Source organism: Jeotgalibacillus salarius (assembly GCF_004405125.1).
Taxonomy (GTDB): Bacteria; Bacillota; Bacilli; order Bacillales; family Jeotgalibacillaceae; genus Jeotgalibacillus; species Jeotgalibacillus salarius.
The window spans coordinates 1-45940 of the sequence record NZ_SORX01000015.1; the positions used below are offsets into that span (position 1 = coordinate 1).

The following is a 45940-nucleotide window of genomic DNA, read 5'->3' on the forward strand; positions in this document are numbered from 1 at the left end:
CGCCGATGGTAGTTGGGGGTTTCCCCCTGTGAGAGTAGGACGTCGCTAGGCAAACAGAAAGTCTTCCCTGTGTGGGAGGGCTTTTTTTGTGTTTGAATGATTATAAGGGACAGGATCCTGAGAGGCATGAAACGCAAAGGGCCCGAGACTTAAGGGCATGAAAGGCAAAAGGACAGTGACCTTAGTGCATCCAGTGCCAGGTTTGGAGGATCAAAAAAATAATATTCCTTCATTTGATTATCTTTTCCATCAAAGCGCTATCACCATTCCTTTTTTTCTCAGCAGGATTCCATCAATCCCTCGAATAATTCCTTCATTAAGTAAGAAAGTATCCTGAATTCCTTCAGCAGCTCAGAGAATTCCATTATCGATCCCGATTTATTCTTCAGCTAGAAGGATGATTCCTTCATTCGTATTACACGATCCAATCTATAATTTTCAACAAGTGTGAGATAGGTCATAATTTAAGTTGATTTCGTTTAATGATTTGATGAGAGGGTATCTTATTAAAGTGAGACAAGATAATATCCATTATCGAAAAGGTGGTATGTTAAAAATGAGTAAAAATGTATTGATGGTATTAACGAATACGAGTGAAATTGATAAAGATCACCCAACAGGCTTATGGCTATCAGAATTTGCTGAACCTTACGTTGAATTTAAAAAGAACGGTTATGAGGTAACAGTAGTAAGCCCTAAAGGCGGCGGTATTCCGCTTGATCCGAATAGCTTAGATGACAGTGAAAATCCTTCGGAGTGGAAAGAAGCTGAAGAAGAGATTCAGAACACTGAAAAGTTATCAAATGTAGTGTTTGAAAACTTTGATGGTATTTTCCTTCCTGGTGGACATGGCACAATGTTTGATCTGCCTAATGAACCGCAGCTTCAGGATGCACTGGCGCATTTCGCTGAAAACAATAAAGCGATCGGAGCTGTATGTCATGGTCCTGCAGGATTTGTAGACGTAGAGCTATCTGATGGAACTTATTTAGTGAAGGGCAAGAAAATGACAGGTTTCACGAATGAAGAGGAAAAAGAAACAGGATTGGATTCTCTAATGCCGTTCATGCTGCAGACTAAGCTTGAAGAGCAGGGTGCCCATTATGTCACTCAGGGTAACTGGGCGGAGCATGTACTGACTGATGGAAAGTTTGTTACTGGTCAAAATCCACAGTCAAGCCAAAAAGCTGCTGAAGCATTTGTGAAAGTATTATAATAGAATGTAAAAGCGCAAATCCATCAGGATTTGCGCTTTTGTTGATTAAAGCAGTTGTTCAAAGACTTTTTGTACTGCCGTTCCTTCTTCAAATGAAACGAGATTAGAGGACTGACCGGTTACGATTGCATGATGGAATGCTGTCAGAAGTGATTCTGACGCAGATGCAGAGCGTTCCTGAATTAATTCAAGGGGCTTTTCTGCAGTACCGAATTTAAGCTCTGACCACTGATCCAGAGAAATGATGCCTTTTGATCCGTAGATTCTGTAAGTCAGATCATCTTTCATCCCAATTCCACTTTGCCCATTTATTAAAAATGGAATTGGACCAGCATGACCAAATGCAAGCACGCTTGTTTCGCTTGCATCCTGACTATCAGGATATTTGGTTTCTTTAGCTGAGATGGCCATGTCACCAAATAATTGATTCGTTAATTGTATATAATGGGGCGTGATTTCTCTGATGAAACCACCTTGTTCACGTTTTGCGATCCATTCGTTTTGCTGCCAGAAACGGGGCCATGTTTCAAACCTCATTGTTAATTCAACTCTTTGAATCTCACCAACTTCAGTCAGCTTTTCTTTTAGTAGTGCAACTTCATTGCTGTAATGAAGCGGGAAGTGGATTGCATTAATGACGTTTGCGTTTTTAACGGCTGAGGTCATTTCTTCAGCTTCTTCTAAAGAGTTGGCAAGGGGCTTCTCACATAGAATTGCAATTCCGTGTTTGGCAGCCATCAGTGCATAATGATAATGGAATTTAGGAGGAACGGCTATGTAAATGGCATCAAGAGCGCCGTATTCAATCATTTCCTCTGCTTTTGTATATTGAATTGCTTTTAGCGCGTGTGTTTGTGTAGTGTCTTTCATTAAAGCTTTATTTGTATCGCTGATTGCTGAGATTGTATAACCTTCATGCTGTTGAAAGGCTGGAATAAGCCGTTGTCCAATTGCACCAAGTCCAATCATACCAATTGATAATTCTTTCATATTCTCCACTCCTGTATCAGATGATAAATAGATTATAGCACTTCGAAACGCGAAATATCTAAAAGTTCATGAATTGAGACAGAATGTACTTTACATTTTTCTCTATGGCTAGTAGGATTGCTTTTAGGATTTGAAAATATCGGAAAAGAGGAGAAGAAAAATTGCTTGAGAACAGCTTAATGATGGTAGCGATTATTTTTTCGATCAATATTTTTTATGTCACGTTTTTTACTATTCGAATGATTTTAACATTAAAGGGCTATCGCTATTATGCTGCAGGTGTCAGCATGGTAGAGGTCGTCATATATGTAGTGGGTCTGGGATTGGTTTTAGATAATTTAAACGAGATTCAAAACCTGATTGCCTATGCTTTAGGGTATGGTCTGGGTGTGATTATCGGTATGAAGATCGAAGAGAAATTGGCGCTTGGATATATTACAGTTAATGTGATCACGACAGATAATGGACTGGAGCTTCCTAGAAAACTGAGAGAACTGGGTTACGGTGTGACGGATTGGGAAGCAAACGGTCTTGAAGGAGATCGTTTTGCAATGCAAATATTAACGCCTAGAAAATATGAATTAAAGTTATACGACAGAATCAAAGAAATTGATCCGAAGGCGTTTATGATTTCATACGAACCTAAAGCGATTCATGGGGGCTTCTGGGTAAAGAGTGTGAAGAGAAGAATGTCTCAGGAGGAAAAAAAGAATGAGCAAAAAGTGGTTTGACGTTGAAGAACACGAGACGATTGGAGACTGTCTGGATAGAATGGCAAACGAAGGATATACGCCAGTAAGAAGAATGGAAGAACCTGTTTTTAAGGAAGTAAAAGATGGAACTTCTGTAAAACAGGAACCAGTCAAACAAAAAATCAGGTTTCAAGGCCTAAAAAGCGAACAATGAAATGTTCAGAAAAAATAATGTTCGCTTATCATGTTGACGTTCTGATGTCAGCTTGTTATGATGATTACGAAATCAATTGAATGAACGGCCTCATATAAAATCGGGAATATGGCCCGAAAGTTTCTACCCTGCACCGTAAATGACAGGACTATGAGGGAAAGAGTCAGGCACACCCGCATTTTCTGCAGGTCTCCTGACATTTGTCAGCAGCTTTCCTTCATTATTACTAATGAAAGAAAACTGCTGATTTTTTTATTTGTAATTATTATAACTTTTAATTCATTTATCAGATTCAGCTGTTGATTGTAGTGGAGGACGGAGACTCCTGCCCGGGGGCAGGGAAGCGGAGTCCTGCACGGAAATCAGCAGCGATTATTAAAGAAAAAACCGGGATGGAGTGAGAGGATGTCAGCACTGGTTAGCGTCATTATGGGAAGTACGTCAGATTGGCCATCAATGAAAAAAGCATGTGAAAAATTAGATGAACTGAAGGTGCCTTACGAAAAACAGGTAGTCAGTGCACACCGCACACCTGATCTCATGTTTTCATTTGCTGAAGGAGCGAGATCACGCGGCATTAAAGTGATTATCGCAGGAGCAGGCGGAGCAGCACATCTGCCGGGCATGGTAGCAGCAAAAACAACACTTCCGGTGATCGGTGTACCTATTCAGTCTAAAGCATTAAATGGTCTGGACTCACTCCTATCCATCGCACAAATGCCAGCCGGTGTGCCGGTTGCGACTGTGGCAATTGGTGATGCCGGTGCGGCTAATGCAGGTATTCTGGCTGCTCAGATGCTGTCAGCGTTTGATGATTCTCTGGTTGAACGACTTGCTGAAATGAGAAAAAAGAGTGAAGAAAAAGTTCTTGAAAGCAGTGGTGATCTCGTATGAACCAAATGATTATGCCACCCGCAGTGATTGGTATTATCGGGGGCGGACAGCTGGGCAGAATGATGGCACTTTCTGCAAAAGAAGCTGGGTTTCGCATTGCAGTCCTTGATCCTTCTGAAAATGGTCCGTGTGCACAGGTTGCTGATTATACGATCCAGACTTCATATGATGATGAAAAAGGATTGAAAGAACTTTCAGAACTCAGTGACGTCATTACTTATGAATTTGAAAATATAGATTATGAATCTCTAAAACGTTTAGCAGAAAAAGCTCATGTTCCCCAGGGAGCTGAACTGATAAAAATCACACAAAACCGTCAGTTTGAAAAGGATACTTTGACAAGAGCAGATGTTCCGACAGCCTCTTATAAGATCATAGAAAACGAACAAGGATTATATGATATGATAGGAACGTTCGCTTTTCCGATGGTATTGAAGACAATCACAGGTGGATATGATGGTAAGGGACAAGTAAAGCTGAATAGTGAAGATGATCTTTCTGAGGCAGCAAAGCTGATTCAGAACAATGGAACGTGTATTTTAGAAGCATTTGTTGATTTTGATTGTGAGATTTCAGTGATCATTCACCGCAACGCACGAGGTGAAACGGTCACACAGCCAATTGCTGAAAATATTCACATCAACCAGATTTTACACACTTCAATTGTTCCCGCAAGAGTAAGTGAAGATGTAAAAGTGAATGCAGCCAGACTGGCTGAACAGGTAGCTGATCAGCTAAAGCTGGTTGGAACGCTTGCTGTTGAAATGTTTGTCGGAAAAGCTGGAGAGTTATATGTGAATGAACTGGCACCAAGGCCGCATAATTCAGGACACTACTCAATTGAGGCAAGTTCATCATCACAATTCCAGCAGCATATCAGATCAGTTTTAAATTGGCCTCTGGCACCATCTGAGCTACTTAAGCCGGCTGTCATGATTAATGTCCTTGGACAGCACGTCGAGCCAGTATTAACGGCTATAGATGCTTATCCACACTGGTCACTTCATTTATACGGAAAAGACGAAGCGAAAACTAACAGGAAAATGGGGCATATCACAATACTGACAGATGATATTAATAAGACGCTGAAAGAAATTGAAGCATCAGGCGTCTGGACCCCTGCAGTCAAGGAGGCACAACGATGATTGAACGTTATACGCGACCTGAGATGGGTGCGATTTGGACTGAGCAGAACCGTTTTGAAGCATGGCTTGAAGTTGAAATTCTGGCATGTGAAGCATGGTCAGAGCTTGGTGATATTCCGAAAGAAGATGTAAAGAAAATCCGCGAGAACGCATCATTTGATGTAGACCGCATTAAAGCAATCGAAGAAGAAACGCGCCATGACGTAGTGGCATTTACAAGAGCGGTTTCTGAGACGCTTGGCGATGAAAAGAAGTGGGTTCACTACGGACTGACTTCAACTGATGTTGTAGACACTGCACTTTCATATTTGCTTAGACAGGCAAATGAAATACTGCTTGCAGACCTTGAGCGTTTTGTAGAGATTTTAGCTGAAAAAGCAAAAGAACATAAAGATACAGTGATGATGGGTCGTACACATGGTGTCCACGCTGAACCAACGACGTTCGGACTGAAGCTTGCACTCTGGTATGAAGAGATGAAGCGTAACCTTGACCGCTTTAAGCGCGCAGCAGACGGCGTTGAATTCGGAAAAATGTCTGGTGCAGTTGGTACTTATGCCAATATCGATCCATTTGTTGAATCTTACGTATGTGAAAAGCTCGGCTTAACACCTGCTCCGGTTTCTACTCAGACACTGCAGCGTGACCGCCACGCAGATTACATGGGGACACTTGCACTGATCGCGACTTCAATTGAAAAATTCGCTGTTGAAGTCCGCAGCCTTCAAAAGAGTGAAACGCGTGAAGTTGAGGAATTCTTTGCAAAAGGTCAAAAAGGGTCTTCAGCAATGCCACATAAAAGAAATCCGATCGGCTCTGAAAACATGACGGGACTTGCCCGCCTGATCAGAGGTTACATGCAGACAGCATACGAGAATGTACCACTTTGGCATGAACGAGATATCTCACACTCATCAGCTGAACGTGTCATTCTACCGGATGCAACAATCGCACTAAATTACATGCTGAACCGTTTTGGTAACATCGTCAAAAACCTGACAGTGTTCCCTGAAAATATGAAGCGCAACATGGACCGTACACTCGGTCTGATCTACTCACAGCGCGTATTACTCGCACTGATTGACAAAGGCCTGTCACGTGAAGAGGCATATGACACAGTCCAGCCAAAAGCAATGGAAGCATGGGAAAAACAGGTTCACTTCCGGGAGCTTGTTGAATCAGAAGAAAAAATTACGTCGAAACTGTCACCGGCAGAAATCGAAGACTGCTTCGACTACACCTACCACCTGCAGCATGTAGATACAGTCTTCAAGCGTATTGGACTTTTATAATTACACTCTGAGTTGACCGGAGTGTAAGGCGGCGACTCCAGCAGGAGAAGACGGACAGCTGAGACCCCGCAGAGCTTTAGCTCGAGGAGGCTCAGCGCCGTCCCTGCGGAAAGCGTCCGCCTGAAACGAAGGTCGACGGGTATAGAGCAATAATAAATTATCCAGAATAATCCCAATATTCCGACATTCGAAAGGATGAAATCCACTTGAAAAAAGAACAGCTCCTCTACGAAGGCAAAGCAAAACGACTCTATCAGACAGATCAAAAAGACGTTCTATGGATTGAATATAAAGACTCAGCAACCGCATTTAACGGTGAAAAGAAAGAAATGATTGCTGGTAAAGGTGTGCTGAATAACCTGATTACAAGCCTTCTGTTCGAGAAGTTGAAAGCTGAAGGAATTGACTCTCACTTTATTAAGAAGATTTCAGATCACGAACAGCTTGTCAAGGCAGTTGAGATCATTCCAATTGAAGTGGTTGTCAGAAGTACAGTAGCAGGAACGCTGGCAAAGCGGATTGGTCTGGATGAGGGAACTAAGCTTCCGAAAACAATTGTGGAGTGGTATTACAAGGACGATGATCTCGGTGATCCGCTCATTAATGAAGATCACATTGAAGTACTTGGACTTGCTTCAGCTGAAGAGCTTTCTCTTTTAAAGGAAAAAGGGCTTCAGGTTAATCAGGTCATGACCGCATTTTTTAAAGAAATCGGTCTCGATTTAATAGATTTTAAGCTTGAATTTGGACGTGATGAAAACGGGCGGGTGCTGCTGGCGGATGAAATTTCGCCTGACACGTGCAGACTTTGGGATATTGAAACAGGCGAGAAGATGGATAAAGATGTGTTCAGACGAAATCTGGGCAGTCTGACAGAAGCTTATGAAAAGGTATTAAACCGACTGGGAGGCGTCAAATCATGATAAAAGTAAAAGTTCATGTAACGTTAAGAGAAAGTGTACTTGATCCGCAGGGAACAGTAGTAAAGAATTCGCTTCATGCAATGAATTACCATGAAGTGCAGGACGTGCGAATCGGAAAATACCTGGAGCTTTTAATTGAACCGTCTGATCGTCCAATTGAAGAAGCAGTGAAAGAAATGTGCGAGAAGCTGCTCGCAAATACAGTTATTGAGAACTATGAGTTTGAAGTGGAGGAGGCCGTTACACAATGAAGTTTGCGGTCATCGTATTTCCGGGATCTAACTGTGACATAGATATGTATCATGCAGTAAAGGATGAACTTGGCGAGGAAGTTGAGTATGTCTGGCATGATGAAGCTGATTTAGAACAATTCGACGGTATTTTACTGCCGGGTGGATTCTCTTACGGCGACTACTTGCGTTCAGGATCCATCGCACGCTTTTCGAATGTGATGAATGAAGTTGTAAAGGCAGCTGAAGCAGGGAAGCCTGTACTTGGCGTATGTAATGGATTTCAGATTCTCCTTGAATCAGGTTTATTGCCGGGCGCTATGCTTCGCAATCAGGGATTAAAATTTATCTGTCGTCCTGTCGAACTTGAAGTTGTCAATAACGAAACAATGTTCACGAAGGCTTACCAGCCGAATGAGCGCATTACAGTACCTGTCGCTCACGGAGAAGGAAACTATTTCTGTGACGAAGAAACGTTAAAACAGCTTGAAAAAAATAATCAGATCGTATTTCGCTATGCGAATGACAATCCAAATGGCAGTTTGCTTTCAATTGCAGGGATCACCAATGAAAAAGGGAACGTACTTGGTATGATGCCTCACCCTGAGCGTGCGGTGGACAAGCTTTTAGGAAGTGCAGACGGTCTTAAATTGTTTCAATCAATCGTAAAACACTGGAGGGACTCTCATGTCGTTACTGCTTGAACCGGCTGAACAGCAAATCAAGGATGAAAAAATCTACCTCGAAATGGGACTGACAGACGAAGAATTCAGCCTTGTAGAAAAAATCCTGGGCAGACTGCCTAACTATACAGAACTCGGATTATTTTCAGTCATGTGGTCAGAGCACTGCAGCTATAAAAACTCCAAGCCTCTTTTGATGAAATTTCCTGTAACAGGTGAACAGGTACTTCAGGGACCGGGAGAAGGAGCTGGAATTGTTGATATTGGAGACGGCCAGGCAGTGGCATTCAAAATCGAGAGTCATAACCATCCATCTGCGATCGAACCTTACCAGGGAGCAGCAACGGGTGTGGGGGGCATTATCCGTGATGTATTTTCAATGGGAGCAAGACCCATTGCGATACTCAATTCCTTACGCTTTGGAGAACTGGATTCTCCTCGTGTTCGGTACTTATTTGAGCAGGTAGTAGCCGGTATCGCGGGCTATGGGAACTGCATTGGAATTCCGACTGTGGGCGGAGAAGTACAATTTGACCGTTCATATGAAGGCAATCCGCTTGTTAATGCAATGTGTGTAGGATTGATCAATCATGATGACATTCAAAAAGGCCAGGCAAAAGGTGTCGGCAATACTGTGATGTATGTTGGTGCTAAAACAGGTCGTGACGGGATTCACGGTGCTACTTTTGCTTCTGAAGAACTGAGTGAAAACTCGGACGAAAAGCGACCAGCCGTTCAGGTTGGCGATCCATTTATGGAGAAGCTGCTGCTTGAAGCCTGTCTCGAACTGATCAAAAACGATGCGCTCATCGGGATTCAGGATATGGGTGCTGCAGGACTTACAAGTTCATCAGCTGAAATGGCAAGTAAAGCCGGTTCAGGTATTGAAATGAACCTTGACCTCGTACCTCAGCGTGAAACCGGTATGTCTGCATATGAAATGATGCTGTCTGAATCACAGGAACGTATGCTGATCGTCATTGAAAAAGGACGCGAAAAAGAAATCCAGGAATTGTTCCATAAATATGACCTGGATGCAGTGGCTGTTGGAACGGTTACGGACGATAAGCGTCTGCGCCTGGTGCATGCAGGAGATGTTGTTGCAGATGTACCAGTCGATGCGCTTGCTGAAGATGCACCGGTTTATCATAAACCTTCAACTGAGCCTGCTTACTATCGTGAATTTCAGGCGATTGAAAATACAGAACCTGAAGTAGAAAATATGGAAGAAACGCTTCATGCACTATTAAAGCAGCCAACGATTGCAAGTAAAGAATGGGTGTATGATCAGTATGACTACCAGGTACGTACAAACACAGTTGTTACACCAGGATCTGATGCAGCTGTACTGCGAATTCGCGGCACTGAAAAGGCGCTTGCAATGACAACAGACTGCAACTCACGCTATCTGTATCTGGACCCTGAGACAGGCGGGAAAATTGCGGTTGCAGAAGCTGCACGTAATATTGTCTGCTCTGGCGGACGTCCACTTGCGATTACAGACTGCCTGAACTTTGGCAGCCCGGATAAGCCGGAGATTTTCTGGCAGATGGAAAAATCCGTAGATGGTATGAGTGAAGCCTGCCGGACATTGAATTCACCTGTCATTGGCGGAAACGTATCTTTATATAACGAAACAAATGGAACAGCAGTCTACCCAACGCCGGTAGTTGGAATGGTAGGACTGATTGAAAAGCTTGAACATATTACGACTCAGAGCTTTAAACAGGCTGGAGATGCTGTCTATCTGATTGGTGACACGAAAACTGAGTTTGGCGGAAGCGAGCTGCAAAAGCTGACTGCAGGAGAGATATCGGGAAAAGCGCCGGAAATTAATTTAACAGTGGAGCTGGAGAGACAGCAGGCACTTTTAACAGCGATACAACAGGGACTCGTACAATCCGCACATGATCTGGCTGAAGGCGGACTTGCAGTAGCACTTGCTGAGTCAGCATTTGGTTCAGGACTTGGCGTTACTGCGCAGACAGAAGGCTCTGTTATTTCGGCATTATTCAGTGAAACTCAATCACGTTTCATTGTGTCGGTGAAACCTGAACATGAACAGGCGTTTGAAGAACTGACAGCTGCGAAGAAAATCGGAGAAGTAACGGCACAGCCTGTATTAAAAGTCGTGCATAATGGAACTGCTGTGATCGACCAGCCAGTTGAAAAATTCGAAGAAAGCTGGAGAGGAGCGATCCCATGCTTGCTGAACTAAAAGGATTAAATGAGGAATGTGGTGTATTCGGCGTCTGGGGGCATGAACAGGCAGCACAAATGACGTATTATGCCCTTCAAAGCCTGCAGCACCGTGGTCAGGAAGGAGCGGGAATTGCTGCTACTGACGGAGAAAATTTAACTTTTACTAAGGGTGAAGGATTGGTAACCGAAGTGTTCACACAGGAGATGCTTGATGAGCTTAAAGGACATGGCGCGATTGGTCACGTCCGTTATGCAACGGCAGGTGGCGGAGGCTATGAAAATGTTCAGCCGCTTGTCTTCCGTTCTCAGAGCGGTACGCTGACGCTTGCTCATAACGGCAATCTGGTGAATGCAAACCAGTTAAAGCACCAGCTTGAGCGCCAGGGAAGCATCCTTCAAACAACTTCTGACACTGAGGTCCTTGCCCACCTGATTAAAAGAAGCGGGTATGCATCACTTGAAGAACGTGTGAAAAATGCACTCACCATGTTAAAAGGAGCATATGCATTTGTGATTATGACTGAAACTGAATTAATGGTGGCACTGGACCCGCATGGTCTAAGACCGCTGACGCTTGCAAAAGTCGGTGACGGTTATGCAGTAGCATCTGAGACATGTGCATTTGATATCATAGGCGCTGAAGTCATCCGGTCAGTTGAGCCGGGTGAACTGCTCATTATTAACGATGAAGGTATCCGCTCAGAGCGGTTTTCATATGCGACAAACCGTGCGATCTGTTCAATGGAATACATTTATTTCTCAAGACCTGACAGTGACATTGACGGAATCAATATTCACTCAGCAAGAAAACGTCTCGGCAAACAGCTTGCGAATGAATTTCCAATTGAAGCAGATGTTGTGACAGGTGTACCTGATTCAAGTATTTCAGCTGCGATCGGTTATGCTGAAGAAGCTTCAATTCCATACGAAATGGGATTAATAAAAAACCGTTACATTGGGCGTACTTTTATCCAGCCCTCACAGGAGCTTCGCGAGCAGGGTGTCAAAATGAAACTCTCACCTGTACGTGGCGTCGTTGAAGGCAAGCGTGTTGTTATGGTAGACGATTCAATCGTACGCGGTACAACAAGCAGACGGATCGTAAAAATGTTAAAAGAAGCAGGCGCTACAGAAGTACATGTCGTTATCAGCTCACCGCCGATCAAAAACCCTTGTTTTTACGGGATTGATACAAGCAGTCACGAGGAACTGATTGCATCTAAGCATTCAATTGAAGAAATTCGAAATCAAATCGGTGCCGATTCCCTATCATTTTTAAGTGTGGAAGGACTTGTAAAAGCAATCGGCAGAGAAGATGAAAGCGAAAACCGAGGTCACTGCCTCGCATGCTTCACGGGCAAATACCCAACAGAGATCTACCCGGATACACTGCACCCATACGAAAAAGAACTTGCACGTTGATATGTTTTAATTTCTTTTCTAACACTTTCAAGTTTGAAGGTGGAGTCAGGTTTAATTAGTATAATTGTCAAATCTACAGCGTTGATCGGAGTGGAAGGCGGTGACTCCGGCGCGATAAGCGTGACAGCTGAGACCCCGCAGAGCTTTAGCTCGAGGAGGCTCAGCGCACGCCGCGCGGAAAGCATCCGCCTGGAACGCAGATCACACGCCAGAGTATTAAACTTAACAGCGTATTCAAGGAGGAAAATTCATGTCTGATGCCTACAAACAGGCCGGAGTTAATATTGAAGCGGGATACGAAGCAGTAGAACGCATGAAAAAACACGTCAAACGCACAGAACGCGCAGGCCTCATGGGCGCATTCGGCGGCTTTGGCGGCATGTTTGATCTCTCAGCCCTGAACTACAAAGAACCAGTCCTGATCTCAGGAACAGACGGAGTCGGAACTAAGCTGAAGCTAGCTTTCGCGATGGATAAGCACGATACGATCGGCATTGACTGTGTAGCGATGTGTGTGAACGACATTGCAGCACAAGGTGCAGAACCTCTTTACTTCCTTGACTATCTGGCAGTGGGGAAAGCAGATCCTGAAAAAATCGAACAGCTTGTAAAAGGAATTGCAGATGCGTGCGTAGATTCCGGCTGTGCTTTAATCGGCGGCGAAACAGCAGAAATGCCTGGTATGTATGCAGAGGACGAGTATGACATGGCTGGGTTTGCAGTTGGGGCAGCCGAAAAAAGCAATATTATCACTGGTCATGCGATTCAACCCGGGGATGTTCTGATCGGTCTGCCTTCAAGCGGAATCCATAGCAATGGCTATTCTTTGGTCAGAAAAGTACTGCTTGAGCAACACAACATGCAGTTAAATGATCATCCGGATGGCTTTGAAGTGTCGCTTGGAGAACTGCTGCTGACACCTACACGTCTTTACCCGAAAGCTGTAAAAACTGCACTGGCGGCGGGCGAAATTACTGGTATGGCCCATGTAACTGGAGGCGGATTCTATGAAAATCTCCCACGCATGCTGCCTGAAGGAACTTCAATAGAAGTGAACAACTACAGCTGGCCTGTGCTTCCGGTATTTGATCTCATTCAGAAAACCGGAGAACTGTCAGATCAGGAAATGTTCAGCGTGTTTAATATGGGGATCGGTTTCGTATTCGCAGTGCGTTCAGATTATGCAGCAGCCGTTCAGAGAAAGCTTGCAGATGCAGGCGAAAAGAGTTATGAGATTGGTCGTGTGACGGGAGAAAGCGGAAAGAAGGTACGTTTTATATGAGTGAAGTCAAATTCGCTGTATTTGCATCAGGCAGCGGCAGTAATTTTGAGGCGATCGCGCAGGCAGTTCGTGCTGGCAATCTAAAAGGTTCACTCGTGCTTCTGGTGACGGATAAACCAGATGCTTTTGCTGTAGAAAGAGCGAAATCTCTTGGTATAGATGTTTGTGCTCTCAGGCCGAAAGACTTTCAGACCAAATCTGAATATGAAACTGCAATTCTTGAAAAACTCCATGAAAAAGAAGTAGAATGGCTGGTATTAGCAGGGTATATGAGGCTCGTCGGTTCCGTACTCCTTCAGGCATATCCGAAGCGTATCGTAAATGTTCATCCTTCACTGCTCCCTGCTTTTCCTGGGAAAGATGCACTCGGACAAGCGATTGACAGCGGCATGAAAGTGACGGGGGTTACCATTCACTACGTTGATGAGGGAATGGATACAGGACCTGTGATTGTTCAGGAACCGTTTAAAATTCCGGACGGATGGGGCAGAGCAGAAATTGAGCAGGTGATTCACGGCATTGAGCACCGATTATATCCTGAAACACTCAACCAGCTATTTGCTGAAGCATTGGAGGAATCAAAATGAAAAAACGAGCATTAATCAGTGTGTCTGATAAAGCAGGCATTGTAGAATTCGCAGAACAGCTTCAATCACTTGGATATGAAATTCTTTCAACAGGCGGTACGAAAACACTGCTTGCTGATAATGGAGTTGAAGTGAAAGCTGTAGAAGAAGTGACAGGTTTCCCTGAAATACTGGAAGGTCGTGTAAAAACACTGCACCCATCCATCCACGGTGGGCTGCTGGCGAAACAGGATCAGCCTGATCATCAGCGTCAGCTGGCAGAACAGGGAATTGAAGCAATTGATCTTGTTTGTGTCAATCTTTATCCTTTTCAGCAGACAATTGTGAAACCGAATGTATCATTTGAAGACGCTGTGGAAAATATTGATATTGGCGGCCCAACGATGCTTCGAGCTGCTGCGAAGAACCACGCATATCTGACAGTTGTAGTTGATGCGGAAGATTATGAAAAAGTCATTGATGAGCTGAAAACAGGTGAAGTATCACCAGCTTTTAAAAAGCGTCTGGCAGCAAAAGTTTTCAGACACACTGCTGCTTATGATGCCTATATCGCACAGTACTTAACAGAAGAATCCGGGGAGGAAAACCCTGAACGCATCACGGTTACCTATGAACGCAAACAGGATCTGCGCTATGGAGAAAACCCGCATCAAAAAGCAGCATTTTACCGTAATCCACTGGGCTCAGAGTTTTCAATCGCTCATGCAAGACAGCACCATGGAAAAGAACTTTCTTATAATAATATAAAAGATGCTGATGCTGCACTTCAGATCGTAAAAGATTTCGACCAGGCGGCGGCAGTAGCCGTTAAGCATATGAATCCATGTGGAGTAGGCACGGGTGATAGTCCACAGGAAGCATACCAGCGTGCGTTTGAAGCTGATTCCACATCTATTTTTGGCGGGATCATCGCATTTAACCGAGGTGTGAATAAAGAAACTGCTGAAAAGCTTTCTGAGATTTTCCTTGAAATCGTCATTGCACCTGCATTTACAGAAGATGCACTGGAAATTCTGACGAAAAAGAAGAACATCAGATTGCTTACAGTACCGTTTGATCGCCATTTAAAGCATGAATATATCTATACTTCAGTTGAAGGTGGATTGCTCGTCCAGGATCAGGACCGATATACGCTTGAGGATGCGACGTTAAAAGTTGTAACCAAGCGTGAGCCTACAGAACAAGAGTGGGCAGCGATGAAGACAGCCTGGAAGGTGGTGAAGCACGTTAAGTCGAATGGAATTGTTGTAGCTGAACCTGACATGACGCTAGGTATTGGTGCAGGCCAGATGAATCGTGTGGGCGCAGCAAAAATTGCGCTTGAACAGGCAGGCATTCGCGCACAGGGTGCTGCATTGGCTTCAGACGCTTTCTTCCCAATGGATGATACAGTTGAAGCGGCTGCAAAAGCCGGTATTACTGCCATTATTCAAACGGGCGGGTCAATTAAAGATGAAGATTCGATTAAGAAAGCTGATGAGTATGGTATTGCCATGGTTATGACTGGCGTACGCCACTTTAAACATTAATTCGGATTATCTCTGTGAAGAATGGCGTTTGATCTCCATTCCAGGCGGACGCTTTCCGCGGACGAACGCTCAGGTCAGGCAGAAAACCACTGCTTTCCGGGGTCTTTCCCGATCGTTTTTCCGCAGGAGTCGCCGCCTTCCATTGCGATCAACGCTGTGCATAGGAAAGGGATTAGCGCTCTTTAGAGTTATTTTAAGTATGTATGAACGAAACTTTTCTATTTGCGTAAGAGGTCCATGTCAAAGCCGCTTACAGAATATTTTTAGCCGGCTTCTCTTTGAAGCCGGCTCTTTTTCAATAAGCTGTGTCAATGTTCATTGTTTATGTACAGCTGGTGATTGGAGCGTAAGGCGGTGACTCCTGCGTCCGGCCGCAGAAAGCATCCGCCTGAAGCGGAAATCAACAGCCAACCTTAACAGAGGCTTTTAAATAAGATAGGAGGAATACAAATGAATGTACTCGTAGTTGGACGTGGAGGACGTGAACATGCACTTTGTTATAAATTTTCAAAGGATGAGGCAGTCAGTAAGCTATTTTGTGCGCCGGGAAATGCCGGAATTGCAGAGCATGCCGAGTGTGTGAACATAACGGAGACAGATCAAAAGGGATTAATTGAGTTCGCAAAAAAGAACAATATTGCACTAACGGTGATTGGACCTGAACAGCCTCTAGCTGAAGGACTGACTGATTTATTTTTAGCTGAGGGTTTGAAAGTATTCGGACCGACTAAGAAAGCTTCTGCAATTGAAGGAAGTAAAGCATTCGCAAAAGAATTAATGAAAAAATATAACATTCCAACGGCAGGATATGAAACGTTCACGAACTATCAGGAGGCGTCTGCCTACATAAAGAAAAAAGGTGCACCGATTGTGATCAAAGCAGATGGACTTGCTGCAGGCAAAGGGGTTGTCGTGGCAACGACTGAAGTAGATGCATTGGCGGCAGCTGAGGATATGCTTGAACATAACCGATTCGGACGATCATCTGCGAAAATTGTGGTTGAAGACTTTCTGGATGGTGAAGAGTTCTCGTTCATGTGTCTCGTACACGGTGAGGCGATTATTCCACTTGCTCTTGCCCAGGATCATAAAAGGGCATATGACAATGATGAAGGACCTAATACGGGCGGTATGGGCGCGTATTCTCCTGTCAGGCACCTGCCGGATGAAACTGAGGAAAAAGCGATGACTGATATTATTCAACCAGTCGTCCAGGCAATGATAAAAGAAGATTTGCCTTTCACTGGTGTGTTGTATGCAGGACTTATTCTGACTGAAGATGGTCCTAAAGTGATCGAATTCAACGCACGTTTTGGTGATCCGGAAACACAAGTGGTGCTTCACCGTTTAAAATCTGACCTGGCGACACTCCTGTTAGACTTATTGCAAGGTAAAGCGGTAAAAACAGAATGGTCATCCGACACTGTTGTTGGAGTTGTTATCGCTTCAGAAGGCTATCCAGGGGAGTATAAAAAAGAACAGCCGCTGAATGACTTACTCAAAGCAGACACATTTTTCTATCATGCGGGTACGAAAAAGGCAGACACAGGTATTGTTTCAGACGGTGGAAGAGTATTGCTCGCAGCATGTGCCGGAAATAGTGTTGCAGCAGCTGGAAAACAAGTTTATCAGGCACTTGAAGCTGTTTCGACAGATGCATTTTTCTACAGAAAAGATATTGGTAATAAAGCATTGGAAAGAAGTTAGAATTTTCTAATAAAATAACTAAAATGGAGTTATTAAGAGTATCTGGTTGGAATACATTCTTTTTGCACCTGTAAAGAGGATTTTTGAATCTTGTAATTAACTCAACTTGTCTTATAATGAGAATACAAATATTCTCTATAAAGAACAAAAGAGGTGATTACATGGTGCGAAAAGAATGTTCCAAGTGCACGCGTTCATCCTATAGCAGCGGCTCAAGAGAAAGGTGGGTATGTCCGGTTTGCGGTCAAGATCTGACTGGGTCTCCGGCACTGAGAGCGATATCTTACTACGAGTTAAATCAGCAAATTCGCCAATCTGCGTACCAATATTCAGCAAAATGAAACAAACGAAATATTGTAACATAAATTTAATGTTGAAAAAGTCAGAATATTTAGGTATATATAACTATTTATTTGCTCGCTAGCTAGTGATAATATAGGTTCATAACAGAAATTATTAATTATTTAAAACTTTTAGCCCAATGTTTAGCCTACATGCTGCAATCGCTTTGAGAGAACAGAAAAAGGCAAACCACTTGAAAAGGTGGGACGCAAAGCTAACGGGTCTAAGGCCAATATAGAGAGAGGGAGCTATGACGGCTGAGCCGCCTGAAGTACTGTAGAAAGTATTTTAGGAGGGGAATGTAATGGGTCGTAAAAATGAGGTAGATGTTGAATGGATGGCATTGATTGAGGAGGCCGTTGAAGCTGGGATCTCAAAAGAGGAAATCAGGGATTTCTTAGAGGGAACAGGTTCAAACAGTTGGAGGAGGAATGATTTAGTTGTTGGTTGAGCCGGATTTAAGACGATAAAAAAGCCTGTGCAAAGCAATGTGCTGCACAGGCTATTTTTGATTAATCCGCCATTTGTTAAATTCAATAAACTCTTTAAATTGCTCTTTTGAAATACCTGATTCCATTGCAGTTTTTGCCAGGTTTACCCACTCGCTATCCACATTCTTTTCATCATTATCAGGATCCAGCAGTGAATTTACAGTTACACCGAGTACCGGAGCAATTTTTTCTAAAAATTGAATGGATGGATTTTTTTGAAGGTTTCTTTCTAAAGAGCTGATATATGATTTTGCTACACCTGCCTGATCAGCCAGTTCAGTCAGAGACATTTTCTTTTCTTTTCTTAATGATTTAACGCGATCTCCAATCATCCCAATCACTCTCTTTGCTCAGTTATTCTCTTATATTAAATAATATCATACTAACAAAAAAAGACCACTAATAACATATACAATCTCTTATATTTTTCTGAATATTCTTTTTAATTAAACCTCAAATTGGCAGCCACAGAGGATTTTAAATTCTTTTTGATTAATTATTTATTTTAATACCTGGCTTAGTTAAAGTCCATTGTTGTTTCAGCACAGCAGGTGATTGGAGCGTAAGGTGGCGATTCCTGTGGCATGAAGGGACAGGTGGGTCGGGGCAATGCCTGTTGAATCAGTGTCCGGCCACGGCGTCCGCCTGAAGCGAAAATCAACAGCCCACTTAAACAAAGCTTAATACTTAAAAAAATATGTGCTGGCAATATTATTAGCAGTATATGTATTCTTTTAAAATAATGTTCAAATATTCACATAATCATAAAAACATCACATTTCTTTTATGCGGTGATGCGTAAAATATGGTACGCTTAATGCATCTTTTTACAAGGATTTTATTGGAGTGATGAGAGTGGAACAAAGATTTCCGTGGAAGATCAGTCATTTAAGAGATCACACTTCTATATTGGAAGGGTCAAAATCACCTGATCTGGTACTTGCTAATACAAATTATTTGAATTCCTCCCTTCATCAGTGGATGAAAGGGAATATATGGATTTATCAGGATAGAATTATTTATGCAGGGAGCAACATGCCTGAGAATGTGAATGGAACTGAAATTGTTCAAATGGAAGATAAGTGGATTGTTCCGGGCTATATCGAGCCGCATGTCCATCCTTTTCAGTTGTATAACCCACAAAGCTTTGGAGACTTCGCAGCACAACGTGGCACGACTACATTCATTCAGGATAATCTAATGCTCCTTTTATTATGTGATAAAAAGAAAGCGCTTCCTTTTATGCAGCAATTCAAGCAGTCACCGTTAACCTTTTACTGGTGGAGCCGCCTGGACTCCCAGACAGAATTGAAGCACGAAGAAGACTATTTTACGAATGGGGAAATCAGAGCCTGGCTGGATGATCCCAGTGTACTCCTTGCAGGAGAGTTAACTGCGTGGCCGAAGCTTGCAGAGGGTGATAACCTCCTTTTAAGTTGGGTGCAGGAAGCACGCTGGCGCTATAAGAGGGTAGAAGGACACTTGCCGGGCGCTTCAGAGAATACAATTGCAAAAATGTCCCTCCTCGGCGTTACAGGGGATCATGAGTCAATGACCGGTGATGATGTGTGGAAACGTCTTGAACAGGGTCTGGCAGTGACGCTTAGACATTCCTCAATCAGACCTGACCTTGCAAAACTGATCCGTGAATTAAAAGAACGCAATTTACATTCTTTTGACTCACTTATGATGACAACTGACGGGTCAAGCCCATCGTTTTATGAAAATGGTGTCATGGATCAGCTGATTAGCATCGCAATTGACGAAGGAGTAGATCCGATCGAAGCATACCATATGGCGACATATGCTATCGCTAAATATTATCGCCTGGATTACATGCAGGGGATGATTGCGACTGGACGGCTGGCTACGCTGAATATTCTCACTGATCCCGCGAACCCTGTTCCTGAATCAGTCATGTCAAAAGGGAAGTGGATTAGAAAAGACGGAATTCCTCAGAAGCAGGAATTTCAACCGGACTGGTCTGAAATTAAACCACTTGATATTCAATGGGACCTAGCGCTCGATGATCTGCAATTCTCGATGCCATGTGGAATTGATATGGTTAATAACGTGATTACAAAACCTTACTCTGTGGCAATTGATGCAAGTGTGGATGAACTTCCACGTGATGATGACGAATGTTTCCTGATGCTGGTTGACCGTCATGGGGAGTGGAAGATCTGTACACTGATCAAAGGCTTTGCTCATGACTTGGGCGGGCTTGCATCCTCTTTTTCAAGCACTGGCGATATTCTGTTAATTGGGAAAAGCAAACAGGATCTGCTTGACGCTTTTAAAAGAATGAAAGAAATTGGTGGCGGAATCGTTTTAAACAACAAAGGTAAGCATTTACACGAGATTCCATTACCACTGGGCGGTGTGATGTCAGATCAGCCGCTGGAAAAGTTAATTAAAGAAGAAACGAAACTGCGCAGTTTGCTGAAAGCATCCGGTTACGCTTTTGACGATCCTGTGTATACATTACTGTTTTTGTGCTCCACACATTTACCGTATTTAAGAGTGACACAGCGCGGAATCTATGACGTAAAGAAGAAAACGGTACTCTTTCCAACGATAATGCGTTAAAATGTAAAAGAGTTCAATTTTATAGCTGAGCACACGTTTGCTCTTGCAATACTTTTAAAAGGAGCTGTATCTGTCTGATGCAAATCGATAAGTTAAGAGGTAAAGAACTGGACCAGCTATGCGAAGCCGTTCTTTCACTTAAAGACAAAGACGAAGCCTACCGATTCTTTGATGACTTGTGCACGATAAATGAAATTCAATCCCTCGCTCAGCGTCTTGAAGTAGCACGTATGCTGCGTGATGGAAATACGTATCATAAAATTGAAACACAAACAGGTGCAAGCACTGCAACCATCTCTCGTGTGAAGAGGTGCCTGAACTATGGCAATGACACCTATGCGATGGTACTTGAGCGCGTCCATCAGGGTGAAAGTGATGAGAATAAAGAATAAAATACGTCAGAACCTCCTGAAATGAGACCCATTTCAGGAGGTTTTTTTATCACTGCTTAACTTCCTTCCCTCATCTCTTTTAGATGCTGTTCTTCGGTGCTATAATAGTACGGATAATGAGTGTTCGAATGGAGGATTTTGGATGTACGATGTCCGGGAATGGAAACATGTATTTAAACTGGACCCTAATAAAGAAATTTCAGATGAAGCGCTTGAGCAGATTTGTGAATCAGGTACTGACGCAGTGATGGTTGGCGGATCTGATGGTGTCACACTCGAAAACGTACTTGATTTAATGGCGCGTGTACGACGCTACACAGTCCCATGCATACTTGAAGTGTCTGCACTTGAAGCGATCACACCGGGATACGACTTATATTTTATTCCGACTGTATTAAATACAGAAGAACCTAAATGGTTTAAAGGGCTTCATCATGAAGCTGTAAAAGAACACGGAGATTTAATGAATTGGGATGAAATCCTGGCAGAAGGCTACTGTATTTTAAATCCGGATTGTAAAGCAGCTGCGTTAACGAAAGCAAATACTGCCTTAAGTGATGATGAAGTGGTTGCATATGCACGTATGGCTGAACATCTGTTTTCACTCCCGGTTTTTTATATTGAATATAGCGGAATTTACGGAGATCCGTCTCTTGTTAAGAAAGTAAGTGCTGAATTAAAAAATACAGTGCTTTTTTATGGCGGCGGTATTCAAAGTGAAAAAGAAGCTGTAGAGATGGCGGCATTCGCCGATGTCATTGTGGTTGGGAACATTATCTATGCTGATTTAAAAGAAGCTTTGAAAACAGTTTTGAAATAGAACTTATAAAAGACAAGGGGATTTACTGCAAAGCTGATGATTGGAGCGTAAGGGGGCGACTGCTGCGGAAAAACGATCGGGAAAGACCCCGCAAGGCAGTGGTTTTCTGCCTGACCTGAGCGTTCGTCCGCGGAAAGCGTCCCCCTGAAGTGGAAATCATCAGCCAACTTCAAGAAAGTCCAGATTAAAGTTGTCCGGAAACAAAAGTTCGGGCTATAATAAGAACAAACGTTCGAGGTGGTGCAACGATGCAATTTTTAACAGATCGTCTGCTGAACGGGATGAACCCTGAGCAGGCAAGAGCAATTAAAGCAACAGATGGCCCGCTGCTGATTATGGCAGGCGCAGGTTCCGGTAAGACCAGAGTACTGACACACAGGATCGCGTATCTAATGATTGAAAAGGGTATAGCGCCATATAACATTCTTGCGATTACCTTTACAAACAAAGCTGCGCGAGAAATGAAAGACCGGGTAGGCAGCATCCTTGGGGGAGCATCGGAAAACGTATGGATTTCAACGTTTCACTCCATGTGCGTGAGGATTTTAAGAAGAGATATTGACAGAATCGGATACAATCGTAACTTCACGATCCTTGATTCAACAGATCAGCAGTCAGTCATCAAAAGGATTTTAAAAGATAAAAATCTGGATCCGAAAAAATTTGATCCGCGGGGTATTTTGTCAGCCATCAGTTCTGCAAAAAATGAGCTGACAACGCCTGAACAGTTTGCTAAAGATGCCGGCAGTTATTTTGACCAGACAATTAGCGAGGTGTTTACTGAATACCAGAAAAGACTGCGCAAGAACTCCGCGCTTGATTTTGACGACCTGATCATGCAGACAATTCACTTATTCGAACGGGTTCCGGAAGTGCTGGAAAGCTATCAGCGAAAATTTCAGTACATTCATGTGGACGAGTATCAGGATACAAACCGTGCACAATATATACTTGTAAAGCAGCTCGCTTCACGCTTTAAGAATCTATGCGTGGTCGGTGATTCAGATCAGTCTATTTACCGTTGGAGAGGTGCGGATATTACAAATATCCTGTCCTTTGAAAAGGATTACCCGAATGCAAATGTCATTTTGCTTGAACAAAACTACCGGTCAACTGAAAAGATTCTTGATGCTGCTAACGCTGTCATTCAGAATAACCCGAATCGCAAAGCGAAAAATCTTTGGACTGATAACAAAGGCGGGCAGAAGATCACGTATGTACGGGCTGACAGTGAACAGGGAGAAGGACAGTTTGTTGCCGGGAAGATCAATGAACTGGTAGGATCAGGAGTCAGAAAGCCTTCTGATTTTGCGATTCTGTACAGAACAAATGCTCAGTCGCGTGTAATGGAGGAAGTACTCATGAAATCTAACATTGAGTACACAATCGTCGGCGGGACAAAGTTCTATGATCGAAAAGAAATCAAAGATATCCTCGCGTATCTTAGACTCGTTGCAAACCCGGATGATGACATCAGTCTCATCAGGATTATTAATGTTCCAAAACGCGGTGTCGGTGCAACTTCACTGGACAAGATCGCTAATTATGCAAGAGACAATGAAATGTCGATGTATAACGCACTTGAGCTGGCTGACTTTATCGGGTTAAGCGGAAAAGCTGCTAAGACTGTGCTTGAATTTCGGGATTTTATAAAAAACTTCACTCAAATGCAGGAGTATTTGTCTGTCACTGAACTTGTAGAAGATATTCTTGAAAAGTCAGATTATCGTGAAGCGCTGAAAGCTGAAAAAACAATTGAATCACAAAGCCGACTGGAGAATATAGATGAATTTCTATCAGTTACAAAGGCTTTTGAAAAAGCAAGCGACGATAAAAGTCTGATCGCATTTTTAACGGACCTCGCGCTTGTAGCTGATATTGATCAGCTTGACAAGGATGATGCTCCATCTGATGCAGTCACGTTAATGACGCTTCACGCTGCGAAAGGCCTTGAGTATCCTGTCGTATTTTTAATGGGTCTTGAAGAAGGCGTATTTCCTCACAGCCGTTCTTTAATGGAAGAAGCGGAGATGGAAGAGGAAAGACGTCTTGCATACGTTGGAATCACACGTGCAGAAGAAGAGCTGTATATCACAAATGCTCAAATGAGAACGTTATTCGGTCGAACGAATATGAACCCGGTTTCGAGATTTATTGCGGAAATTCCTGCTGAGCTGCTTGAAGAACCGATGAAAAAAGAATCTTCTTCAGGCATCAGAAGCTTTGGCAGTCCATCAAAACCACAGCAGAGAAAAAGTCCGGTCATGCGCCCTGCACCACGTAACACAGGAGGCAGTGACCACGGCTGGAGGGTTGGAGATAAGGCACAGCACGGTAAATGGGGCACAGGCACTGTCGTCAGCGTAAAAGGTGAAGGCGATTCGATGGAACTTGATATTGCATTTCCGAGCCCAACCGGTGTCAAACGCCTGCTTGCTAAATTTGCACCAGTTAATAAAGTGACATAAGGAGTTGAGCCTGTGGATCAATCGATTGAAAAAAGAGTGCAGGAACTGCATGAACTGTTGAATCAGTATAACTACGAATATCATGTATTAGACAAGCCCTCTGTACCTGACTCAGAGTATGATCAGTTACTAAATGAGTTAAAAGAAATAGAAGCAGCTCACCCTGAACTCGCTTCTTCCGACTCTCCTACACAACGAGTGGGTGGAGGGGTTCTGGAGCAATTTTCAAAAGTGACACACCGCACAGCAATGCTTAGCCTTGGTAATGCTTTCAATGAAGACGATCTCAAAGACTTCGATCGAAAAGTAAGACAAGTTGCCGGTGACGATGCGATGTACAGCTGTGAGTTGAAAATAGACGGTCTTGCCGTTTCATTAAGGTATGAAAATGGTCTTTTTGTTCAGGGAGCCACTAGAGGAGATGGGTCAGTTGGTGAAGATATCACTGCGAACCTGAAAACGATCCGTTCAATACCACTCAGGCTGAAAAAACCCCTTACGATTGAAGTCCGGGGAGAAGCATTCATGCCCAAACCGTCTTTTCTTAGACTGAATGAAGAGAGAGAAGAGAAGGAAGAAGCTTTGTTTGCGAATCCAAGAAACGCGGCTGCCGGGTCACTCAGACAACTGGACCCCAGAATCGCTGCTTCAAGAAATCTCGATATTTTTCTATATGCAATTGGTGACCCGGGAGACACTGGCGTCAGATCGCAAAGTGAAGGGATGAAGCTCCTTGACGAGATGGGGCTCAAGGTTAACCCTGAACGGAAAATGTGCAAGTCTATTGAAGAAGTAATGAACTATATCGAGGAATGGACTGAAAAAAGAGCCAGCCTTTCATATGATATAGACGGTATTGTCATCAAAGTGGATTCACTTGATCATCAGGAAGAGCTTGGTTTCACAGCAAAAAGTCCTAGGTGGGCAATTGCCTATAAGTTTCCTGCGGAGGAAGTCATCACTGTTTTGCATGATATCGAATTAAGTATCGGAAGAACGGGCGTCCTGACTCCGACTGCACTACTTGAGCCGGTAAGAGTGGCAGGAACAACCGTTCAGCGTGCTTCTCTTCATAATGAAGATCTGATTCGTGAAATTGATATTCGAATCGGTGATCATGTAGTCATTAAAAAAGCAGGGGATATCATTCCAAAAGTCGTAAGTGTCCTGACCGAAAAACGTTCAGGTGAAGAAAAAGAATTTAAGATGCCGACACATTGCCCGGCATGTGAGAGTGAGCTTGAACGCCTTGAAGGTGAAGTTGCACTACGCTGCCTGAATCCCAAATGTCCGGCTCAGCTGCAGGAAGGGCTTACGCATTTTGTTTCCCGTAATGCAATGAATATTGATGGTCTTGGTGAAAAAGTGATTGCTCAGCTTTATCAGAGCGAGCTGATCAAAGACGTTGCGGATCTGTATCGGCTCACCAGAGAGCAACTGATCGGGCTTGATCGAATGGGTGAGAAATCAGCTGACAATCTCTTGAAAGCAATTGAAGCCTCTAAGAAAAATTCAATGGAGAAGCTTCTTTTTGGTCTGGGCATTCGCCATGTCGGCGCAAAAGCAGCCAAAACAATTGCTGAGAATTTTCGCAGAGTAGATGCATTAAAAGAAGCAACAGTTGAAGAATTGTGTCAAATTGATGAAATTGGTAACAAAATGGCCGATGCAATCGTCACATACTTTGAGAACGAAGAAGTATCGGATTTAATAGAAGAACTGCGTGAAAATGGAGTCAACCTGACATATACAGGTACAGTCAAGAAAAGAGCAGAAGATATTGACTCAGCCTTTTCCGGTAAAACAATTGTGCTGACTGGGAAATTAGCTCAATTGACACGCGGGGATGCGAAAGAGAAAATAGAACTGTTAGGCGGGAAAGTGACTGGCAGTGTCAGCAAGAAAACAGATCTATTGATTGCCGGGGAAGACGCCGGTTCTAAACTTACTAAAGCACAGGAATTAAATATACCGGTCTGGGATGAAGACCAGCTGGTAGAAGAAATCACAAAACAAGAGGTGTAGCAGTTAAAATGAAAAAATGGTTAGCCGCTGCGACGGGTACTGCACTGCTGATGAGCGGCTGTATGCCGTCTTTTCAGCAGGAAGATGAAGTCATGCAGGAAAATGCCACGGAAAACAGTGAAGAGCAGACGGTTATTATTCCTAATTTCCAAATATCTGATGAATATTACCGGACATTACTGCCGTACGAAGCATCGCCATCAAGAGGGATGGTAGTCAATAACCTGAATACAAATTATGATATTGCAGAATTTGAAAATGGTTTAATGAGAGTAGCCCAGCAGAATTTTTCAGCTGAAGAATACTTCTTTCAAGCAGGACAGTTCCTTGAGAGTAATACGATTTCAAGCTGGTTGAATCGGGAATTCACAGAAGAGCAGCTTAACGAATATGGCATGGAGCCTGAAGAGAACATAGGTTTAAACCCTGTAGACAACGGTGAAGGAGATCGTGCTGCAAGGGCAGAGAATAGTCCAATCTACCTGGCACATATTCTGGAACATAATTATTTCGTGAAATCATCTGAAGATGAATCAAAGGTCAGGCTTGGTGGAGTCGTGATCGGTCTGGCAATGAATTCAGTCTATTATTATAACGAAGATGGAGACCCGTTTGGTCCGACTTTTGAGGAGAATATTTCACAAGCTAAACTGGAAGAAGAAGGGCAGGCAATGGCTGCTGAAGTCGTTTCGAGAATCCGAGAGATTGGTGCGAATGACCCTGAAAAAGCAGAACTTGCAGATGTCCCGGTTACAGTTGCCCTTTTTAAGCAGGAGCCGAAAAGCACTGTAATCCCGGGGAACTTCTTTGGTTATGCAACAGCAGAAGGCGGTAGTTCAGAGCTTGGCGGATGGAATGCAATGGATGAGAACTATGTATTGTTTCCTTCCGAAGAAGCACGTGAAAGTTACCGGAACGACGAAACTGCATTTTTGAATTTCAAACAGGATATTGAAACCTATTTCCCCAATTTTAATAGTGTAATCGGTACAGGTCTTTATCGAGGAGACCAGCTGGCACATTTGAAAATTGATATCCCAATTCAGTTTTACGGAAAGTCAGAAATTGTAGGCTTTACACAATATATTGCCGGAAGATTAATAGACTTATTTCCTGAGTACTTCGATATTGAGGTCAGCATCACATCTATTAACGGACCTGAAGCGCTTATAATTAAAGAACCGGATGACACAGAACCGTTTGTTCATATTTATGAGCAGTAAGACAAAAAACCGCCATTTGGCGGTTTTTTTTGTTATAAATTCCAAATCTCATCTGCGTATTGCTGGATGGTCCGGTCACTTGAAAAGAAGCCGGAGCGTGCAATGTTATGAATGCTTGAAGTCAGCCAGCGTTTTCTGTCCTGGTAAGCTTCAGATGTTTTTTCCTGTGCACGGACATATGCATCAAAGTCCTTGAGAAGGAAATACTGGTCATTTTCCATGAGCAATGAATCTGATATCATTTCAAAATCATAAAAAGTGTCAGGGAAAAAGCCTGAAGTGAATTGATCAATGATTTTTTTAATTCTCGGATCTCCATGATAATAATCATAAGAATGATAACCGCCATGTTTTTCGTATTTCATGATTTCCTGAGCTGACTGACCGAATATAAATATGTGTTCAGGACCAGTCAATTCTTCAATCTCCACATTTGCACCGTCTAATGTGCCAAGCGTCAAAGCACCGTTCATCATGAATTTCATATTCCCGGTACCGGATGCTTCTTTACTTGCAGTAGAGATTTGTTCACTGACATTTGTTGCCGGGATAATTTTTTCAGCAAGTGAAACTCTGTAATTTTCCAAAAAGACAACGGTTAAATGGTCTTTTGATACAGGATCATAATTAACAAGATTTGCGACTGAGTGGATGAGTTTGATCACTTTTTTTGCATAATGGTAACCAGGTGCAGCTTTTGCACCGAATATAAATGTTTGCGGATAAGGCTTAAAAGAGCTGTCTTCTTTCATGCGGTTATACAGATGCATGACATGCATAATGTTTAAAAGCTGTCTCTTATATGCATGAAGTCTTTTAATCTGAACATCAAAAATAGAGTCAGGGTTAACTGAGATTCCGTTCTTTTCTTTAATAATGTCAGCAAGCACACGTTTTTTATCATGCTTAATCTGATCAATTTCATACTGGAAAGAAGCGTCATCAGCGTGTTTGACAAGATCGTTCAGCTTGCTCGTATCTTTGATCCAGTCAGTCCCGATGACGTTATTGATCGCATTAGTCAGTTCAGGGTTTGCCTGCAGCAGCCATCTTCTGTGCGTAATCCCATTCGTTTTATTGTTAAAACGATTCGGATAAAACTCATGGAAGTTTTTCATCTCACGCATTTTTAGAATTTCGGTATGGAGTCGTGCAACACCATTAATGCTGTGGCTGCCGACGATCGACAAGTGTGCCATCTTCACAAAGCCGTGGGCGATGACTGCCATTGATTCAATCCGGTCCCAGTCGCCCGGGTATGCCTCCCACAGCTCCTCACAAAATCTTCTGTTAATTTCTTCAATGATCAGATAGATTCTCGGGAATAGAGGTTTGAATAAATCAATTGACCATTTTTCAAGCGCTTCAGACAAAATTGTATGATTCGTATAAGAAATCGTTTGGGTGACGATGCTCCAGGCTTCTTCCCAGCCCATTCCTTCATCATCCATCAGGATGCGCATGAGCTCTGGAATCGCAAGGGCAGGATGAGTGTCGTTAATATGAATCGCCACATGCTCATGAAGCTCTGTCAGGTCTGCGTGGTCTTCTTTATAATCGCGTAAAATACTTGCTAGACTTGACCTTACTAAAAAGTATTGCTGCTTCAACCTGAGAATTTTTCCATCATCAGACATATCATCAGGGTATAAAAATTCTGAGATCTGTTCTGTGTCACGTTTATATTGCATGAAATCTTTGTGAGGAGGAAAATGTTTTGCGGGTTCAGCTCCCCACAGACGAAGCGTATTCACTCTGTCAGTATCAAAACCGATCACGGGCATATCAAACGGGACGGCAAGAACAGTTTCTGTTTTTTCATGAGTGAAAACCATTTGACCGTTTTTCTCAGTCCAATTCACTTCACCCCAATAGGGAACCTCGACAGCCAGATCAGGTTTTCTGACTTCCCATACGTTACCGTTGCGCAGCCATTGTTCAGGAAGTTCTACCTGATAACCGTTCACGATTTTCTGTTCAAACAAACCGTGCTTGTAGCGAATGCCGTGACCATGCCCTGCCATCGATAGAGATGCCATTGAATCCAGGAAACATGCAGCAAGACGTCCCAGTCCGCCATTGCCCAGACCGGCATCAGCTTCAGCTTCTTCAAGATCACTGAGGCTGATACCAAGATCGGAAAGACCATCATCCACAAGGTCTTTAACTCCAAGGTTTACTAAAGAGCTGACAAGCAGCCTGCCGAGAAGGAATTCAATTGATAAATAATAAACTTCCTTATGGTCGCCTTTACGGGAGTCTTCATTTGAAGCAATCCAGTTTGTGCTTACATATTCCCGCACCATCATGCCAAGTGTCTGGTATTGGTGCTGCTTTGTAGAATGCTCAAATGATAAACCGCTTGATTGCTCAAGTCTCTGTAAAAAGGCTGCTTTAAATGCTCTTTTATTTTGGAACATGTGTTATTTCCTCCCTTGAAGCTTTTCATAAAGGCTGTAATACTCTGCAGCAGACCGTGCCCAGCTGTAATCTCCGGACATTGCATTTTGCTGAAGTTTTGGCCATACTTCTTTGTTATTGAAGTGCAATAAAGCGCGTTCCACTGTATTTTTCATATCATGTGCATTGTAATCACTGAATGTGAATCCATTTCCAGTAAGTTCAGTATCATGCCACGAATGGACAGTATCATTTAACCCGCCGGTTTCCCGTGCGATCGGGATCGTACCGTACTGAAGGGAAATGAGCTGGCTCAATCCACACGGTTCGAAGAGTGAGGGCATCAGGAAAAAGTCTGCTCCGGCATAAATTCTATGTGCGAGTGCTTCGCTGAATCCGATATAGACACCGGTTTTTTCAGGATATGCACTCGCCAGATAGTTGAAATAACTTTCAAATTCTGGATCGCCGCTGCCAAGAATGATTAACTGCATGTTTTGTTCATTTAATAATTCATGCATCACCCGTTTAACAAGAGATAATCCTTTCTGCTCAGTCAGTCTTGTCACCATTGCTACGATGGGAACGTGCTCTGAAACAGGCAGATTAAATTCTTTCTGCAACGCCGCTTTATTAACTTTCTTATTTTTAATAGTTTTCAACGTATACTTTTTTTCAATATAAGGATCTGTTCCGGGATGGTAAGATTCCGTATCGATTCCATTCAGAATCCCGCTCAGCTTAAATGACTGATCTCGCAGAAGTCCATCCAGTTTTTCACCAAAGAATGGCGTCTGGATTTCGTCTTTATAGGTCGGACTGACAGTAGTCAGAGCGTTGGCACTTAAGAGAGCACCCTTCATAAAGCTGGCTGCACCATGAAATTCGAGTTCTCCTGACGTGAAATACTGATGATCCAGATTCAGCAGATCACCAACAACACTTTCAGGGAACAGTCCCTGGAACTGCAGGTTGTGGATCGTAAATACAGTCTTAATGTTCTTATAAAATGGGTAAGTCCGGTATTGCCGGTCGAGTAGGAAAGGGACCATTCCTGTATGCCAGTCATGCGCATGAATGACGTCAGGTTTAAACGGAATTAGTGGAAGTGCATCGAGCACTGCTCTGCTGAAAAAGGCAAAACGCTCTCCGTCATCAAAATCACCGTAAAGTGCATCTCTCTTAAAATAATATTCGTTATCCAGCAGGTAATAGGTGATACCATTATGTTTTATCGTTTCAATCCCACAGTATTGACGCCTCCAGCCTACATTCACGTAAAAAGTTTTAATTTTTTTCGCTTTAGAAAGCAGGTCTTCTGAGATCGAAGAATATTTCGGAAGCATCACCCGGACATCCGCTCCCAATTTGAGCAACTCTTTAGGAAGAGCCCCGGCGACATCGCCGAGGCCTCCTGATTTTGCAAATGGTGCGCATTCAGATACCGCAAACAATACTTTCATTATTGCACCACCGCCGATTCACGCACGCTGCCTTTACGCAATACAAGCGGCTGTTCAGCTGTTCCTTTTAATGATGTGCCATCAAGCACTTTCACATCTTTGTCCAGAATCACATATTCAAGAGAACAGTTAGCACCTATTTGAGATTTCTGCATCACAACGCAATTTTTCACGCTTGATCCTTCTCCAATCTTTACTGCCCTTGAAACAATACTGCTTTCTACATTTCCACGAATGTCAGCACCGTTGGCAACCATGGAATGACGGACCTGGGCGGTTGAACTGTATTTCGTAGGCGGCTCATCTTTTACTTTTGTGTAGATTGGACAATCTTTCCTAAATAGCTGACTCCATACTTCATGACGTAAAAGATCCATCGAATATTTAAAATAAGTCGGAATTGAATCGATAACCGCCGTATAATCTTTGTGCTCGTAAGCCCCGATCTTATAGTTGTGAAGCGGCTGTTTCGTTACGTCTGAAACACTGATGAACTGTGAACGTTTACGTCCTTCAATCAGTTCGATCAAGAGCGCTTTACTGATCACGTAAATATCAAGGGACTTGCCATTGTGCTGAACTTCAGTAATATCGTGGTCGTGAATTAAATGTTCAGCTAATGCCTCTTCAAAGTCGATGTTTGCGATTACATTACTGCTTGCAATGACCACATAATCCTGGTGACTGCGCTTGAAGAATTCAATATGCTGTTCAAGTCTTGAGAAAGACCCGATACTTGTCGTTTCATTCGGCTCAAAATAAGGAGGGAAGAAGAAAAGACCGTCTCTTTTTCTGTCCAGGTCCCAGTTCTTACCTGATCCGATGTGATCCATTAATGAGCGGTACTGGTGCTTTGGAAAGATCGCAATACTGTCAACACCGGAATTCACCATGTTAGATAATACAAAATCAATAAACCGGTAGCGGCCCGCGAAAGGAATAGAGGCAACAGAACGGTTAAGTGTTAAATCCTGAAGTCCGCCCTTCACAGTAGCTGCATCAATAACTCCTAGTAAACGACTCATGCTGTCACATCCTTTTTCAATTTCTCAACCATCTCCTGCGTGACAAGGATGATTTCGTCATCCCCATCAGCCGGTGAAATGGTTACACCATCCGGCACAGAAATATCGCCCGGAACAATCGCACGCTTAATGGTGGCATTTTTACCAATATTCGCTTCAGGCATGATGACCGATTCATCAACCTGCGCATTTTCACCGATCGACACTCCCTGGAAGATGACTGAATTAAATACTTTTCCTTCAATCACGCAACCTTCATTAATTAAAGAGTCCTTCACTTCGGATGAAGCGCCCAGGTACTGTGGAGGCTGGTTTGGGTTTCTTGAATAGATTCTCCAGGAGTGATCAAACAAATTCAGTCCTGGATTCTCTTTCAACAGGTCCATATTTGCTTCCCACAAACTTTTAACAGTACCAACATCTTTCCAATATCCTTCAAATGGATAAGCCATTAAACGCTTACCTTCATTTAGAAATAAAGGAATAATGTCTTTACCGAAATCGTGTGATGAGTTTTCATTCAGATTGTCCTGATCAAGGTGTTTTTTGAGAGATTTCCAGTTGAAAATATAAATCCCCATTGATGCAAGGTTGTTTTTAGGGTCAGCTGGCTTTTCATCAAACTCTAAAATCTCAAGGTCTTCATTTGTATTCATAATGCCAAAACGGCTTGCCTCGTCCCATGGCACTTCAATCACTGAAATGGTTGCTTCTGCTTCATTTTGAATATGATAATCAAGCATTTCAGAGTAATCCATTTTATAAATATGATCACCTGATAATACGAGAACATATTCCGGGTCATACTGCTCGATATAGTTAAGGTTCTGATAGATTGCGTTAGCTGTACCACTGTACCACTTTACGCCAGTTGCTTCAGTGTAAGGAGGAAGCACAGTTACGCCACCATTGCGGCGGTCAAGATCCCATGCACTGCCGATGCCAATATAAGAATTCAGTACAAGCGGCTGGTATTGTGTCAAAACGCCTACTGTATGAATACCAGAGTTAGTGCAATTGCTGAGCGTAAAATCGATAATGCGGTACTTGCCGCCGAAAGGTACTGCCGGCTTGGCAATCTTCGTCGTCAGGGAGTGAAGGCGGCTGCCTTGTCCTCCTGCCAGTAACATCGCTACACATTTTTTCTTTACCATACTGTCACGCTCCTCGTTATTTTTTTGCTGGCTTCCAAATAGTGACACCAAGCGGTGGAATCTTCATTGTGAGAGACTGCTCTCTTTTGTGAAGGGGCTGATTTTCTGTGTCAGCTGTCTGATTTACGTGATCCGTTCCGCCAAATTGATGCTGATCACTTGAGAATACTTCCTCCCATTTTCCTTCAAAAGGTGCTCCAATCCGGAATTGATCATAACTGACATTTGTGAAGTTACAGATGACCATAAGTGTGTCACTTTTTCTTTTGCCTTTCCTGACAAATGAGTAAATACTTTGCTCAGCATTATCTGCATCAATCCACTCAAAACCCTGAGGATCATGATCAAACTCATGCAGCGCTTTTTGAGACTGATAAAAACTCATCAATTCTTTTGTAAATAAGTCTGATTGGTTATGTGAATCATATTCTTTTAAGAACCAGTCGAGACCCTGTACGTACTTCCACTCATCAAACTGAGCGAATTCTGCCCCCATAAATAGTAACTTTTTGCCGGGATGTGCGATCAGAAAGCTTAACAGTAAACGCCACTGAGCGAATTTCTCCCAGTATTCACCCGGCATTTTATGAAGTAGAGATCTCTTTCCATGTACAACTTCGTCATGTGAAAGTGGCAGGATATAATTCTCAGAAAAAGCATAGACAAGTGAGAACGTCAGTCTGTGATGATGATGTTTACGTTCAAATGGTGGGTAGGCCATATAATCCAGCAGATCATTCATCCAGCCCATATTCCATTTATAATTGAAGCCCAGTCCGCCTTCATGTACCGGCTTTGTCACGCCCGGCCAGTCAGTGGAATCCTCAGCCATCATCAGGAAACGAGGGTTTTCATTAAAAACTGCTTTATTTAATTCCTGAAGAAATTCAGTTGCATATGGGTTGGCCGTTTCCGGTTCACTGTTAGCCCAATAAATAATATTTGCAACCGCATCGACTCTCAGTCCATCAATTCTGAAAAAGTTCATCCAGTAGAGTGCATTAGAAATCAGAAAGCTTTTCACTTCACCTTTTGCAAGATTAAAGTTAGCAGTACCCCATTCCAGGTTTTCACGATCATTAAAAGTGTCATATTCATAAAGCGGCTGACCATCAAACATATATAAACCATGTGAATCTTTACAAAAATGTCCAGGTACCCAGTCAAGAAGAACGCCTATATCCTCCTGATGACAGCGATCGATAAAATACATAAGGTCATGCGGTGTGCCGAAACGGCTGGTGGGTGAGAAGTAGCCGGTACCCTGATATCCCCATGATGCGTCCAGTGGATGCTCTGTAAGAGGAAGCAGCTCGATGTGAGTAAAACCACAGTCTTTTACATATGGAATTAATTCATCGGCGTATTCTCTGTATGTAAAATAAGAGCCATCCTCTTTCTGCTTCCAAGAGTTTAAGTGAAGTTCATAGATTGCAAGAGGTCTTTCATAAATCGGTCTTCTTTTTCTTACACGCTGACGATAAAGCTGATCTCCCCATTTATAACCGGAAAGGTCATATACGACTGAAGCTGTTTCAGGTCTCAGCTCAGAGTGGAAAGCGTAGGGGTCTGACTTCATAATCAGTTCACCTGAAGCGGTCGTAATAGCATATTTGTAAAGTTCTCCTTCTAAATTCTGATCAATCATACAAGTCCAAATGCCCTCATTGTTAAGGCGGGTCATTTCAAACGTGCCGGGCTGCCAATTGTTAAAGCTGCCGGTCACTGAGACAGATTGAGCATGAGGCGCCCATAAAGTGAACTGCGTGCCGATCACCTTTTTTTTCTGTTTTACAAGATGAGCGCCGAAAATAGAATGAGCATTATATAGTGTACCCTCATGAAAGAGGTGTACGTCAAAATCACTAATTGTTTGATTCATGTGCGCCATCCTTTCTATATCATTCGTCTATACAACTTCAACATTAACACACAAAAGTCCTTGTTAATTTTAAATATTCGATAAAAGTTTTGAAAATTCTGAAGGAACTGCTTGTAATGATCGATGCTGCAAATGATCTGAAAACGATTATTTCTGACCGTACAGCATTTTTCCCTTATTCGAATTGGTTGAAACTAGATGATGGATAGAATATAAAGTTAAATTTTAACTTTTAAAATCTATGGATATTTTGAAGGGGAGAATAGGAGATATATTGAAAGCAGATGATCATGTTAATCAGGAAAAAAGATAACAAGAAGTTTGCCGCTTTATGTGAAAATAAAAAAGCGACTGGTCAATTGACCAGCCGCTAATTGTAATCTTATTTGTTTGATTCTACATCATGTACTTTTTCGAATGCATCGTAACCGTCACGTACAGATTGACGTGAGTTAGATGAAATTAAGCTGACAACGATGATTGCAATTGTACTCAGGATAAATCCTGGAATCATCTCATACAGCCATCCGCTCAGGTCGAATACATATACCCAAAGGATAACTGTGAACGCGCCAACAAGCATACCTGCAAGTGCGCCCCAGCGAGTCATACGCTTCCAGTATAGTGAAAGCAGGATAGCTGGTCCAAATGCTGAACCGAATCCAGCCCATGCATTACTAACAATATCAAGAATCGTGCTGTCTGAATCAAGTGACAGGAAGATTGCAACGAGTGCTACTAGAAGAACTGAAATACGTCCAACAAGAACCAGTTCTTTATCAGAAGCACCGCGCTTCAGGAATGTATTGTAGAAATCTTCTGTCAGTGCGCTTGAAGTAACAAGCAGCTGAGAAGATACCGTACTCATAATCGCAGCAAGGATGGCTGCAAGTAAGAAACCTGAAATTAATGGGTGGAACAGAACCTGAGAGAAGAATACAAAGATTGTTTCAGGATTTGCAAGCTCTCCGCCAGTATTTTCAATGTAAGCAATACCAGTCAAACCTGTAAATAATGCTCCGATGATTGCAACAATCATCCATGTCATACCAATACGTCGAGCGCTCTTAAGTGATTTAACATCACGGATAGCCATGAATCGTACAATAATATGAGGCTGACCAAAGTAACCAAGACCCCATGCCATCAATCCGATAAAGCCTAAGAAAGTAGTTCCTTCAAAGAATGACGTTAATTGTGGATCAATTCCTTCTAATGTGTCAAAGGTAGGTCCAATTCCGCCAAGCTCCATAAATGCAACAATTGGTACAAGTATAAGTGCTACAAACATGATGACACCCTGCACAAAGTCAGTAATACTAACAGCAAGGAAACCACCGAATAAAGTATAGGCAAGTACTACACCTGCTGTAACGAATAAACCAAGTGTATAATCCATGCCAAATGCGCTTTCGAATAATACTCCACCAGATACCATACCTGAAGATGTGTAAACAGTGAAGAAAATAATGATAACAACTGCCGAAACAATACGCAGAATCTTTGTATTGTCTACAAAACGATTCTCAAAGTAGTCAGGAATTGTAATTGAATCGTTTGCCACTTCCGTATACGTTCTTAAACGGGGAGCCACAAAAAGATAATTTAAATATGCTCCAATTGATAAACCAACCGCAATCCACATGCCCGAGAGTCCGGATACATAGATCGAGCCTGGTAGACCAAGAAGCATCCAGCCACTCATGTCAGATGCGCCGGCTGAAAGTGCTGTTACGCTAGGTCCAAGCGTTCTGCCGCCAAGCATGTACTCTGATAAATTACCGGTCGATTTTCTATAAGCATAATAGCCAATCGCCAGCATACCGATGAAATATAATGCGAGAGATATATAAACTTCAATGCCAATCTCTACAGCTTCCATCAAATCTCCTCCTTGTAAAATGAATTTTTTGTGTCAAATGTTTCATGACGCTTACAGTTGAATAACCTAACAAATAAATACTTTCTGTTCAAGCGATATAAACTGCATCATATCAGCTTAAACAGCTTTCACCCTTTTCAGCGCAAGGGATAGAGGGTGATTTTAAAAAGGTAAAAATAAAATAATTCTGAAAATTATAACTTACTTTATTGTAATATTAGTAATGAAATATTAGCAAGTAAAATCATTCAGAACGTTGATGTATAAATAATCAGGAATGGAATAAACATCCTTTTGTGCTTTGAAATTGACAAGTATGTGAAGTGGTACACAAATAGATGACCTTTAATTCAATTTTTTGTACAATAGAAATATGATTAAGGAAAGGGTGAGAGGATGGCACGGGGTAAGAGTGTGGATGATTACGTTCAGGAAGGAATATACGGTGCCAGAGAAACATTGCCGGATGAAAGAAGAATGTATTTAACATCAATAAGAGAGCGTATAGAATTCGTTCTTCTTCAAAACCAGGTGCGTGAATCTGCTGTTTATCCGGAAATCGAACAGGCTTTAAAAGAGCATCAGGAACTGAAAATGTTTTTAAATGGAAACATGAATTATCGGTTTCTGTCTAAATACATTCAGCTTGCTGACCAAAAAAAAGTACCATACCAGGTTATAACAAACAAAGAGCATAACTCTGAATATGGACTTGTTCTTGCTCATAATGAAGCGGTTGATAAGAATGAAATTACGCTGCCAAAGAGACATGCGGATAACGGAGCAGCCCCGTCTTTCTGGGATCGGCTATTCCGCTCTTAACAAGTTTCTTCTATTTAAATAAGGGTATGATGAACAACTTATGAAAATATTGAATAATCGGTTTGTCATAAAATCTAGGCAGGGTCTTCAGGTAAAGTTGCCTGAACTCCTGCCTTTTTGGTATGATAAACAGTATTGTGAGTGTTCGAACATACACGGAGGTGAGTCACAATGACGAAAATTACAAAAGATGAAGTGAAGCACGTTGCTCATTTAGCAAGGTTGAACATTGATGAACAGGAAGCTGAAAAGTTTGCTGAGCAGCTTGGCTCAATTATTACATTTGCTGAGCAGTTAAATGAACTTGATACAGAAAACGTTGAACCGACAACGCATGTTCTTAATATGAAGAACATTCTTCGAGAAGATAAGCCGGTAGACGGGCTGCCACGCGAGCAAGTACTAAAAAATGCACCAGACCACCAGGATGGACAGGTGAAGGTGCCAACGATTTTGGAATAGGAGGGCAAAAAAGATGTCTTTATTCGATCATAAACTGGCTGATCTGCACGATCTTTTACATAAAAAAGAGATTACGATTGCTGATCTTGTCCGTGAATCATATAAACGTATTGAAGAAGTCGATGGAAAGGTACAGGCCTTCCTTACACTTGATGAAGAACGTGCACTTGAACGAGCAGAAGAGCTTCAAAAGAAACTTGGAGCTGACGAAGGACTTCTTTACGGGATGCCAATTGGCGTCAAGGATAACATTGTTACAAAAGGTCTTCGTACGACTGCTGCAAGTAAAATCCTTGGGAACTTTGACCCGATTTATAATTCAACTGTTGCAGATAAGTTGCATGCAGCTGATGCCATTACGATCGGAAAGCTGAACATGGACGAATTTGCAATGGGATCATCTACTGAGAATTCTCATTTTGCTAAAACAAAGAACCCATGGAATCTTGAAACCGTGCCTGGTGGATCTTCAGGTGGTTCTGCAGCTGCAGTTGCAGCAGGAGAAGTGCCATTTTCATTAGGATCTGATACAGGTGGATCAATCCGTCAGCCAGCTTCATTCTGTGGAGTCGTTGGTCTTAAGCCGACATACGGCCGTGTGTCCCGTTTTGGTCTCATTGCATTTGCATCATCCCTTGACCAGATTGGTCCCATCACAACTAGCGTAGAAGATAACGCCTATCTTTTAGAAGCGATTGCAGGACTGGATCCGAATGACTCAACTTCTGCAAACGTTGAAGTGCCAAATTACCGCAGTGCACTGACTGGTGACATTAAAGGGTTAAAGGTTGCCGTACCTAAAGAATATCTCGGCGACGGTGTAAGCGAAGAAGTACGTCAGTCTGTTCGTGAGGCGCTCAAGGTGCTTGAAGGACTAGGAGCAACAATTGATGAAGTATCACTTCCTCACTCTAAATACGGCGTAGCAACGTATTACCTGCTGTCTTCTTCTGAAGCATCAGCGAATCTTGCACGCTTTGACGGCATCCGATACGGCTACCGTGCTGACAATGCGGAAAACCTGATTGACCTTTATAAAAAAACGCGTGCCGAAGGCTTCGGAGACGAAGTGAAACGCCGTATTATGCTTGGAACTTATGCATTAAGCTCCGGTTACTATGACGCGTATTACAAAAAAGCACAGAAAGTCCGCACGCTGATTAAGCAGGACTTTGAAAAGGTGTTTGAAGACTATGATGTCATTGTTGGACCAACAACACCTACACCTGCCTTCAAAATTGGTGAGCAGATTGATGATCCATTAACAATGTATGCGAACGACATTCTGACAATCCCTGTGAATCTTGCTGGCGTACCTGGTATTTCAGTACCTGCAGGTCTTTCTGAAAGCGGTCTGCCGCTCGGTTTGCAGATTATCGGAAAGCACTTCGATGAGCGCACTGTGTACCGTGTCGCGCACGCATATGAGCAGTCAGCAAACCATAATATGAAGCCGGAACTGTAGGAGGGAGAAGACATGACAAACTTTGAAACGATTATTGGACTTGAAGTACACGTAGAGTTAAAGACTGATTCAAAAATGTTCTCTCCTGCACCTGCGCATTTCGGTGCAGAGCCGAACACGAACACAAACGTCGTTGACCTCGGTTACCCAGGCGTACTGCCAGTGATCAACCGACGTGCTGTTGACTGGGGTATGAAAGCTGCAATGGCGCTGAACTGTGAAATAGCTGAGTACACTAAATTTGACCGTAAAAACTACTTCTATCCGGATAACCCGAAGGCTTACCAGATTTCGCAATTTGATCAGCCAATCGGTGAACACGGGTGGATTGAAATTGAAGTAGACGGATACAAAAAGAGAATCGGCATTACGCGTCTTCATTTAGAAGAAGATGCTGGTAAGCTGACACATACAGACAAGGGATATTCTCTAGTCGACTATAACCGTCAGGGAACACCACTGATTGAAATCGTATCAGAGCCGGACTTAAGAACGCCTGCTGAAGCTTACGCGTATCTTGAGAAGATTAAATCAATCATCCAGTATACAGGTGTTTCTGACTGTAAAATGGAAGAAGGATCTCTTCGCTGTGATGCAAACATTTCACTTCGCCCGGTTGGACGTGAAGAATTCGGAACAAAAACTGAGCTGAAAAACCTGAACTCATTTAACTTTGTGAAAAAGGGTCTTGAATTTGAAGAAAAGCGTCAGGAAGAAGTGCTGCTTTCAGGTGGAGAAATCCAGCAGGAATCACGCCGCTTCGATGAATCAACCGGGAAAACACTTCTGATGCGTGTCAAAGAAGGTTCAGATGACTACCGCTACTTCCCTGAGCCGGATCTTGTATCAATGGTCATTGATGAAGAGTGGAAAGAAAGCGTACGTAAGACAATCCCGGAACTTCCGGATGCGCGTAAAAAGCGTTATGTAGAAGATCTTGGTCTTCCTGCATACGATGCAATGGTGTTAACGCTGACGAAAGAAATGTCTGATTTCTTTGAGTTAACGCTTGAGCAGGGAGCAGATGCGAAGCTTTCTTCTAACTGGCTGATGGGTGAAGTTTCGGCTTACCTGAATGCTGAACAGAAGGAAATTAGTGATACTGAACTTTCGCCACAGGGACTTGCAGGCATGATTAAGCTGATTGAAGATGGCACGATTTCATCTAAGATCGCGAAGAAAGTCTTCAAGGAACTGATCGAAAAAGGCGGAGATCCAAACAAGATTGTAAAAGATAAAGGTCTTGTGCAGATTTCAGATGGAGGACAACTGCTAGGTTTCGTCACTGAAGCGCTTGATAATAATCCTCAGTCGATTGAAGACTTCAAGAACGGTAAGGACCGCGCAATTGGTTTCTTAGTCGGACAGATTATGAAAGCATCAAAAGGACAGGCAAATCCTCCGATGGTGAATAAGCTGCTGATGCAGGAGATTAAGAAGCGGTAATACAAAATAGAGATGAATGATCCCGGTGAGAGTTGTCGCCGGGATTTTTTATTGTGCGTAAGTTGAGAGAGCCGTTTGTGGGAGGGAGGGGTTGTGAGTTCGGGGCGGAGATTTGTGAGTTCAGTGTGAGGATTTGTAAGCTTGGGTGGAGAATTCATGAGTCTAGGTGCAGGATTTATGAGCTCAAAAATTAATTTGACAGTTCAGTGACAAATTACTCATCTATACAATGGGAATTTGTAATATCACACACACAATCACGGCACATTTCACAGGCAATTCATTCGAATAAAAAGTGCCTTTATGAGATGCTGAAAAACGAGGTGATTAACATGACGAATTTAAATAGCTGGTTTGAAAAAGGATTAACAGCTGAAGAGTATCAAAGTCAGATGGAGTCACATAAGGAAAATATGTCAAAAGTATATGAAGAGTTTTCGGTACCAGTCGAGGACGAAGCAATTCTTGAACAGTTAAAGGAACAAAAGCTGCGTGCGATTGTGATTACTGAGGACTGGTGCGGGGATGCGATGATGAATAATCCTATACTCCTGAAGCTTTCTGAGCATGCAGGGATTGACGTGCGGTTTGTTTTGAGAGACAGCAACCTTGAATTAATGGATCAATACCTGACTAACGGTAAGTCACGGGCTATACCTATTTTTGTATTCATTGACCAGAATGGAAATGAAGTTGCAAAGTGGGGACCAAGAGCAGCGAAAGTCCAGGCATTTGTGGATGAATCAAGATCTAATCTGCCAGCCAAAGAAGATCCTGCATTCAAAGATGGACAGAAGCTCATGATTAAACAGCTTACGGCTGCTTACACTGAAAGAGAAGATTTTTGGACAGATGTATATCATGAGCTAAAAGAGGAACTCGCTATGGTAAAAACCGTTAAATAACGATATGATAAGAATAAGCCAACATACAGGCTTATTCTTTTTTGTTTACATACATTTAAAAGTGATTATAATTTTATAGTATGGGCAATTTACAAAAGGCAGGCTGAATAATATGAAACGAGCTAGAATTATTTATAATCCGACTTCAGGACGTGAGATTTTCAGACGACACCTTCCTGAAGTATTAATGAAATTAGAACAGGCAGGCTATGAAACTTCATGTCATGCCACTACTTGTGCAGGGGATGCGTCTGTGGCTGCTGCAGCTGCGGCAGAACGTGGATTTGATTTGATCATTGCATCAGGTGGAGACGGGACGCTGAACGAAGTCGTTAACGGACTTGCTGAAAAGCCGAATCGTCCGAAACTTGGTTTGATTCCAATGGGTACCACGAATGATTTCGCACGTGCGCTGCATATTCCGCGAGACATTGAAGATGCGCTGGATATCATTATTAAAGGTGATACAATTCCTGTTGATATCGGCAGAATGAACGATAAGTACTTTATTAATATCGCTGGCGGTGGGCGTATCACTGAACTGACATATGAAGTCCCAAGCAGGCTGAAGACGGTACTTGGTCAGCTGGCATATTACCTGAAAGGGATCGAGATGCTGCCATCCTTCAAACCGACAAATGTCCGGATTGAATATGATGGAAAAGTATTTGAGGGCGAGGTTATGCTGTTTTTAATTGGGCTGACGAATTCAGTCGGTGGTTTTGAAAAACTGGCACCTGATTCTTCAATTAATGATGGTTTGTTTACACTGATGTTTTTAAAGAAAACGAATATGGCAGAAACCATCCGGGTCATTTCACTGGCCCTTCGCGGTGAGCACCTGCATGATCCCCATCTTGAATATGTAAAAGCAAATCACATCAAAGTAACTTCACAGGAAACCGTTCAGCTGAATCTGGACGGAGAGTTTGGCGGACTGCTTCCGGCAGAATTCCAGAACCTGTACCGTCATCTGAACGTATGTGCGCCGCTTGATAAGCTGCGAAAAGAAGATCGTGTGGATCAGGATAAAAATGTAGTGCTGAAGAACAGTTTGATTGATGAAGAAGATGAGATTAGAAGTGATAAATAAGAAAAGACCCGGCGATTTTTCGCCGGGTCTTTCTTTCGTTATTAAACCTGCTCCAGCCAATCAACTGCATTATCCATATCAGCTGCAAGTTTTGATGCATCTTCAATTGGTCTCCATTCAAAATGGAACTTAAGTCCATCATCTTTTCCATCGCTTTCTACTGTATAATCCCATTCGTTTTCAACTGGGCGTTTTAATGATAAATGGAAGAAGTTGCGTTCGTAGTATTTTGAGCGGTCCTCTGAATAGTACATGTGTTTGTGGAGTTTCCCCTGTAGTAGCAGTTCATTTCTCTTCAAGCCTGTTTCTTCTTCAATTTCTCGATAAAGTGCATCGATCAGCAGTTCATCGTCTTCAACTCCTCCACCAGGTACCTGAAGGCCAGCTGATGGGTGATCTTTTTGCGAAAAGACAAGCAGTTCAGTCTTTCCGTCAATTTCGCGCGTGATATAAGCAAGTACTTTCTGTTTTACGATTGGTGAATGTCCCATATCGCTTCCTCCTTAATTAGAATATTTTGAATAAAAAGAATAGTTTCTCTAGTTTACACACAATGATGAAAAAAATCAAGCTCATTTTGGTAATTATATGTATACCCCTTATAGGGTATGAGTAAACATTATTAACACTAAATTAAATTAGAAAAAAAGCTATTCAGTGGGAATCGCTGAACCTTTCCGTTGCGAACTGCGCTTTCCGCGGACGAACGCCCGGGGCAGGGCAGAAAACCACTGCCCTGCGGGGTCTCGAACGATCGTTTTTTAAGCAGGAGTCTCCGTTCACCACTCCAAGGTTCAGCTGAGTGATCGTCCTTTAAATAAAGTGCTTGTTAAATTTGGCTGTTGATTTCCGCTTCAGGGGGAACGCTTTCCGCAGGGCGTGCGGTGAGCCTCCTCGACGCTGCGCGTCTGTGGGGTCTCACCTGTCACGCTTCTCCTGCTGGAGTCGTCCCCCTTCCGCTCCAATCACCAGCTGTGCTAAAACAATATTGGGCTTTAACATAACCTTAAATAAAGATACTATTACTAAAATTTTGAGTAACGATGATTAAAATATGCTACAATTATGGGCAGCGATTCTAACGAAGAGGGCGATTAAAAGATGACGAAAAAGCAGGCATTACCTGTTAAGAAGAATGATACTGTAACAGTGACAATAGAGGATTTAACACATGAAGGACACGGCGTTGGGAAGGTGGATGGCTATCCGCTGTTTATTCCAATGACGCTTCCTGATGAAGAAGTAAAAGTGAAGGTGCTAAAAACGACAAAGAACTTCGGTTTCGGCAAGCTTGAAGAGATGGTGCAGGCAAGTGACGACAGAACTGAACCGCCATGCCCTGTCTATGACCGCTGCGGCGGGTGCCAGCTTCAGCACTTCAGTTATGAAGGCCAGCTGAAGGCGAAGCAGAAGCAGGTGCAGGATGTGCTTGAGCGGATCGGTAAGATTAAAGATGTACCTGTTCATCCGACGCTCGGTATGAAAGACCCATGGCGTTACCGGAATAAAAGTCAGATCCCTGTCGGCAGTGAGAGCGGCAGGGTCATTGCAGGTTTTTATGCAACAAGAAGTCATCGGATTGTAGACACTGATATATGTCTGATCCAAGAGGAAATCAGTGATCGCGTTATGAATACTGTGAAGCAGGAAGCTGACCGTTTTGGCATTCAGCCTTATGATGAAGAGCGACATAAGGGTGTGCTGCGCCACGTGGTTGTGCGTTATGGCCGTACATCAGGAGAAGTGATGGTTGTGCTTGTCACACGAACTAAGCACCTGCCGCATGCTGAAGATCTGATCGCTGTTTTACGTGAAAAAGTACCTGGGTTAAAATCAGTCGTTCATAATATTAACGATCAGCGTACAAATGTCATTCTTGGTAACAAGGGACAGACAATCTGGGGCAGTGATGTGATTTATGATTCCATTGGCGAAGTAAAGTTTGCCATCTCAGCACGAAGCTTTTACCAGATCAATCCCGTGCAGACAGAAGTACTTTATCAAAAAGCGCTTGAATACGCACAGCTGACTGGAGAAGAATCAGTGATTGATGCTTACTGTGGAATCGGGACGATCTCACTCTTTTTAGCACAAAAAGCGAAAAAAGTATTTGGCGTTGAAATCATCAGACAGGCGATTGAGGATGCAAAAGCAAATGCAGAGCTGAATGGATTCAGCAATACTGAATTTGAAGCGGGACCGGCAGAAGAAGTCATTCCTGCATGGCATAAAAAAGGCAACCAGGCAGACGTCATCGTAGTCGATCCACCGAGAAAAGGCTGTGATCAGGCGCTGCTTGATACAATGCTTGCGATGAAGCCAAAGCGGATTGTTTATGTATCCTGTAACCCGGCGACACTGGCAAGAGATTTGAGAATTCTTGAAGATGGTGGATATCAGACGCAGGAAGTGCAGCCTGTGGATATGTTTCCACAGACGAGTCACGTGGAGTGCTGTTCACTACTTGTTAGAAAAGATAAATAAGAGATTTAATGGTGAATAAGAGCCTTTCCTATATGGAAAGGCTCTTCAGACTGTTGAAATTCTAAAATATGTATATAACCAATAAAATAAACCATTCAT

At 42.8% G+C, this 45940-nt stretch carries 38 protein-coding genes and 2 riboswitches; of the genes, 29 read left to right on the top strand and 9 right to left on the bottom strand.

What is annotated here, in order from left to right; all coding sequences use genetic code 11:
* Positions 1 to 556 precede the first annotated feature (556 nt).
* Positions 557 to 1216, top strand: coding sequence for a type 1 glutamine amidotransferase domain-containing protein (locus E2626_RS16080; RefSeq protein ID WP_134383029.1), 660 nt, complete (start codon positions 557 to 559; stop codon positions 1214 to 1216).
* A 45-nt stretch (positions 1217 to 1261) separates the two neighbouring features.
* Here the strand turns inward: E2626_RS16080 and E2626_RS16085 are convergent, their stop codons facing one another.
* The gene (locus E2626_RS16085) at positions 1262 to 2206 is read right to left on the bottom strand and encodes a Gfo/Idh/MocA family protein (RefSeq protein ID WP_134383031.1); all 945 of its coding nucleotides are present in this window, start codon (positions 2204 to 2206) and stop codon (positions 1262 to 1264) included.
* A gap of 161 nt (positions 2207 to 2367) precedes the next feature.
* Between E2626_RS16085 and E2626_RS16090 the strand changes: the two genes are divergently transcribed.
* The 15 genes from E2626_RS16090 to E2626_RS16160 all read left to right on the top strand — a co-directional run bounded on the left by E2626_RS16090 (position 2368) and on the right by E2626_RS16160 (position 17801).
* Entirely contained in the window at positions 2368 to 2937 is a 570-nt protein-coding gene (locus E2626_RS16090) for a DUF2179 domain-containing protein (RefSeq protein WP_134383033.1), read from the top strand.
* Positions 2918 to 3112: an NETI motif-containing protein gene (locus E2626_RS16095; protein WP_134383035.1), complete on the top strand. Its 195-nt coding sequence runs from the start codon at positions 2918 to 2920 to the stop codon at positions 3110 to 3112. Before E2626_RS16090 ends, E2626_RS16095 begins: the two co-directional genes overlap by 20 nt.
* Positions 3113 to 3182: 70 nt before the next feature.
* Positions 3183 to 3283: riboswitch (purine riboswitch) on the top strand.
* 234 nt (positions 3284 to 3517) lie between these two features.
* On the top strand, positions 3518 to 4006 hold the full coding sequence (gene purE / locus E2626_RS16100) for a 5-(carboxyamino)imidazole ribonucleotide mutase (RefSeq protein ID WP_134383037.1): 489 nt from the start codon (positions 3518 to 3520) through the stop codon (positions 4004 to 4006).
* Complete coding sequence (gene purK, locus E2626_RS16105; RefSeq protein ID WP_134383039.1) at positions 4003 to 5151, top strand: 5-(carboxyamino)imidazole ribonucleotide synthase; 1149 nt, start codon at positions 4003 to 4005, stop codon at positions 5149 to 5151. The genes purE and purK overlap by 4 nt, the downstream gene beginning before the upstream one ends.
* Positions 5148 to 6443, top strand: a complete 1296-nt coding sequence (purB, locus tag E2626_RS16110; RefSeq protein WP_134383041.1) for an adenylosuccinate lyase — start codon at positions 5148 to 5150, stop codon at positions 6441 to 6443. Before purK ends, purB begins: the two co-directional genes overlap by 4 nt.
* Before the next feature lie 206 nt (positions 6444 to 6649).
* On the top strand, positions 6650 to 7366 hold the full coding sequence (gene purC / locus E2626_RS16115; protein WP_134383043.1) for a phosphoribosylaminoimidazolesuccinocarboxamide synthase: 717 nt from the start codon (positions 6650 to 6652) through the stop codon (positions 7364 to 7366).
* Entirely contained in the window at positions 7363 to 7617 is a 255-nt protein-coding gene (gene purS / locus E2626_RS16120; protein WP_134383045.1) for a phosphoribosylformylglycinamidine synthase subunit PurS, read from the top strand. The genes purC and purS overlap by 4 nt, the downstream gene beginning before the upstream one ends.
* Complete coding sequence (gene purQ, locus E2626_RS16125; protein ID WP_134383047.1) at positions 7614 to 8300, top strand: phosphoribosylformylglycinamidine synthase subunit PurQ; 687 nt, start codon at positions 7614 to 7616, stop codon at positions 8298 to 8300. Before purS ends, purQ begins: the two co-directional genes overlap by 4 nt.
* Positions 8284 to 10497, top strand: coding sequence for a phosphoribosylformylglycinamidine synthase subunit PurL (gene purL / locus E2626_RS16130; RefSeq protein WP_134383049.1), 2214 nt, complete (start codon positions 8284 to 8286; stop codon positions 10495 to 10497). The genes purQ and purL overlap by 17 nt, the downstream gene beginning before the upstream one ends.
* Positions 10482 to 11903, top strand: coding sequence for an amidophosphoribosyltransferase (gene purF, locus E2626_RS16135; protein ID WP_134383051.1), 1422 nt, complete (start codon positions 10482 to 10484; stop codon positions 11901 to 11903). Before purL ends, purF begins: the two co-directional genes overlap by 16 nt.
* Positions 11904 to 12153: 250 nt before the next feature.
* Positions 12154 to 13185, top strand: coding sequence for a phosphoribosylformylglycinamidine cyclo-ligase (purM, locus tag E2626_RS16140; RefSeq protein ID WP_134383053.1), 1032 nt, complete (start codon positions 12154 to 12156; stop codon positions 13183 to 13185).
* Positions 13182 to 13772, top strand: coding sequence for a phosphoribosylglycinamide formyltransferase (purN, locus tag E2626_RS16145; protein ID WP_134383055.1), 591 nt, complete (start codon positions 13182 to 13184; stop codon positions 13770 to 13772). Before purM ends, purN begins: the two co-directional genes overlap by 4 nt.
* Positions 13769 to 15301 (top strand): bifunctional phosphoribosylaminoimidazolecarboxamide formyltransferase/IMP cyclohydrolase, encoded by a 1533-nt coding sequence (gene purH / locus E2626_RS16150; RefSeq protein ID WP_134383057.1) that lies wholly within the window; start codon positions 13769 to 13771, stop codon positions 15299 to 15301. The genes purN and purH overlap by 4 nt, the downstream gene beginning before the upstream one ends.
* A gap of 450 nt (positions 15302 to 15751) precedes the next feature.
* Positions 15752 to 17008: a phosphoribosylamine--glycine ligase gene (purD, locus tag E2626_RS16155; protein WP_134383059.1), complete on the top strand. Its 1257-nt coding sequence runs from the start codon at positions 15752 to 15754 to the stop codon at positions 17006 to 17008.
* 515 nt (positions 17009 to 17523) lie between these two features.
* Positions 17524 to 17620, top strand: a riboswitch (cyclic di-GMP riboswitch).
* A gap of 34 nt (positions 17621 to 17654) precedes the next feature.
* Complete coding sequence (locus tag E2626_RS16160) at positions 17655 to 17801, top strand: anti-repressor SinI family protein (protein ID WP_134383061.1); 147 nt, start codon at positions 17655 to 17657, stop codon at positions 17799 to 17801.
* 51 nt (positions 17802 to 17852) lie between these two features.
* On the opposite strand, the gene E2626_RS16165 is transcribed toward E2626_RS16160, so the two are convergent.
* Positions 17853 to 18173, bottom strand: a complete 321-nt coding sequence (locus tag E2626_RS16165) for a helix-turn-helix domain-containing protein (protein ID WP_134383063.1) — start codon at positions 18171 to 18173, stop codon at positions 17853 to 17855.
* Between the two features lie 517 nt (positions 18174 to 18690).
* Between E2626_RS16165 and E2626_RS16170 the strand changes: the two genes are divergently transcribed.
* The 6 genes from E2626_RS16170 (at position 18691) to E2626_RS16195 (ending at position 27358) form a co-directional block, all read left to right on the top strand.
* Positions 18691 to 20430 (top strand): adenine deaminase C-terminal domain-containing protein, encoded by a 1740-nt coding sequence (locus tag E2626_RS16170; RefSeq protein WP_134383065.1) that lies wholly within the window; start codon positions 18691 to 18693, stop codon positions 20428 to 20430.
* Between the two features lie 77 nt (positions 20431 to 20507).
* The gene (locus E2626_RS16175; protein ID WP_134383067.1) at positions 20508 to 20822 is read left to right on the top strand and encodes a YerC/YecD family TrpR-related protein; all 315 of its coding nucleotides are present in this window, start codon (positions 20508 to 20510) and stop codon (positions 20820 to 20822) included.
* A 142-nt stretch (positions 20823 to 20964) separates the two neighbouring features.
* Positions 20965 to 21642 carry a heptaprenylglyceryl phosphate synthase gene (gene pcrB, locus E2626_RS16180; protein ID WP_134383069.1) on the top strand — a complete coding sequence of 226 codons (678 nt, stop codon included), beginning with the start codon at positions 20965 to 20967 and terminating at the stop codon, positions 21640 to 21642.
* Between the two features lie 248 nt (positions 21643 to 21890).
* The gene (pcrA, locus tag E2626_RS16185; protein WP_134383071.1) at positions 21891 to 24110 is read left to right on the top strand and encodes a DNA helicase PcrA; all 2220 of its coding nucleotides are present in this window, start codon (positions 21891 to 21893) and stop codon (positions 24108 to 24110) included.
* 12 nt (positions 24111 to 24122) lie between these two features.
* On the top strand, positions 24123 to 26135 hold the full coding sequence (gene ligA, locus E2626_RS16190; RefSeq protein WP_134383073.1) for an NAD-dependent DNA ligase LigA: 2013 nt from the start codon (positions 24123 to 24125) through the stop codon (positions 26133 to 26135).
* A gap of 8 nt (positions 26136 to 26143) precedes the next feature.
* Positions 26144 to 27358, top strand: a complete 1215-nt coding sequence (locus E2626_RS16195) for a CamS family sex pheromone protein (RefSeq protein WP_134383075.1) — start codon at positions 26144 to 26146, stop codon at positions 27356 to 27358.
* Between the two features lie 32 nt (positions 27359 to 27390).
* Here E2626_RS16195 and E2626_RS16200 read toward each other — a convergent pair whose 3' ends face one another.
* The 6 genes from E2626_RS16200 to putP form a co-directional block, all read right to left on the bottom strand.
* The gene (locus E2626_RS16200; RefSeq protein WP_134383077.1) at positions 27391 to 29778 is read right to left on the bottom strand and encodes a glycogen/starch/alpha-glucan phosphorylase; all 2388 of its coding nucleotides are present in this window, start codon (positions 29776 to 29778) and stop codon (positions 27391 to 27393) included.
* 3 nt (positions 29779 to 29781) lie between these two features.
* The gene (gene glgA / locus E2626_RS16205) at positions 29782 to 31221 is read right to left on the bottom strand and encodes a glycogen synthase GlgA (RefSeq protein ID WP_134383079.1); all 1440 of its coding nucleotides are present in this window, start codon (positions 31219 to 31221) and stop codon (positions 29782 to 29784) included.
* Positions 31221 to 32246 carry a GlgC family sugar phosphate nucleotidyltransferase gene (locus E2626_RS16210; RefSeq protein WP_134383081.1) on the bottom strand — a complete coding sequence of 342 codons (1026 nt, stop codon included), beginning with the start codon at positions 32244 to 32246 and terminating at the stop codon, positions 31221 to 31223. Before E2626_RS16210 ends, glgA begins: the two co-directional genes overlap by 1 nt.
* Positions 32243 to 33400: a glucose-1-phosphate adenylyltransferase gene (locus E2626_RS16215; RefSeq protein WP_134383083.1), complete on the bottom strand. Its 1158-nt coding sequence runs from the start codon at positions 33398 to 33400 to the stop codon at positions 32243 to 32245. Before E2626_RS16215 ends, E2626_RS16210 begins: the two co-directional genes overlap by 4 nt.
* 16 nt (positions 33401 to 33416) lie before the next feature.
* Positions 33417 to 35282 carry a 1,4-alpha-glucan branching protein GlgB gene (gene glgB / locus E2626_RS16220; protein WP_424955145.1) on the bottom strand — a complete coding sequence of 622 codons (1866 nt, stop codon included), beginning with the start codon at positions 35280 to 35282 and terminating at the stop codon, positions 33417 to 33419.
* 382 nt (positions 35283 to 35664) lie between these two features.
* The gene (putP, locus tag E2626_RS16225; protein ID WP_424955146.1) at positions 35665 to 37164 is read right to left on the bottom strand and encodes a sodium/proline symporter PutP; all 1500 of its coding nucleotides are present in this window, start codon (positions 37162 to 37164) and stop codon (positions 35665 to 35667) included.
* A gap of 414 nt (positions 37165 to 37578) precedes the next feature.
* On the opposite strand from putP, the gene E2626_RS16230 reads away from it, so the two are divergent.
* From E2626_RS16230 to E2626_RS16255, 6 genes are all read left to right on the top strand, one after another.
* Positions 37579 to 37986: a YueI family protein gene (locus E2626_RS16230; protein WP_166786856.1), complete on the top strand. Its 408-nt coding sequence runs from the start codon at positions 37579 to 37581 to the stop codon at positions 37984 to 37986.
* 171 nt (positions 37987 to 38157) lie between these two features.
* Entirely contained in the window at positions 38158 to 38448 is a 291-nt protein-coding gene (gene gatC / locus E2626_RS16235; protein ID WP_134383089.1) for an Asp-tRNA(Asn)/Glu-tRNA(Gln) amidotransferase subunit GatC, read from the top strand.
* A gap of 13 nt (positions 38449 to 38461) precedes the next feature.
* The gene (gene gatA, locus E2626_RS16240; protein WP_134383091.1) at positions 38462 to 39913 is read left to right on the top strand and encodes an Asp-tRNA(Asn)/Glu-tRNA(Gln) amidotransferase subunit GatA; all 1452 of its coding nucleotides are present in this window, start codon (positions 38462 to 38464) and stop codon (positions 39911 to 39913) included.
* A 12-nt stretch (positions 39914 to 39925) separates the two neighbouring features.
* A complete protein-coding gene (gene gatB, locus E2626_RS16245) occupies positions 39926 to 41359 on the top strand; it encodes an Asp-tRNA(Asn)/Glu-tRNA(Gln) amidotransferase subunit GatB (RefSeq protein ID WP_134383093.1) in 1434 nt (477 codons plus the stop codon).
* A gap of 332 nt (positions 41360 to 41691) precedes the next feature.
* Entirely contained in the window at positions 41692 to 42264 is a 573-nt protein-coding gene (locus E2626_RS16250; RefSeq protein WP_134383095.1) for a thioredoxin family protein, read from the top strand.
* A gap of 112 nt (positions 42265 to 42376) precedes the next feature.
* The gene (locus E2626_RS16255; protein ID WP_134383097.1) at positions 42377 to 43357 is read left to right on the top strand and encodes a diacylglycerol kinase; all 981 of its coding nucleotides are present in this window, start codon (positions 42377 to 42379) and stop codon (positions 43355 to 43357) included.
* A gap of 41 nt (positions 43358 to 43398) precedes the next feature.
* Here the strand turns inward: E2626_RS16255 and E2626_RS16260 are convergent, their stop codons facing one another.
* On the bottom strand, positions 43399 to 43848 hold the full coding sequence (locus E2626_RS16260) for an NUDIX hydrolase (protein WP_134383099.1): 450 nt from the start codon (positions 43846 to 43848) through the stop codon (positions 43399 to 43401).
* 610 nt (positions 43849 to 44458) lie between these two features.
* Between E2626_RS16260 and rlmD the strand changes: the two genes are divergently transcribed.
* Entirely contained in the window at positions 44459 to 45841 is a 1383-nt protein-coding gene (gene rlmD, locus E2626_RS16265) for a 23S rRNA (uracil(1939)-C(5))-methyltransferase RlmD (RefSeq protein WP_134383101.1), read from the top strand.
* Positions 45842 to 45940: the final 99 nt, after the last annotated feature.

Excerpts from the sequence above, each read along its gene's own strand:
- E2626_RS16080 (WP_134383029.1), top strand. The coding sequence starts at position 557 with ATGAGTAAAAATGTATTGATGGTATTAACGAATACGAGTGAAATTGAT.
- E2626_RS16085 (WP_134383031.1), bottom strand. The coding sequence starts at position 2,206 with ATGAAAGAATTATCAATTGGTATGATTGGACTTGGTGCAATTGGACAA.
- E2626_RS16095 (WP_134383035.1), top strand. The coding sequence starts at position 2,918 with ATGAGCAAAAAGTGGTTTGACGTTGAAGAACACGAGACGATTGGAGAC.
- purE (WP_134383037.1), top strand. The coding sequence starts at position 3,518 with ATGTCAGCACTGGTTAGCGTCATTATGGGAAGTACGTCAGATTGGCCA.
- purK (WP_134383039.1), top strand. The coding sequence starts at position 4,003 with ATGAACCAAATGATTATGCCACCCGCAGTGATTGGTATTATCGGGGGC.
- purB (WP_134383041.1), top strand. The coding sequence starts at position 5,148 with ATGATTGAACGTTATACGCGACCTGAGATGGGTGCGATTTGGACTGAG.
- purS (WP_134383045.1), top strand. The coding sequence starts at position 7,363 with ATGATAAAAGTAAAAGTTCATGTAACGTTAAGAGAAAGTGTACTTGAT.
- purQ (WP_134383047.1), top strand. The coding sequence starts at position 7,614 with ATGAAGTTTGCGGTCATCGTATTTCCGGGATCTAACTGTGACATAGAT.
- purL (WP_134383049.1), top strand. The coding sequence starts at position 8,284 with ATGTCGTTACTGCTTGAACCGGCTGAACAGCAAATCAAGGATGAAAAA.
- purF (WP_134383051.1), top strand. The coding sequence starts at position 10,482 with ATGCTTGCTGAACTAAAAGGATTAAATGAGGAATGTGGTGTATTCGGC.
- purM (WP_134383053.1), top strand. The coding sequence starts at position 12,154 with ATGTCTGATGCCTACAAACAGGCCGGAGTTAATATTGAAGCGGGATAC.
- purN (WP_134383055.1), top strand. The coding sequence starts at position 13,182 with ATGAGTGAAGTCAAATTCGCTGTATTTGCATCAGGCAGCGGCAGTAAT.
- purH (WP_134383057.1), top strand. The coding sequence starts at position 13,769 with ATGAAAAAACGAGCATTAATCAGTGTGTCTGATAAAGCAGGCATTGTA.
- purD (WP_134383059.1), top strand. The coding sequence starts at position 15,752 with ATGAATGTACTCGTAGTTGGACGTGGAGGACGTGAACATGCACTTTGT.
- E2626_RS16160 (WP_134383061.1), top strand. The coding sequence starts at position 17,655 with ATGGGTCGTAAAAATGAGGTAGATGTTGAATGGATGGCATTGATTGAG.
- E2626_RS16165 (WP_134383063.1), bottom strand. The coding sequence starts at position 18,173 with ATGATTGGAGATCGCGTTAAATCATTAAGAAAAGAAAAGAAAATGTCT.
- E2626_RS16170 (WP_134383065.1), top strand. The coding sequence starts at position 18,691 with ATGAGAGTGGAACAAAGATTTCCGTGGAAGATCAGTCATTTAAGAGAT.
- E2626_RS16175 (WP_134383067.1), top strand. The coding sequence starts at position 20,508 with ATGCAAATCGATAAGTTAAGAGGTAAAGAACTGGACCAGCTATGCGAA.
- pcrB (WP_134383069.1), top strand. The coding sequence starts at position 20,965 with ATGTACGATGTCCGGGAATGGAAACATGTATTTAAACTGGACCCTAAT.
- pcrA (WP_134383071.1), top strand. The coding sequence starts at position 21,891 with ATGCAATTTTTAACAGATCGTCTGCTGAACGGGATGAACCCTGAGCAG.
- E2626_RS16195 (WP_134383075.1), top strand. The coding sequence starts at position 26,144 with ATGAAAAAATGGTTAGCCGCTGCGACGGGTACTGCACTGCTGATGAGC.
- E2626_RS16200 (WP_134383077.1), bottom strand. The coding sequence starts at position 29,778 with ATGTTCCAAAATAAAAGAGCATTTAAAGCAGCCTTTTTACAGAGACTT.
- glgA (WP_134383079.1), bottom strand. The coding sequence starts at position 31,221 with ATGAAAGTATTGTTTGCGGTATCTGAATGCGCACCATTTGCAAAATCA.
- E2626_RS16210 (WP_134383081.1), bottom strand. The coding sequence starts at position 32,246 with ATGAGTCGTTTACTAGGAGTTATTGATGCAGCTACTGTGAAGGGCGGA.
- E2626_RS16215 (WP_134383083.1), bottom strand. The coding sequence starts at position 33,400 with ATGGTAAAGAAAAAATGTGTAGCGATGTTACTGGCAGGAGGACAAGGC.
- glgB (WP_424955145.1), bottom strand. The coding sequence starts at position 35,282 with ATGAATCAAACAATTAGTGATTTTGACGTACACCTCTTTCATGAGGGT.
- putP (WP_424955146.1), bottom strand. The coding sequence starts at position 37,164 with ATGGAAGCTGTAGAGATTGGCATTGAAGTTTATATATCTCTCGCATTA.
- gatC (WP_134383089.1), top strand. The coding sequence starts at position 38,158 with ATGACGAAAATTACAAAAGATGAAGTGAAGCACGTTGCTCATTTAGCA.
- gatA (WP_134383091.1), top strand. The coding sequence starts at position 38,462 with ATGTCTTTATTCGATCATAAACTGGCTGATCTGCACGATCTTTTACAT.
- gatB (WP_134383093.1), top strand. The coding sequence starts at position 39,926 with ATGACAAACTTTGAAACGATTATTGGACTTGAAGTACACGTAGAGTTA.
- E2626_RS16250 (WP_134383095.1), top strand. The coding sequence starts at position 41,692 with ATGACGAATTTAAATAGCTGGTTTGAAAAAGGATTAACAGCTGAAGAG.
- E2626_RS16255 (WP_134383097.1), top strand. The coding sequence starts at position 42,377 with ATGAAACGAGCTAGAATTATTTATAATCCGACTTCAGGACGTGAGATT.
- E2626_RS16260 (WP_134383099.1), bottom strand. The coding sequence starts at position 43,848 with ATGGGACATTCACCAATCGTAAAACAGAAAGTACTTGCTTATATCACG.
- rlmD (WP_134383101.1), top strand. The coding sequence starts at position 44,459 with ATGACGAAAAAGCAGGCATTACCTGTTAAGAAGAATGATACTGTAACA.